Source organism: Flavobacterium sp. MEB061 (assembly GCF_000834715.1).
GTDB classification, from domain to species: domain Bacteria; phylum Bacteroidota; class Bacteroidia; order Flavobacteriales; family Flavobacteriaceae; genus Flavobacterium; species Flavobacterium pectinovorum.
The window spans coordinates 115,344-160,486 of record NZ_JXQR01000051.1; the positions used below are offsets into that span (position 1 = coordinate 115,344).

Annotated in this window: 45 protein-coding genes (1 of these 45 only partly in view); 29 read left to right on the forward strand and 16 right to left on the reverse strand. The window is 33.3% G+C overall.

What is annotated here, in order from left to right; translation table 11 throughout:
- The 12 genes from RT99_RS19395 to RT99_RS19450 all read left to right on the forward strand — a co-directional run.
- Window positions 1-198, forward strand: the 3' portion of a protein-coding gene (locus RT99_RS19395; RefSeq protein ID WP_042566393.1) for a hypothetical protein. It extends 414 nt beyond the left edge of the window; 198 of the gene's 612 nt are visible here — the last part of the coding sequence; the start codon falls outside the window, past its left edge; its stop codon occupies window positions 196-198.
- A gap of 24 nt (window positions 199-222) precedes the next feature.
- The gene (locus RT99_RS19400) at window positions 223-1,554 is read left to right on the forward strand and encodes a DUF58 domain-containing protein (RefSeq protein ID WP_042566394.1); all 1,332 of its coding nucleotides are present in this window, start codon (window positions 223-225) and stop codon (window positions 1,552-1,554) included.
- 128 nt (window positions 1,555-1,682) lie between these two features.
- Window positions 1,683-2,768: a phosphoglyceromutase gene (locus RT99_RS19405; protein ID WP_042566395.1), complete on the forward strand. Its 1,086-nt coding sequence runs from the start codon at window positions 1,683-1,685 to the stop codon at window positions 2,766-2,768.
- A 172-nt stretch (window positions 2,769-2,940) separates the two neighbouring features.
- A complete protein-coding gene (locus RT99_RS19410) occupies window positions 2,941-3,729 on the forward strand; it encodes an RNA methyltransferase (protein ID WP_042566396.1) in 789 nt (262 codons plus the stop codon).
- Window positions 3,730-3,954: 225 nt separating this feature from the next.
- Window positions 3,955-6,177 (forward strand): bifunctional (p)ppGpp synthetase/guanosine-3',5'-bis(diphosphate) 3'-pyrophosphohydrolase, encoded by a 2,223-nt coding sequence (locus tag RT99_RS19415; protein WP_042566397.1) that lies wholly within the window; start codon window positions 3,955-3,957, stop codon window positions 6,175-6,177.
- 22 nt (window positions 6,178-6,199) lie between these two features.
- Window positions 6,200-6,742: a hypothetical protein gene (locus RT99_RS25050; protein WP_082036988.1), complete on the forward strand. Its 543-nt coding sequence runs from the start codon at window positions 6,200-6,202 to the stop codon at window positions 6,740-6,742.
- 184 nt (window positions 6,743-6,926) lie between these two features.
- Window positions 6,927-7,385, forward strand: a complete 459-nt coding sequence (locus tag RT99_RS19425; RefSeq protein WP_029268726.1) for a Fur family transcriptional regulator — start codon at window positions 6,927-6,929, stop codon at window positions 7,383-7,385.
- A gap of 95 nt (window positions 7,386-7,480) precedes the next feature.
- Window positions 7,481-8,752: an adenylosuccinate synthase gene (locus RT99_RS19430; protein ID WP_042566398.1), complete on the forward strand. Its 1,272-nt coding sequence runs from the start codon at window positions 7,481-7,483 to the stop codon at window positions 8,750-8,752.
- 54 nt (window positions 8,753-8,806) lie between these two features.
- The gene (locus tag RT99_RS19435; protein WP_042566399.1) at window positions 8,807-9,388 is read left to right on the forward strand and encodes an NUDIX domain-containing protein; all 582 of its coding nucleotides are present in this window, start codon (window positions 8,807-8,809) and stop codon (window positions 9,386-9,388) included.
- A gap of 45 nt (window positions 9,389-9,433) precedes the next feature.
- Window positions 9,434-10,408, forward strand: a complete 975-nt coding sequence (locus RT99_RS25940; protein ID WP_042566400.1) for an acyltransferase — start codon at window positions 9,434-9,436, stop codon at window positions 10,406-10,408.
- 140 nt (window positions 10,409-10,548) lie between these two features.
- Complete coding sequence (locus RT99_RS19445; RefSeq protein ID WP_042566401.1) at window positions 10,549-11,436, forward strand: L,D-transpeptidase; 888 nt, start codon at window positions 10,549-10,551, stop codon at window positions 11,434-11,436.
- Between the two features lie 265 nt (window positions 11,437-11,701).
- A complete protein-coding gene (locus RT99_RS19450; protein ID WP_042566402.1) occupies window positions 11,702-12,205 on the forward strand; it encodes a hypothetical protein in 504 nt (167 codons plus the stop codon).
- Window positions 12,206-12,266: 61 nt separating this feature from the next.
- On the opposite strand, the gene guaB is transcribed toward RT99_RS19450, so the two are convergent.
- The 4 genes from guaB to RT99_RS19470 form a co-directional block, all read right to left on the reverse strand.
- The gene (gene guaB / locus RT99_RS19455; RefSeq protein WP_042566403.1) at window positions 12,267-13,739 is read right to left on the reverse strand and encodes an IMP dehydrogenase; all 1,473 of its coding nucleotides are present in this window, start codon (window positions 13,737-13,739) and stop codon (window positions 12,267-12,269) included.
- Window positions 13,740-13,955: 216 nt separating this feature from the next.
- Window positions 13,956-15,350, reverse strand: a complete 1,395-nt coding sequence (locus RT99_RS19460; RefSeq protein ID WP_042566404.1) for a DUF5723 family protein — start codon at window positions 15,348-15,350, stop codon at window positions 13,956-13,958.
- Complete coding sequence (locus RT99_RS19465; RefSeq protein WP_042566405.1) at window positions 15,347-15,904, reverse strand: hypothetical protein; 558 nt, start codon at window positions 15,902-15,904, stop codon at window positions 15,347-15,349. Before RT99_RS19465 ends, RT99_RS19460 begins: the two co-directional genes overlap by 4 nt.
- An 83-nt stretch (window positions 15,905-15,987) precedes the next feature.
- Window positions 15,988-16,854 carry a hydroxymethylglutaryl-CoA lyase gene (locus RT99_RS19470; RefSeq protein WP_042566406.1) on the reverse strand — a complete coding sequence of 289 codons (867 nt, stop codon included), beginning with the start codon at window positions 16,852-16,854 and terminating at the stop codon, window positions 15,988-15,990.
- A gap of 291 nt (window positions 16,855-17,145) precedes the next feature.
- On the opposite strand from RT99_RS19470, the gene RT99_RS19475 reads away from it, so the two are divergent.
- Together RT99_RS19475 and RT99_RS19480 are read left to right on the forward strand one after the other, a co-directional pair.
- Window positions 17,146-17,757 (forward strand): SatD family protein, encoded by a 612-nt coding sequence (locus RT99_RS19475; protein ID WP_042566407.1) that lies wholly within the window; start codon window positions 17,146-17,148, stop codon window positions 17,755-17,757.
- Entirely contained in the window at window positions 17,754-18,470 is a 717-nt protein-coding gene (locus tag RT99_RS19480) for a DUF3307 domain-containing protein (protein ID WP_042566408.1), read from the forward strand. The genes RT99_RS19475 and RT99_RS19480 overlap by 4 nt, the downstream gene beginning before the upstream one ends.
- Here the strand turns inward: RT99_RS19480 and RT99_RS19485 are convergent.
- The gene (locus tag RT99_RS19485; protein WP_042566409.1) at window positions 18,456-19,490 is read right to left on the reverse strand and encodes a quinone-dependent dihydroorotate dehydrogenase; all 1,035 of its coding nucleotides are present in this window, start codon (window positions 19,488-19,490) and stop codon (window positions 18,456-18,458) included. The genes RT99_RS19480 and RT99_RS19485 overlap by 15 nt on opposite strands.
- A 354-nt stretch (window positions 19,491-19,844) precedes the next feature.
- Here RT99_RS19485 and RT99_RS19490 point away from each other — a divergent pair, with 354 nt between their 5' ends.
- The 5 genes from RT99_RS19490 (at window position 19,845) to RT99_RS19510 (ending at window position 25,471) form a co-directional block, all read left to right on the forward strand.
- Window positions 19,845-21,053, forward strand: a complete 1,209-nt coding sequence (locus RT99_RS19490; protein ID WP_042566410.1) for an OprO/OprP family phosphate-selective porin — start codon at window positions 19,845-19,847, stop codon at window positions 21,051-21,053.
- 130 nt (window positions 21,054-21,183) lie between these two features.
- Window positions 21,184-22,140, forward strand: a complete 957-nt coding sequence (locus RT99_RS19495; RefSeq protein WP_042566411.1) for a DUF6515 family protein — start codon at window positions 21,184-21,186, stop codon at window positions 22,138-22,140.
- A gap of 100 nt (window positions 22,141-22,240) precedes the next feature.
- Window positions 22,241-23,377, forward strand: coding sequence for a formylglycine-generating enzyme family protein (locus RT99_RS19500; RefSeq protein WP_042566412.1), 1,137 nt, complete (start codon window positions 22,241-22,243; stop codon window positions 23,375-23,377).
- A gap of 227 nt (window positions 23,378-23,604) precedes the next feature.
- Window positions 23,605-24,882, forward strand: coding sequence for a peptidase T (gene pepT, locus RT99_RS19505; protein ID WP_042566413.1), 1,278 nt, complete (start codon window positions 23,605-23,607; stop codon window positions 24,880-24,882).
- A 1-nt stretch (window position 24,883) separates the two neighbouring features.
- Window positions 24,884-25,471 (forward strand): YdeI family protein, encoded by a 588-nt coding sequence (locus RT99_RS19510; RefSeq protein WP_042566414.1) that lies wholly within the window; start codon window positions 24,884-24,886, stop codon window positions 25,469-25,471.
- Between the two features lie 422 nt (window positions 25,472-25,893).
- Here RT99_RS19510 and yajC read toward each other — a convergent pair whose 3' ends face one another.
- The 3 genes from yajC to RT99_RS19525 form a co-directional block, all read right to left on the reverse strand.
- Window positions 25,894-26,169, reverse strand: a complete 276-nt coding sequence (gene yajC / locus RT99_RS19515; protein ID WP_042566415.1) for a preprotein translocase subunit YajC — start codon at window positions 26,167-26,169, stop codon at window positions 25,894-25,896.
- A gap of 117 nt (window positions 26,170-26,286) precedes the next feature.
- Entirely contained in the window at window positions 26,287-27,198 is a 912-nt protein-coding gene (gene nusB / locus RT99_RS19520) for a transcription antitermination factor NusB (RefSeq protein ID WP_042566446.1), read from the reverse strand.
- A 228-nt stretch (window positions 27,199-27,426) separates the two neighbouring features.
- Window positions 27,427-28,533, reverse strand: coding sequence for a Glu/Leu/Phe/Val dehydrogenase (locus tag RT99_RS19525; RefSeq protein ID WP_042566416.1), 1,107 nt, complete (start codon window positions 28,531-28,533; stop codon window positions 27,427-27,429).
- A gap of 203 nt (window positions 28,534-28,736) precedes the next feature.
- Here RT99_RS19525 and RT99_RS19530 point away from each other — a divergent pair, with 203 nt between their 5' ends.
- The 5 genes from RT99_RS19530 to RT99_RS19550 all read left to right on the forward strand — a co-directional run bounded on the left by RT99_RS19530 (window position 28,737) and on the right by RT99_RS19550 (window position 34,713).
- The gene (locus tag RT99_RS19530) at window positions 28,737-30,515 is read left to right on the forward strand and encodes an ABC transporter ATP-binding protein (RefSeq protein ID WP_042566417.1); all 1,779 of its coding nucleotides are present in this window, start codon (window positions 28,737-28,739) and stop codon (window positions 30,513-30,515) included.
- A gap of 68 nt (window positions 30,516-30,583) precedes the next feature.
- Entirely contained in the window at window positions 30,584-30,952 is a 369-nt protein-coding gene (locus tag RT99_RS19535) for a PUR family DNA/RNA-binding protein (RefSeq protein WP_026981839.1), read from the forward strand.
- Between the two features lie 86 nt (window positions 30,953-31,038).
- Window positions 31,039-33,303: a beta-glucosidase BglX gene (gene bglX / locus RT99_RS19540; protein WP_082036987.1), complete on the forward strand. Its 2,265-nt coding sequence runs from the start codon at window positions 31,039-31,041 to the stop codon at window positions 33,301-33,303.
- An 11-nt stretch (window positions 33,304-33,314) separates the two neighbouring features.
- Window positions 33,315-34,142, forward strand: a complete 828-nt coding sequence (locus tag RT99_RS19545) for an alpha/beta hydrolase (protein ID WP_042566419.1) — start codon at window positions 33,315-33,317, stop codon at window positions 34,140-34,142.
- Between the two features lie 22 nt (window positions 34,143-34,164).
- A complete protein-coding gene (locus RT99_RS19550) occupies window positions 34,165-34,713 on the forward strand; it encodes an alpha/beta hydrolase (RefSeq protein WP_042566420.1) in 549 nt (182 codons plus the stop codon).
- Between the two features lie 177 nt (window positions 34,714-34,890).
- Here the strand turns inward: RT99_RS19550 and RT99_RS19555 are convergent, their stop codons facing one another.
- Window positions 34,891-35,226 (reverse strand): tRNA-binding protein, encoded by a 336-nt coding sequence (locus tag RT99_RS19555; protein ID WP_042566421.1) that lies wholly within the window; start codon window positions 35,224-35,226, stop codon window positions 34,891-34,893.
- A gap of 115 nt (window positions 35,227-35,341) precedes the next feature.
- Here RT99_RS19555 and RT99_RS19560 point away from each other — a divergent pair, with 115 nt between their 5' ends.
- The 3 genes from RT99_RS19560 (at window position 35,342) to RT99_RS19570 (ending at window position 37,928) form a co-directional block, all read left to right on the forward strand.
- Complete coding sequence (locus tag RT99_RS19560; protein WP_042566422.1) at window positions 35,342-36,235, forward strand: alpha/beta fold hydrolase; 894 nt, start codon at window positions 35,342-35,344, stop codon at window positions 36,233-36,235.
- A 339-nt stretch (window positions 36,236-36,574) separates the two neighbouring features.
- Complete coding sequence (locus RT99_RS19565; protein ID WP_042566423.1) at window positions 36,575-37,129, forward strand: thioredoxin family protein; 555 nt, start codon at window positions 36,575-36,577, stop codon at window positions 37,127-37,129.
- A gap of 403 nt (window positions 37,130-37,532) precedes the next feature.
- On the forward strand, window positions 37,533-37,928 hold the full coding sequence (locus tag RT99_RS19570; protein WP_042566424.1) for a GreA/GreB family elongation factor: 396 nt from the start codon (window positions 37,533-37,535) through the stop codon (window positions 37,926-37,928).
- Window positions 37,929-38,020: 92 nt separating this feature from the next.
- Here the strand turns inward: RT99_RS19570 and RT99_RS19575 are convergent, their stop codons facing one another.
- From RT99_RS19575 to tnpA, 7 genes are all read right to left on the reverse strand, one after another.
- Window positions 38,021-38,329 (reverse strand): c-type cytochrome, encoded by a 309-nt coding sequence (locus RT99_RS19575; RefSeq protein WP_042566425.1) that lies wholly within the window; start codon window positions 38,327-38,329, stop codon window positions 38,021-38,023.
- Window positions 38,330-38,425: 96 nt separating this feature from the next.
- Window positions 38,426-39,358 (reverse strand): peptidylprolyl isomerase, encoded by a 933-nt coding sequence (locus RT99_RS19580; protein WP_042566426.1) that lies wholly within the window; start codon window positions 39,356-39,358, stop codon window positions 38,426-38,428.
- Window positions 39,359-39,418: 60 nt separating this feature from the next.
- A complete protein-coding gene (locus tag RT99_RS19585; RefSeq protein WP_242607231.1) occupies window positions 39,419-40,567 on the reverse strand; it encodes an MFS transporter in 1,149 nt (382 codons plus the stop codon).
- 142 nt (window positions 40,568-40,709) lie between these two features.
- Window positions 40,710-41,060: a cupin domain-containing protein gene (locus RT99_RS19590; RefSeq protein ID WP_042566428.1), complete on the reverse strand. Its 351-nt coding sequence runs from the start codon at window positions 41,058-41,060 to the stop codon at window positions 40,710-40,712.
- 49 nt (window positions 41,061-41,109) lie between these two features.
- Window positions 41,110-41,973: a sugar phosphate isomerase/epimerase gene (locus RT99_RS19595; protein WP_042566429.1), complete on the reverse strand. Its 864-nt coding sequence runs from the start codon at window positions 41,971-41,973 to the stop codon at window positions 41,110-41,112.
- Window positions 41,974-42,014: 41 nt separating this feature from the next.
- Window positions 42,015-42,551 carry an NADPH-dependent FMN reductase gene (locus RT99_RS19600; protein WP_042566430.1) on the reverse strand — a complete coding sequence of 179 codons (537 nt, stop codon included), beginning with the start codon at window positions 42,549-42,551 and terminating at the stop codon, window positions 42,015-42,017.
- A gap of 23 nt (window positions 42,552-42,574) precedes the next feature.
- Entirely contained in the window at window positions 42,575-43,036 is a 462-nt protein-coding gene (gene tnpA, locus RT99_RS19605; protein ID WP_042566431.1) for an IS200/IS605 family transposase, read from the reverse strand.
- Window positions 43,037-43,735: 699 nt separating this feature from the next.
- On the opposite strand from tnpA, the gene trmD reads away from it, so the two are divergent.
- The gene (gene trmD, locus RT99_RS19610) at window positions 43,736-44,410 is read left to right on the forward strand and encodes a tRNA (guanosine(37)-N1)-methyltransferase TrmD (RefSeq protein WP_042566432.1); all 675 of its coding nucleotides are present in this window, start codon (window positions 43,736-43,738) and stop codon (window positions 44,408-44,410) included.
- Between the two features lie 221 nt (window positions 44,411-44,631).
- The gene (gene rplS / locus RT99_RS19615; protein ID WP_042566433.1) at window positions 44,632-44,982 is read left to right on the forward strand and encodes a 50S ribosomal protein L19; all 351 of its coding nucleotides are present in this window, start codon (window positions 44,632-44,634) and stop codon (window positions 44,980-44,982) included.
- Window positions 44,983-45,143 lie beyond the last annotated feature (161 nt).

The following is a 45,143-nucleotide window of genomic DNA, read 5'->3' on the forward strand; positions in this document are numbered from 1 at the left end:
AATCCGGAGAAGTTTTGGAAAACCCTGAAAGTAAACAACCTGAAAATTGAAAATAATAAAGCTACTTTTTTCTGGACGTGGACAGAATGGAAAGAAACTCCTAAATATAAAGTAACGGCAGTTAAGGAAAATGGAATCTGGAAAATAGCTATTTTAGATGGTTTCGGTTATTCTAGTTTCACTAAAATACAGGAATAAAATAAAATTTTAAATTCTTTTAAATTGAAATTCATAAAAAGTCTATATCTCAACAACTTCTTTTTCTATGTGCTTTTGGGCATTATAGGATTGTTTGTTTGTGCTTTTATTTTTCCGAATTTATACAACGGAGTCTGGTTTATTATTTTGGTACTAATCACTTTTCTGGCACTTGATCTTTTAATTTTATATCTGGCCAAAACCGGAATTGAAGCTTCAAGGGAAACACCTGAAAAACTTTCGAACGGAGATTTAAATCCCGTTAGTATTTCGATCAAAAACCACTATACTTTTCCAATTTCGATTAAAATTATTGACGAAATTCCGTTTCAGTTTCAGGTTCGTGATTTCAAAATAATTAGGAATATAAAAGCTTCCGGTCAGGATAAAATTGGATACGATTTGCGCCCGACAGAACGTGGAGAATATTACTTTGGAAATTTAAACATCTATGTTTCTTCGCCTTTAAAACTGATTTCAAGACGATTTACTTTTGATAAAGATAAAATGGTGCCAACGTATCCATCTTATATTCAGTTAAGAAAATACGATTTACTGGCTTTTTCGAATAATTTATACCAATACGGAATCAAGAAAATTCGCCGAATTGGTCACACAATGGAATTTGAGCAAATTAAAGAATATGTTCAGGGCGATGATCTTCGAACTTTAAACTGGAAAGCCACAGCGAAGAAAAATGCCTTGATGGTGAACCAGTTTCAGGACGAAAAATCACAATCGGTTTATTTGGCGATTGATAAAGGCCGCGTGATGCAAATGCCTTTTAATGGTTTGAGTTTGCTTGATTATGCGATAAACTCGACGTTGGTTCTGGCAAATGTGATTCTGAAAAAACAAGACAAAGCCGGAATTTTTGCTTTCTCGAAAAAAGTCGAAAACAGAGTTTTTGCCGAAAAAAGAGGTTCGCAAATGCAAAAAATCCTCGAAACTTTATACAACATCAAAACAGATTTTTTTGAAAGTGATTACAGCCGTTTGTATGTTGATATCAAAAAGAATATCAACCAAAGAAGTTTGATTATTCTATACACCAATTTTGAAACAATGGACGGTTTAAACCGCCAAATGCCCTACTTAAAGGGAATTGCAAAAAGTCATTTATTGGTTGTTGTTTTCTTTAGCAATACGGAACTAAACGAAATCATCAATAAAAAAACCGACACAATTCAGGAAGTTTACGACAAAGTAATTGCTGAAAAATTTATGTTCGAAAAGCGCTTAATCGCCAATGAATTGAAGAAATACGGAATTCATTCGGTTTTAACGCAGCCTGAAAATCTGACTTTGGATGCTATTAATAAATATTTGGAGATTAAAGCGAGAGGAATTTTGTAAGATGCGAAATGTTATGTTGTGAAAATGTAAAATGAGTATTACTAAGTTGTGAATTTCATAATCTAAATGTAAGAATGAGCAAAAATCTTTGAATCTTTGTTTCTCTGAACCTTCATAACTCAAAACATATGAAAAAAGCATTTTCTATTCTCATTATTTTATTTGGACTTTTATCGCACGCACAAAAAACAGAAAACATCATAGTTATTACCACAGACGGTTTTAGATGGCAGGAAGTTTTTAAAGGAATGGATGCTGAAATTGCCAATGATAAAAACTTCAATCAGGGCGACAGCACTTACATTCATAAAAAATATGGAAGCAGTGATTTTAAAGAACGCCGCCAGAAACTAATGCCTTTTTTATGGTCTGAAATTGCTGCGAAAGGTCAAATTTATGGCAATCGCGATTTAGGGAATAAAGTTGATGTTTCAAATCCGTATTGGTTTAGTTATCCGGGATATAGCGAGATATTTACGGGCAATGTAGATATTGCTGTCAACTCCAACGATTACAAACCAAATCCGAATGTGAATGTTTTGGAGTTTTTAAATCAACAATCTAAAATTAAAGGTAAAGTTGCAGCTTTTGGAGCCTGGGATGCTTTTGATCGCATTTTGAATGAAAAAAGAAGTGGTTTTCCTGTAATTTCTGCATTTGATAAAGTGGGTGGAAATAAGCCAACTGAAATTCAAAAATTATTAAATGAAATGCGCGACAATTCGTTTAAGCCTTTTCATGAAGATGAATGTCTGGACGTTTTTACGCATTATGAAGCGTTGAACGAACTCAAAACCAACAAACCAAAAGTACTTTATATTTCGTATGGTGAAACCGATGAATGGGCACATCACGGACATTACAGATCGTATCTCGATGCTGCAAACCAAGTGGATAAATGGATTAAGGAAATCTGGACCTTTGTACAAAACGATCCGCAATATAAAAACAAAACGACTTTACTAATCACTGTAGATCACGGTCGTGGCGACAAAGTAAAATCTGAATGGACAAGTCACGGTGATAAAATTGCGGGCGCATCTCAAATTTGGTTTGCTGCAATTGGTCCTGAAATTGCTCCAAAAGGCGAAATCAAAACAGATTCTCAATTGTACCAAAAACAATTTGCGCAGACGATTGCAAAAATTATGGGATATACTTTTACTGCAGAACATCCTGTTGCTAATGAAGTTAAAGAAGTCTTTGAAAAATAAGTTTTTTTGCCACGAATTCACGAATTATATTTGTTTTTTTTAATAAAAATTCGTGAATTCGTGGCTGTTTTTTTCCTCCATCCTATTAAAAACCTACAAGGTTTCGAAAACCTTGCAGGAAGAAAAAAACCTCTGTACCTTTGAGCCTTTGCAACTTTGAGCCTTAAAAAAAATGAAACAAATCACATCAATTCAAAATCCGTTTATAAAATCACTTGTTTTACTGCAGGAAAAAGCAAAAGCCCGCAAACAAACCGGAACTTTTTTGATTGAAGGATTACGTGAAATTTCATTAGCTATAAAAGGCGGTTACGAAATAGAAACGGTTTTATTTTTACCGGAATTAGTTTCAGAAATTGAAATTAATAAATTGGTGAATTCACCAATTCAAATGATAGAAATCAATAAAGAAGTCTATCAAAAACTGGCTTACCGTGATACTACCGAAGGTGTTTTGGCAATAGCTAAAACCAAATCAATGCAATTATCAGATTTAAAATTATCAGCAAATCCATTAATTTTAGTGGCTGAAGCACCAGAAAAACCGGGAAATATTGGCGCACTTTTACGTACTGCAGATGCTGCAAATCTGGATGCTGTTTTGATTGCAAACCCAAAAAGCGATTTATACAATCCGAATATTGTCCGTTCAAGCGTTGGCTGTTTGTTTACCAATCAAATTGCAACGGGAACTACAGCCGAAATTATTGCTTTTTTAAAAGAAAAAAAGATTGATTTTTATTGCGCCACTTTACAGAATTCAACTTCATATCATACTCAAAATTTCACCACTCCAACCGCGTTAGTTGTTGGTACAGAAGCCACAGGTTTAACTCAGGAATGGCGTGACGCCGCAACACAAAACATCATTATCCCGATGCAGGGAGAAATCGACAGCATGAATGTTTCTGTTGCTGCTGCGATTTTAATTTTTGAAGCGAAACGTCAGAGAGGGTTTTAGATTTTAGATTTTAGATTTTAGATTTTAGATTTTAGATTTTAGATTTTAGATTTTAGATTTTATGAAATTAAATTCTTCGAATTTAATTTCATATGTCAGAATGAGTTGAGTTGAAGTCCTTTTTAACGTGCTAAAAATCTAAAATCTAATATCATAAATCTACAATTCAATTCCCTTGTGTATGTTGGAACTTATTCTTATTTTTAGTACTTGAACTATGCCGTTATGATAGAAATAGATATTGAAAAAGAAAACAAAGCAATTGCGCAGGAATACAAAGAATTACTCCGAATTAGCTACCAAACTTTAAGCCCAACTGACAAAAAACTTATTCGAAAAGCTTTTGATGTTGCAGTTGATGCGCACAAAGAGCAGCGTCGTAAATCTGGAGAAGCCTATATCTTTCATCCTATTGCAGTTGCAAAAATTGTTGCCTCAGAAATTGGTCTGGGAGCGACCTCTATTGCTGCGGCTTTATTGCATGATGTTGTTGAAGATACACCCATGACGGTTGAAGATATTGAACGTTTATTCAACCCAAAAGTGGCACAATTGGTTGAAGGTCTGACTAAAATTTCGATGGTTCAAAAGGATTTGAATGCGTCGATGCAGGCCGAAAATTTCAGGAAAATGATTCTGACTTTGAACGATGATGTGCGTGTTATCCTAATCAAATTGGCCGACCGTTTGCACAATATGCAAACCATGGATTCAATGGCGGAATACAAACAAACCAAAATAGCTTCTGAAACTTTATATATTTATGCCCCTCTCGCCCATCGTTTGGGACTTTACAATATTAAAACCAAGCTGGAAGATCTTGGCTTAAAATACACTGAACCTGCCGTTTATGATGATATCGTAAGCAAAATCAGGGAAACAAAAGAAGAACAGGATGCTTATATCAAGGATATTTCTGATGTTTTGAAAAAATCTTTGGATAAGGAAGAGATTGATTATATCATAAAAGGCCGTCCGAAATCTATTTATTCTATTCGTAGAAAAATGCGCGCTCAAAATGTAAGTTTTGATGAAGTGTATGACAAATTTGCCCTTAGAATTGTCTATAAAGCAGATCCGCATGACGAAAAATTTGTGGCCTGGAAAATTTATTCGATCGTAACAGATCATTACAGACCGAGTCCGAGTCGTTTACGCGACTGGATTTCATCTCCAAAATCAACTGGTTACGAAGCTTTGCACATTACCGTTATGGGACCAAAAGGCCGCTGGGTCGAAGTTCAGGTTCGAAGTGAGCGTATGGATGAAATTGCCGAAAAAGGTTATGCTGCTCATTATAAATACAAAAACGGAGCAACCGAAGAAAGCGGCTTAGATGTCTGGCTGAATTTACTTCGCGAGGCTCTTGAAAATCAGGAAACGAATGCGGTAGATTTTGTTGAAGATTTTAAAATGAATTTATATTCAAAAGAAATCTTCGTCTTTACACCAAAAGGAGAAATTAAGTCATTGCCAAAAGGTGCTACTTCGCTGGATTTTGCTTTTAGTATTCACTCTGAAATTGGAATTAAAACCAGAGGAACGCGTGTAAACGGAAGATTGGTTCCCTTAAATCATGAACTTAAAAGTGGTGATCAGGTTGAAGTAATTACTTCGGCCAACCAAAAACCAACTGTAAACTGGCTCGAATATGTTACGACTTCGAGGGCAAAAAATAAGATTAAAAACGTTCTTAATGAGAATACTAAAAAAATTGCCGAAGAAGGAAAAGAACTGCTTACGCGAAAACTTAAACATCTAAAAATAACAATCAGCGAACAGGTTATCAATGAATTGGTAAACTTTTTCAAACTAAAAACAAGTTTAGATTTATTTTATAGAGTTGGAATTGGTGCTATCGAAAATCAGCAATTAAAAGATTATGCTGCGCAAAAAGGCAATACGATTATCAATTTCTTTAAAAATAAAATTAAGCGAAATAAAGATACAACTGCCGCCGAAGACATTCATAAACCGGTCATTAGCAGTAATTATGACATGCTGGTTTTTGGAACCGAACATGACAAACTTGATTACAAACTTTCGCAATGCTGTAACCCAATTCCGGGTGATGATGTTTTTGGATTTGTAACCATCAATGAAGGAATAAAAGTGCATAAAAAAGACTGTCCGAATGCTATTGGAATGCAATCTAATTATGCATATCGCATTATGAGTGCCAAATGGATTGACTCTTCTCAGGAAGAATTCAAAGCCATTATCAACATTACAGGAATGGATGTTTTGGGACTTACGAATCAGTTAACAAAAGTGATTTCGAACAATATGAGCGTTAATATTCAAAGTATTTCGCTGAGTACTGACGCGGGAATCTTTCATGGTCAGATTGCGGTTATTGTGAAAAATAATACTATTTTGAAGAAAATGATCAACGCAATTAAAAAAGTAGATGGCGTTGATAAAGTCACTCGTGAATACAGAACATAAATTTATTCTTTAAAAAATGATTATGAAAACAGATTCTTTAGAAATTCCGAAATTAAATTTTGATAAAAATGGCGAACTTATAATTGTCGCTTCTGAATCTTCTTCAAAAGATGATTTTGATTTTTTTCAGGGAAAATCTGTTATTAGAAATAAAAAATTAAAAAAAAGATTTGCGAATTCTAACGAATGGATTGAATTCCCTTCGACCCAGGAAATGTACAAGATTTTAAACGGAATTGGAAATATTGATAATTTCCTGGCCACTTTTGACGGAGAACCTTTTGAAGGAATGACGGTTCGTCTTTTTAATCCAAAAACAAAATTGTGGAGTATTTATTGGGCAGATTCGACTTCGGGAACTTTAGATAAACCTGTTGTAGGTTCTTTTGAAAATAAAGTTGGGCATTTTTTTTCGAAAGATGTATTTGAAGGAAAAAATGTAATCCAGGTATTTCGATGGGATGCACGAGATGAAAACAATCCGGTTTGGAGTCAGGCAATGTCTGATGACAAAGGAAAAAACTGGGAATGGAACTGGTTCATGTATATGTCCAAAACCAACTAAAAATTTGTTAGTTTTATCATAAATAAAAATAATTATGTTAATTAAGTTCTTGTGAACTTTCTAAAATTTATCGTTGTAAAACCTTGTATTTAATGTGATATACATAATTGAATATAGATTTGAACGTTAAACTTTAAACCCGAAACTTTTATTCATTAAAAATAAAAAATTATCTTTGCCGGATATGACACTCATTTCAACTGACAACACTAGAAATCAAGAAATTGTAAAAAACGTTTTTACAATGTATCTTGAACAAAAAGGGCATCGCAAAACTCCTGAGCGCTATGCTATACTTCAGGAAATTTACGATAGCGAAGAGCATTTTGATATAGAAAACCTTTATATCAAAATGAAAAACAAAAACTATCGTGTGAGTAGAGCAACTTTATACAACACGATCGAGTTATTGTTAGACTGCGCATTGGTTAGAAAACATCAATTTGGACAAAATCAGGCTTACTACGAAAAATCATATTTCGACAAACAGCACGATCATATTATCATGACTGATTCTGGCGAAGTAATTGAATTTTGTGATCCAAGAATTCAAACCATCAAAAAAACAATCGAAGAAATATTTGATATCGAAATCACGAATCATTCACTTTATTTCTACGGAAACAAAAAACAAAAACAATAATCCGGAAAGGAATTATTCAAAAAATAAAAAAAAAGAAAATTAACTACATTAATCAGTAGGGCGACTTAGATTGCCTCAACGCAAATTAAAACAGAATGACCGTAGATTTATTACTAGGATTACAATGGGGAGATGAAGGTAAAGGAAAAATTGTTGACGTTCTTACCTCAAATTATGATATTATTGCACGTTTTCAAGGAGGACCAAACGCAGGACATACATTAGAATTTGACGGAATTAAGCACGTTTTAAGAACCATTCCTTCTGGAATTTTTCATAAAAATTCAGTAAATATCATCGGAAACGGGGTTGTAATTGATCCTGTAGTTTTTCAAAAAGAAATTGAAGGTTTAGAGAAATTTAACCTTGACATCAAAAACAAATTGATCATTTCAAGAAAAGCGCATTTAATTTTACCAACGCACCGTTTATTAGATGCAGCATCTGAGGCATCAAAAGGAAAAGCAAAAATTGGTTCTACATTAAAAGGAATTGGCCCAACTTATATGGACAAAACCGGTAGAAACGGTTTGCGTGTTGGAGATATTGAATTAGAAGATTTCAAAGAACGTTACAGAGCATTAGCTGATAAACATGAGGCAATGATTGCTTTTTACGATGTAGCGATTCAATATAACTTAGCTGAACTTGAAAAAGAGTTTTTTGAAGCTATTGAAGAATTAAAAAAATTAGATTTTATTGACAGTGAAGAATATATGTACCAGGCTCAAAAAGCGGGTAAATCTATTTTATGCGAAGGAGCTCAGGGGTCTTTATTAGATGTTGACTTTGGAACTTATCCTTTTGTAACTTCATCAAATACTACTGCTGCAGGAGCTTGTACTGGTTTAGGAATTGCTCCTAACAAAATCAAAGAAGTTTACGGAATTTTTAAAGCGTATGTTACCCGTGTTGGTAGCGGACCTTTCCCAACTGAACTTTTTGACGAGGTTGGTGCTACAATGGCAAGAGTTGGTAACGAATTTGGATCTGTTACAGGAAGACAAAGACGTTGCGGATGGTTAGACTTAGTGGCTTTAAAATATGCTGTTCAGGTAAATGGAGTTACGCAATTGATGATGATGAAAGGTGATGTACTTTCTGGTTTGGAAACTTTAAAAGTTTGTACTGAATACAACTATAAAGGACAAATCATTTCTCACTTTCCTTACAACATCGAGCCTGAAAATGTTACTCCGATTTATAAAGAGTTTAAAGGATGGCAAGCTGATTTAACAGGATTGACTACTTATGATCAATTACCAATCGAGCTAAAAGAATATATCGAGTTTATTGAAGCAGAAGTTGGTGTACCAATTAAGATTGTATCTGTTGGACCAGACAGAAAGCAAACAATAACAAAATAATACATCTAAACGCTCTGATAACCAGAGCGTTTTTTTATACAAAACATTTCACACATGAAAAATCCAGAAATTAAAATTACTGAAACTAAGTTATTATCAGACAATTGGTATGTATTAAACAAAGTAACTTTTGATTACCAAAAGAAAGATGGCAATGTAGAATCGCATATTCGTGAAGTTTATGACCGAGGAAATGGCGCCGCTATTTTATTATATAATACCGAGAAAAAAACAGTAATTCTAACGAGACAATTTCGTTTGCCAACTTACCTTAACGGAAATAAAACCGGAATGATGATTGAAGTTTGTGCCGGACTTTTGGATCAGGACAATGCCGAGGAAGCAGTTATTCGCGAAACGGAAGAAGAAACGGGTTATCGCTTAAACAAAGTTCAAAAAGTTATTGAAACTTATATGTCTCCGGGATCTGTAACAGAAATTTTATATTTATTTGTTGGTGAATATGATGAAACTATGAAAGTAAACGATGGCGGTGGATTAGATGCTGAACAGGAAAATATCGAAGTATTGGAATATACTTTTGATGAAGCTTATGCAATGTTTGAATCTGGTGAGATTACTGATGCTAAAACTATTATGTTGTTGCAGCATGCTAAAATAAAAGGGCTGATTTAAATATACTTACATACTTAACTTAACCTCAATAAAAAACTCATTATAGTGAGAGAAAAAAATACAAGAATTAAAAATATTGATTTATTAAAAGGTATATTAATTATTTTAGTAATAATAGGGCACGTAATTCAGGGAGCATTAAGTGAATCAATTTGGCGAACTCTAATTTATAGTTTTCATATGCCTCTTTTTATTGGGATAACCGGATACCTCCTAAACATTAATACAATTTCAGAATTAAATCTGTACGATCTCTTCAAAAAATACTTTTTAAGAATAATACTACCATGGATTATTGCTTTTATATCTTACTATATAATATCTTGCATTTTAGGAACGAATTTATTTTCTATTGCAAAATTTAAAAATTCTATCATTTATCCCTTCTATCATTTATGGTTTATTCCTGGTTTTTTAAGCTGGATACTACTAACATGGCTTTTTAAAAAACTTTTCACAAATTATAATATTATATTGATTTTAGGCCTTTTGATATCGATAACCTTCTTTATTTTATATAAGTATTCCTCAATCTATACACAAATCCCTTTTTTGAATAGAATATTTTCAATTCTCATATATACCTTCAGACCTTATTTTTATATATTTTTTCTTATTGGAATTAGTTATAGAAATAAAACTATAAAAAAATTAAGATTAATTGAAATTATAACCCCTTTTATTTTTCTAGGCCTTGTTGTTTATTTATTTTTTTATGATAGTGTGATATTATCAATTCTAAATTTCTTTCTATTAAATCTTTTAATTTTAAATTTTTGCTTAAAACTAGCCCTGACAGATTCCTTATTTGAATCTAAATCGATTCAATGGTTAGGAATAAACTCTTTGGGTATCTATCTATGGCATGTTTTACCAATCTTAATTTCCAAGTATTTAGTAGGAACGCAATCTTTAATTAAATTTTATCTCATAACTATTATTCTTGAAGTTCTATTTATAATTTTATATAAAATATTAGTCAAGGTTAATTTTTTTAAAAAGTATATATTCGGAATGTAATGTGGTTTAATAATTTTTAAAATTATATGCACTTCAGATCTATAAAAAATAAAATGTTAATAAAATAAACAATTCCAAAAATTCTGTAATTCGTTTGAGCTCTAAAAAAAATAACTTTACTCTACTAAAAAATCCCAATTATGAGAAAGTTATATTACACATCAAATATTTTGCTTCTATTAATTTTAACCTTAATAGTTTCTTGTAAGGAAAGCAAAACTACAAGAACGAATGAGGAAGAAGCAAAACCGCATAAAACAATTGAATATAAAAAACCTGCGTCATCTGTTAGCTTTCATTTTGAAAAAACAAAAGGATGGCTTGAAACCAATAAAAGTGATTCGACTAAACTAGATATTGCATACGCCATAAACAGAACTGACAAAGCCAATTTTGCTAAAATGGACTCTGTTGTGATTCCATCAGATTTTAGTGGAGATTTGCCTTATTATCTTCCGTTTCCTATTCACGTTTCGAGTTTAGAAGAGGTTGAAAAAGTGTTGATTTTCTCTTATCCAACGCAAACATTTGCTGCTTACGAAAATGGAGAATTAGTTTATACCGGTCCAACAAATATGGGAAGAAAAAAAGATCCAACACCAACCGGATTATTTTTTACCAATTGGAAAGCAGAACAAACAACGAGTACTTTTAACGACGAATGGGATTTAAAATGGAATTTTAATATCGAGAATAAACTCGGAGTTGGTTTTCATCAGTATGAATTACCGGGATATCCTGCCTCTCATTCTTGTTTGCGATTGCTCGAAAAAGATGCAAAATATTTATATAAATGGGCAGATGAATGGATTTTGAAAGATAAAGAAAACGTAAAAGTAAAGGGAACTCCTGTTATTGTTTTTGGAAGCTATAATTTTGATGGGCCAAAACCTTGGTATGAATTAGTTAACGATCCGAAAGCATTGGATATTTCTGAATCTGATATTGAAAAAGAAACACAGCCTTTTATTCAAAAAATACTAGATAATCAAAAAGTAAGAGCAGGAGAAGAAGCTGTTTCGCCTTAAAAATTATATATTTCTACACAGAAAAAGCTAATGCAATTTTAAAAATTGTGTTAGCTTTTTTATTTTGAAGTAAAGATGAGTTACAAAGTTTTTTGTTTCACGCAGATTTAAAAAGATTTTAGCTGATTTGTGTAGCTAATTAATATTTTAAGATCCGTTCAAATCTGCAAAATCTGCGTGAAAAAAATCTCTTAAATATTTTTATCCTAAGTAATTTTTATTTGCTACTTTCGTTTCATATTATTAGCCAAAATTTAAATATCACATGTCAAAAAATCTACTTTTCCTATTTTTACTATCGGGTTTTATTTCGATAGGGCAAACAAAAAAGAATTCAAAACTAGAAACTTATACAAGCCGAAAAGAAATTTATCAAATTAAATACAATCCTGATCATTGGATTAAAAATACAGATTCTATAGACTGGGATGCACAATTTCATGACAAGTATAATTTAGTAAACGCGTACTTTATTGAATATGATTATTTTATTACTGATAAAAATCTCAAAAGTACTATTCAGGATGAATACAAAGAGTTCGGAAAGATCAAAAACCTGAAAATCTATAAAAAGAAAATAAACGATATTACCGTTAATTACTTTGAGTGTGAGCTAGATTACAATGATATTTTATACAAATACCAAGGTTTTATTTACAACGGAAAAGGTGGTTCTATACAAATGCAATACGGCGCTCAGGCCGAAGCGATAGAACCAAATCAAGGTATAATTGATGAATTGAATAATGGGATTTCGATTATTCAATAAAAATCAAAAAAGGCATAAGAATTAAATCTTATGCCTTTTGTTTTATAGTGAAAGCTGAAAATTATCTTGAATAATTCGGAGCTTCTTTTGTAATAGTAACGTTGTGTGGGTGACTTTCAGTAATTCCGCTTGACGTGATTCTAACAAAACGTCCAGATTCCTGTAAAGTTGGAATATCTTTTGAACCACAATATCCCATTCCGGCACGAAGACCTCCGATAAACTGAAGCATACTTTCGTTTAATTCTCCTTTGTAAGGAACACGACCAACGATTCCTTCCGGAACTAATTTTTTTACATCGTCTTCAACATCCTGAAAATAACGGTCTTTAGAACCTGTTTGCATAGCTTCAACAGAACCCATTCCGCGGTAAGATTTGAATTTTCTTCCTTCAAAAATAATAGTTTCTCCCGGAGATTCTTTTGTTCCTGCTAATAATGAACCTAACATTACACAATCGGCACCTGCAGCAATTGCTTTCGGGATATCTCCTGTATAACGAATTCCACCATCTGCAATAACCGGAACTCCAGTTCCTTTGATAGCCGCAGCTACTTCAAGAACGGCTGAAAATTGAGGAAAACCAACACCTGCTACGATACGCGTTGTACAAATAGAACCAGGTCCTATTCCTACTTTTACACCATCGGCTCCATTTTCTACTAAATATTTAGCCGCTTCCGGAGTAGCAATGTTTCCAACAATTACATCAATGTTTGGGAATTTTGCTTTTATTTGTTTCAATGTGTTTACAACACCTTCTGTATGTCCATGTGCTGTATCAATAATGATTGCGTCTACGCCTGCAGCAACTAACGCTTCAGCTCTTTGAACTGCATCGCCAGTAACCCCAATTGCGGCAGCAACTCTCAAACGACCAAAAGTATCTTTATTAGCGATTGGTTTTTGAGTTAATTTTGTAATATCTCTAAAAGTAATTAGTCCAACTAATTCATTTTGAGCATTTACAACCGGTAATTTTTCTATTTTATGGCCTTGTAAAACTACTTCGGCTTGTTCTAATGAAGTTCCTTCTGCAACAGTAACTAAGTTTTTACTGGTCATTACTTCTATAATTGGTCTCGCTCCGTTTTTTTCGAAACGTAAATCACGATTTGTAACGATTCCTTTTAAGATTCTGTTTTCGTCAACAATTGGAATTCCGCCAATTCCGAATTCTTTCATGGCATTTTTTGCATCTGCAATTGTTGAAGTCATTGGTAATGTTACCGGATCGATAATCATTCCTGCCTCAGCACGTTTTACTTTTCTAACCTTCGCTGCTTGTTGCTCAATGGTCATATTTTTATGCAAAACACCAATTCCGCCTTCTTGCGCCATAGCAATTGCCATTGCACTTTCGGTAACGGTATCCATAGCAGCTGATACTATAGGAACGTTTAGTGTTATATTACGGGAAAATTTTGATTTGATACTCACTTCGCGAGGAAGCACATTCGAGTAGTTAGGTACTAATAATACATCGTCGTAAGTTAAACCTTCGCCGATAATCTTGGAGTTGTGTGCTATCATGGTGCAATTTCTAGTTGAATTGCGTGCAAATATAGTGAATAAATTGGAAACTTGAATACTAAGTTTTTCTTAATTTTATCTCTATAAGAAAGGTACTACATTCGTGATCTTCAAAATCCAAATAAAAAATTCCAAATTCCAATTTTGTTGCTCCATTTGAAAATATGCAGCAATAAAGGTTTGGAATTTGGAATTTATGTATTGGAATTTATAAAATTAATCTGAATCTGGAAAAATAAAATTTAAACCAAATTGAAACGCTATACTATTGGCTTTGGTGACGTCTTTATATTCAAAAACATTATCGACCAGAGCATAAATATTGAATTTTCCAATTGTTCCGGAAAGTCCTAATCCCAAATTTGTATTCGAAAACGTATCAAATGTATAAGTAGCTTTAAAATCTAATTTTTCGAAAATACTGCGTTTATAAAAAGCAGTAAAAGCTGTAAAAGGTTTTTTTGGCATACTCATTATAAACAACTGACCTCCAATAGAATTTGCATATCCGCGCTTGCTTTGGGCTCTGCAATCACATTTTTCACCATATCTTGATTCTCCAAACGAATATTGAAGAGAAGAATAGAATTTTGTTGGCCTCCAGGTTGTGTATTTGTTATAAAGTGTATCTCTCGGAATAGCTTTATCAAATTCTCCTAAAACATTTCTTGGTCCATCTATATCATCAAAATTAGGATTTACTCCATTATAAGTGTAACTTCCTTTATAGGTTCGTGTTTCTATATCCTTAGACTGCCTCACAAAACCCAAATCTATAACACTTGTTGTAAACTGAAGATTATCCTTAAAATAATAGGTAACTCCTGCATCTACCCCCAAACCTAAACTTCCGTTAAAAAAACTGTTATGTATAATATCTTCAGTCTCACTCCCTCTGTATTCATCTTTTGTAAAAGTAGAAATACCTGAAGTTTTAAGTTCTAAATTTGAAGAAATTACCTGGGTATAAATATTACGCGTACCTTCAATTTCGTCTGTATAAATAAACCCCGAATTATTTGTTGATGTTGCATTTGCACCACTTGAATAAAGTTTGGCGCGGCCACCCAACACTAATTTTTCACTTATTTTTTTATGAAATCCAACATGAAGCACCGAAAGCGCTTCGGCTCTAACATTTAAATCAGCAAGATTAAAGGATTTACCCATGTGATCCCGATTTCCATCTAATGCCAATATTGCTAAATCTTTGGGCACATACATCAAAAAATCAAATTCCTGATAAACTCCAAATGACACATACGACTGACTATCTTCTCCTCCAACTCTAAAACCTCCGGAAAACACTTCGACTTGCTCATTAACATGGGTTTTATCATTGGCTGATGATTTGTTTATAATATTTCGAACTTTTTCGGTAAAATCAACTCCGTCATTAGCAAATAAATCATACGCAGAGAAGCTTTTCGAACCTACATTAGCTGAAACTCCGGATAATAACGGAATTCCAAAATAATATTTATACGAAACATCGGCACCAGGATTGACTAAAGAAGCTTGTGGAATTGAAGTAAAATTATATAGTAACGCCTTATTTTGCGCAAAACCAAACTGGAAAACAACCAGTATTATCAGATATACTTTTCTCATTCGATTTCCATATATGCGGTTGCGCTCGATCGTAATTTCAAATTACCTACACTATTCTCATTTAAGGGTGGACCTGCAGCTATTCTAACAGTAAAACCAATTTCAACTGTTTTTTTTAAAAGCTCTAGTCTTGCCTGTTCGAAAACTTCTGTGGGAAATTTTATGACATTCGGGCTTCCTGTGTATGCCGGAACTTCAAAAGTTATGGTTTCGATGATTGCGTCATTTTTATCATAAAGCACAAAATCAATACTAAAAGCTCTGTTTATAGTGTTTTCTATTTCGAAATTGAGTTCTGCCTTAACCAGATTATCCTTGAAATGATTTTCTTTAAAAATTTTAAAAGGCTGAACATCAACTGCAATTTCATGGGCATTCCCATCGTCTATGAATTTATTTGCAGGTACATCAAAAAAAGCCAGGTTAGCTACAAAAACAGGTTCGAGTTTGATATTATTGATTTGATCAATATCCAGATCGCTTGCGCATGAAGAGAATAAAAATGCCAAGCCTAAGAATATATGAATTCTTCTGATTGAGTGTGGTATTTCCATAAAAAGTAGATTAAATAATAAGAAACAACGCTAATTTGATGTAACTTATTATAAATTGAGTAATAAATATACTACTTTTTATTCTAATGAAATTGTCCAAACAGTTTTGAAGCCTCATTATAAGCACTTTCAAAACTTAAAGAGTTTAGTCCTGTTGTTTTTTTATTTGAAGTAAAATAGGAAATTAACTTTTCGGTAGGCATATTCCCGGTTAATTTATCTGTAGCCATCGGGCAGCCTCCAAAACCCTGAATTGCACCGTCAAAACGAGTACAGCCGGCTTTTGAAGCTGCTTCTATTTTTTCGAACCAGCTATTTGGAGTGGTATGCAAATGCGCCCCAAATTCAATTTGAGGATATTTCGGAATTAAATTCGAAAAAAGATACGTGATTACTTCCGGCGTTGAACTTCCAACGGTATCAGAAAGTGAAAGGATTTTTACACCCATTGTCGACAATTTTTCTGTCCACTCTCCTACGATTTCAACATTCCACGGATCTCCGTACGGATTTCCGAAACCCATTGAAAGGTACGTTACAACTTCTTTATTTTTTTTATCAGCAATTTCCAGAATTTCTTCCAATGTAACCAAAGATTCTGCGATGGTTTTATGTGTGTTTCGCATCTGGAAATTCTCGGATATAGAAAAAGGAAAACCTAAATATTGAATAGGTTCATGCTCTGATGCCATTGCAGCGCCTTGTGTATTGGCAATGATAGCCAGCAGTTTACTTGTAGTTTGTGACAAGTCAAGCTGTGCCAAAACTTCGGCTGTATCCTGCATTTGCGGAATCGCTTTGGGAGAAACAAAACTTCCAAAATCAATGGTATCAAAACCCACTCTAAGCAAAGCTTGTATGTATGAAACCTTATTCTTGGTAGGAATAAAGGTTTTGATACCCTGCATGGCATCACGTGGACATTCGATAATTTTGATTTCTTTATTCAAAGTTTATTCTTTTGTGAAGGCTAAGTTAGTTTCTTTTTTAAAGAAATAAAAGTTATAATTTTCTTAAGCATTGAATGCAATCGTAAAAGTCCAGTTAAATACATAGAAACATAGATTTGCCATACTTTTAAAAAGGCATTTCATTTGAGTTTTTCTAAAATCTATATTCAGTGGCTTTAGATAATTACACAATATTGTAATTATATATAATATTACCAAAAAGAGTAATATTAATATTTATTACGTATATTTGTAATATATAAGTTAATTAATTTTTAATTATATTTGAATATGACAAGCGTAATTACAGGAGATATAATTGGTTCTAGACAGCAAAAGTCTAAACATTGGGTAGAGGATTTAAAAAAAATCCTGTCGCAGTTTGGAGAAATGCCTGCTCAATGGGAGATCTACAGAGGAGATGAATTTCAGGTAGAAATCAAAAATCCTGAAGAAGCTTTATTGACTGCTATTTTAATAAAAGCACATCTAAGAGCCCTAAAATCTGATGCAAGAATGAGTATTGGTTTTGGAGATAAAACGCATAACGCCGAAAAAATATCCGAAAGTAATGGAACTGCCTTTATAAATTCGGGAGAACTTTTTGAAACTTTAAAAAAACAAAAGGTGACTCTAGCTCTTAAAACCGGAGATATTGTTTTTGATGAAAAAATGAATTTAATGCTTCGTCTGGCATTAACTTTTATGGATAACTGGCTTGCGCAACCGGCTCAATTTGTTGCTGTTGCAATAGAAAACCCAAACTTGTCGCAAGAAGAACTGGGACAAAAATTAGGCATTAATCAAGCTGCTGTAAGTCGAAGACAAAAACGTGCTCAGTTTGATTTGGTTATGAATTTAGATCGATATTTTAGAACACAAATAAAAGAACTTACGTCATGATTTTATTTATAAAACTACTTTTAGCACATTTATTAGGCGATTTTATATGGCAGCCAAATTCGTGGGTTGCAGATAAAGAAACTAAAAAACATAAGAGTATTTATTTATATTTTCATATTCTTTTACACGGTATTCTGGCAGCGGTTTTAGTATGGGAGATTGCTTTTATTCCTTATGCCATTTTAATCGCAATTTCGCACGGAATCATTGATTTAATCAAACTCAATTTTCAACAAAATAAAACAAAACGCACTTGGTTTATTGCAGATCAAATTGCACATATTTTAGTTTTAATTGCGATCGTATTACTCTATCAAAACAAAACCATCAATTTTATTTGGTTTGATAATCAATTCTGGATTTTAATAACTGGATTTTTATTTATTACAAAACCAACTTCTATTTTTATTAAAACCATTATTTCTATCTGGAGTCCGGAAAGTCAAGATAGTAATCAGGATAATTCACTAGCCAATGCAGGAAATTACATTGGCATATTAGAACGCTTATTTGTATTTTGCTTTATACTAACCGGACATTTTGAAGCAATTGGCTTTTTATTGGCTGCTAAATCTATTTTTAGGTTTGGAGATCTAAAAGAAGCCAAAGACAGAAAACTTACCGAATATGTTTTAATTGGTACTTTAATAAGTTTTGGCGTCGCTATCACTCTCGGACTTATTGTACAGGCCTTGTTATTACAATTGCTGTAAAACTTTTTTATTTATTGCTTTTATCAACGCCGGGCCTTCATAAATAAATCCGGTGTATAATTGCACTAAACTTGCTCCGGCATTCAATTTTTCGATAGCATCATCTGCAGAATGTATTCCTCCTACTCCAATAATCGGGAATGCTTTATTGCTTTTTTCAGAAAGAAAACGAATCACTTCTGTAGAACGCTGCGTTAGCGGTTTTCCTGATAATCCGCCCATTTCAGATTGATTTTGAGATTGTAACCCGTCTCTGGAAATAGTAGTATTTGTAGCGATTACACCTGCAATTTGAGTAGTTTTTACAATATCAATAATATCTAATAATTGCTCGTCTGTTAAGTCCGGGGCAATTTTTAAAAGTATTGGTTTTATTTTTTGAGTGCTCGTTTTTTGCTTTTCTACATTTCTGTTCTGCAAAGTTTGTAATAAGGCTGTCAAAGGTTCTTTATCTTGTAAAGCTCTTAAATTTGGCGTATTTGGCGAACTCACATTTACCACAAAATAATCGACATGATCAAATAATGCATCAAAGCAAATGATATAATCGTCAACGGCATTTTCGTTTGGCGTTACTTTATTTTTTCCAATATTTCCACCAATTAAAACATTTGAATTCTTTTTTAAACGTTCAACAGCTTCAAGAACTCCGCCATTATTAAATCCCATTCGGTTAATAATTGCCTGATCTTCTTTTAATCGAAACAAACGTTTTTTAGGATTTCCTTCCTGACCAACAGGAGTTACGGTTCCTATCTCGATAAAACCAAAACCAAAGTCTGAAAGTTCTTTATACAACTTTGCATCTTTATCAAATCCTGCAGCAAGTCCAACCGGATTTTTGAATTTTATTCCGAAAACATCACGCTCTAAACGACTGTCTTTTACTTCGTAAATTGATTTTATAATTGATGAAACTCCTGGGATTTTTGAAATAAATTTAACAAATGAAAAAGTAAAATAATGTACTTCTTCCGGATCAAACCAAAAAAGTATTGGGCGAATTATCAATTTATACATAAGAGTTGTGTTGTTGTTTTTTCGGTTGCAAATTTAATTATAATACTTGAAAATGGCTCTTTTTTATAAAAACAAATAAATAAGAGATTTAAAACCAACTTATAAAAACACAATAACATTATAATCAATTAATTATAAGTTTTGACGGCTAAAAATCGTGATACTTTTTAAAGAAACCTAAAATCAATATTTAACGTTGCAAGTTATAAAATGAAACAATGTAGCGACTTTGAGCCAGCTTTTTGGCAGTTTTAATACTTAATTTTGAAGGACTTATTAGATATTAAGAAAGATCTTGTTTGCGATATTCGAAGTTATACAAAATAGATTAAGAATGTAAAACTCCATTAGTTTATGTACATCATACCCCATTTCAAAAAATATCTGTCGGTTATTCTGTTATTATTGAGTATTTCAGGCTTATCACAACAAATAAAAGATACAACCAAACTCATTCATTTTAGATATGGCGAAAAAGGAATCGAATTACGAACCAACGATAATAAATTTCTTTTTCAGCTTCAGAGTCGTTTACAATTTCGGTTTTCTACGCCAAATGATCAGGATCCGTTAACATATGACGATTATAGTCAGGATAAACAAACGACTTTTAAAATCAATCGCGCGAGGTTAAAAGTGGGCGGTCATGCTTTTGAACCCTGGCTCAATTATTATTGGGAATATGAATTGAGTCAGTCGAATTTGCTTGATTTTAGAATAATGGTCGAAAAATACAAATGGCTTAGTTTGAAAGTAGGACAATGGAAAGTTGAGTTTACCCGTGAACGTTTTATTAGCAGCGGCGAACAGCAAACTGTAGACCGGTCTTTAATCAATCGCCCGTTTACGGTAGACAGGCAAATGGGAGTTGAATTGTACGGACATCTGAAAGGAAAAGGAATTGCTGATTTTAATTATTGGGCAGCAGCTTTAACAGGAACCGGAAGAGGAAATACTTCAAATGATGATAACAACCTTATGTATTTTGGTCGTGCTCAATGGAATTTTCTCGGAAGATTTCTTGATTTTGAAGGAAGTGATTTAGAATTTCACGAAAAACCGACACCAATTATTGCTTTTTCTGCCATTACAAACCGAAGTCCTTATACGAGGTTTTCGCAATCTGGCGGAGGTTATTTAGACGGATTTGAGGACGGAGCTCCGGGACAATATCGCGTTAACCAATGGAATTTTGAAACTGCATTTATGTATCGTGGATTTTCGTGGCAAAGCGAATGGCATACTAAAGAAATTATTGATAAACTGGACAATAACAAAACCACTACGATGAAAGGTTATTATGCTCAGCTTGGTTATTTTTTTCACAATGCTTTTGAATGGTGGCCAAAACATTTAGAAATGGCAGGAAGACATGCCGCCTATAGACCTGACAACTCAATTAGACAAAATTTGCAGGATGAAACTACCATTGCTTTCAACTGGTTTTTTAAAGGCCATAAAAACAAGCTTACATCAGAGTTTAGCTATTTTAGTTTTCAGGATAAAACCCTGCCGTTAGAAGCAGGCTGGCGTTTTAGAATACAATGGGATATTTCGCTATAAATCACAAAACAAAATTCGCATTTAACTTATTTACAATCACATAGCACAAACAAAAACTAAAAATGATTTTTAATTTTTACGATTATTCTTATTTTTTTTAATAATTTTAATACACCATAAAACACTGAAAATGAAAAGTATAAATAAAACACTAAAAAAAGCGGCACTACTATGTATGGCTGGATCATTTTTCTTAATTTCTATTGATGGTTTAGCACAACGACGAGTGGGCGGCAACGGCGGCACAAAGCGAGCTGGTGGAGCTGTAAAAACAAGGCCTGCAACTCAAAGACCTGCAACGCAAACAAGGCCAGGCTCTAATAATTCTGGTGTTAGAAAATCAACCAATACAACTACGAGACCTGCCAATACTTCAAACACAAATGCTGGAAATAGAAATACAACTACCAACAGAAACTCAGCAACCAGAAACAATATCAATAATAGTGGTAACAGAAATACCAATATTAGTGGTAATACGGTGAACAGAAACAATGTAAACATTAATGTAAACAATAGTGTACATGTTCGCAACAACCGTAATACTGTTGTAAGACCCGGTCCAAGACCTTATGTACGCCCTCCTTACGTTTATGGCGGCTATAGATATCATGCTTACAATCCTTATTTCTTTCATCCATACAGACCATTTTATTGGGGTCCGGTTTGGCATCCATGGGGATTTTTTGTAGCAACTTTGGCTGTTACAGCGATTGTAGTAAGCGTTGAAAGCACACAATATCATTATGATCAGGGAGTTTGGTATACCTCGACAAGTGGTGGTTATACCGCTGTACCAGCTCCGGTTGGCGGAACCGTAAATAATATTCCGAGTGGTGCCCAAACTGTAAATACCGGAACTGTCAATAATTATTATTACGGTGGAACGTATTATGAAAAAGACGGCAGCACCTATAAAGTTGTTGCACCAACAGCCGGAACTTTAGTAGATAACTTGCCCGAAGGCGGTGAAGAAGTCACTATAGGAGATGTAAAATATGTAAAATTTGGAGAAACCTACTACCAACCCGTACAAGTTGATGGAAAAGATAAATACGAAGTTGTTCAGGTTGAAGAAGATAAATAATAAATATTTATTTTTATTAACCCTATAGAATAACTAGAATAATTATTTAACTTTGACCAGATTGTTTTCCGGCAATTACTTTCAATTAAAATTGACTAACATGAAAAATAAAACCTATTGGATATTTGCAATACTAGCCCTTTCAATTATTTCTATTGCATTTGGTTATACTAAGATTATTCCAAAAGAAAAAAATGAAATAGCCGCAGCAAAAGATTGTGCCGAAACTCCGCATGCTACTGGCGAATCTGTTTTTAAACCCACCATTGAAAATAAAAATAAACCTACCGGCAAAGCACCAAAAGGCATGGTCTGGATTCCGGGAGGAGAATTTTCTATGGGAAGTAACGTCGAAGACGAAAGCTTATGCAGCATAAAAGGTGTTACAAAAGATGCCGCGCCAATTCACAGGGTTTATGTTGATGGCTATTATATGGATCAAACTGAAGTTACTAACGAGCAATTTGCTGCTTTTGTAAAAGCCACAGGTTATGTAACGCTGGCTGAAAAAAAACCAACACACGAGGAATATCCTGATGCTCCATTAGAAAATTTAATAGCAGGATCGGCAGTTTTCACCCCTACTCCGGCAACTGTAGATTTAAATAATTATATGCAATGGTGGAGCTACGTTGGTGGTGCCGACTGGAGACATCCCGAAGGTCCAATGAGTTCCATTATTGGCAGAGAGAAATATCCTGTTGTGCAAGTTTCTTATGCTGATGCAGCTGCTTATGCAAAATGGGCCGGTAAAAGACTACCAACCGAAGCCGAATGGGAATTTGCAGCTCGTGGCGGAAAATCTGGGCAATTGTATGCTTGGGGAAATACATTAAAACCTAAAGGAAAGTTTCAGGGAAATATTTATCAGGGACATTTCCCTATTGAAAAAGGCGATACCGGCGAAGATGGATATATTGGTATAGCGCCAACAGCACAATTTGAACCAAACTCTTATGGCTTATATGATATTGGAGGAAATGTTTGGGAATGGACAAATGATTGGTATACTCCTGATTACTATGCCACTTTAAGCGAAAGCGGACAAGTAACCAAAAACCCAAAAGGTGCTGAAAAATCATACGATCCCGCAGATCCTGGCCTACTGAAAAAGGTACAACGCGGTGGATCATTTTTATGTACAGATCAATATTGTTCCCGATATATGGTTGGTACACGAGGTAAAGGCGATTATCAATCTCCGGCAAATCATATTGGTTTTAGATGTGTGCAGTAAAGTTTTTTGCCACTAATTTCACTAATTAGAAGTGTCTACAAATAAAACTTAAATCCAGTTTCATGAAATATAATTCGTGAAATTGGATTTTTAAATTATAAATGATTCGTGCTAATTCGTGAAATTCGTGGCGAACTTTTTTATCTCACCCTTCAACCATAAATTAGTAGACATTTGTGCAATTCGTGGCGAACTCTTTTTCCTTATATTTGCTAAAAATTAAAGAAATGCAGCATATTATAGATCGTTTTATCAGTTATGTAACAATTGATACAGAATCAGACCCAAACTCACAAACTACTCCAAGTACAGAAAAACAATGGAATCTTGCCAATAAATTAGTTGAAGAACTAAAAACAATTGGTTTACAAGATGTCACTATAGATGATAAAGCCTATATCATGGCAACTTTGCCAAGTAATGTAGATCACGAAGTTCCCGTAATTGGTTTCGTTTCACATTTTGATACCTCTCCGGATTTTAGCGGAGCAAATGTAAAGCCTCAAATTATTGAGAATTACGACGGAAAAGACATCGTTTTAAACGCAGAGAAAAACATTGTTTTATCTCCAAATTACTTTAAAGATTTATTACAATATAAAGGACAAACCATCATCACAACAGACGGAACAACCTTGCTTGGTGCGGATGATAAAGCGGGAATTACAGAAATTGTTTCTGCTATGGAATATTTAATTCAGCATCCGGAAATTAAACACGGAAAAATCAGAATTGGTTTTACTCCTGATGAAGAAATTGGTCGTGGCGCTCATCATTTTGATGTAGAAAAATTTGGTGCTCAATGGGCTTATACAATGGACGGAAGCCAGATTGGTGAATTAGAATACGAAAATTTTAATGCCGCCGGAGCCAAAATTACTTTTAAAGGAAAAAGCGTTCACCCAGGTTATGCCAAAGGAAAAATGATCAACTCGATGTTGATTGCAAATGATTTCATTAACGAACTTCCGAAAGGAGAAACGCCACAGGAAACTAAAGGTTATGAAGGCTTTTTTCATGTTCATCATTTAACAGGAAGCATTGAAGAAACAGTTTTAGAATTGATTATTCGTGATCACAACAAAGTTAAATTTGAAAAAAGAAAAGATTTAATTGGAAAAATTGCCAGGAAAATCAACAAAAAATTCGCCAAACAATTTGGTGAAGATATTGTAACTACTGAAGTAAGAGATCAGTATTATAATATGAAAGAAAAAGTGCTTCCGGTAAAACATATTGTTGACATTGCTGAAAAAGCAATGAGAGAACTAAACATCAAACCGATCATTAAACCTATTCGTGGCGGAACTGACGGATCTCAATTATCCTACATGGGATTACCTTGTCCGAATATTTTTGCGGGCGGACATAACTTTCACGGAAAATACGAATATGTTCCTGCAGAAAGTATCCAGAAAGCAACCGAAGTAATTGTAAAAATTGCGGAATTAACAGCCATTCAGGGTGCTTTTGATGTAACTGAAAAACCTAAAAGCAAAAAATAAATTGGAACCAATTTCTGATAAAAAACACGTTTGGGACAAAGTCAATAAATGGGAAGAAGAACTTCTTTTCCTAAAATCAATTATTGACAAAACCGAACTCGTTGAAACCATAAAATGGGGCGCTCCTATTTATGTTTACAACAAGAGAAATATTATCGGGATTGGAGGTTTTAAAGATTATTTTGCTATTTGGTTTCTTAATGGAGTATTTTTAAAAGACAAGAAAAAGAGACTCATTAATGCTCAGGAAGACAAAACAAAATCGATGCGTCAATGGCGATTTACTTCAAAAGAACAAGTAAACGAAAAAGAAGTTTTAGAATATATTCTGGAAGCCATTGAAAACGAAAAGCAGGGAAAAATTATTAAACCTTCAAAGAAAGAAGCCATAGTTTCTGAATTACTGCAAAAGGAAATGGATTTGAATCCGGCTTTAGCAGAAGCTTTTCAAAAATTCGCACCTTATAAACAATATGAGTTTTTAGAATACATTGAAACAGCCAAACAAGAGAAAACGAAACTATCAAGAATCGAGAAAGTGATTCCGATGATTTTAGGGAATGTTGGGTTGAATGATAAATACAGGTAAGTTTTAGAAATTTCAAATAAGAAAATTCCAAATTCCAACCTTTGTCAAAGTTTAAAACTTTGACAAAGGTTTTTTATTTACACAAGCTGCGTCTTTGCGAGGAACGAAGCAATCTCACGAAATAACTCGACAAAAGTCTATACTCAACGTAACCCCAATCTTGTCATCCCGAGGAACGAGGGATCTCCGCAAGTAGCTCGACAAAGATTGAAGAATTACTGTATGGAGCTTCTTGCGGAGATCCCTCGTTCCTCGGGATGACAAGATTGGGGATACTTTGTAGTTATTCTTGTGGAAGTACTTCGTGAGATTGCTTCGTTCCTCGCAAAGATAATTCAATGCGCTTAATTTCAAGACAAAAAAAAATCCCAAATTCCAGTTGAAATTTGGGATTTATATTTTATTTGGAATTTTAAAAAGCGTTAAGCTTTTTTATTCAAAGCAGAGCTCAATTCTAAAGAAATAGCTGAACGCTCTAATTTTAATTTTCCAGACATTGTTTCAATTACAACAGTTGTTTCTGCAAGTTCAACAACTTTACCGTGAAAACCACTTTTAGTAATTATTTTGTCACCTACTTTTAGGCTGCTTTCAAATTCTTTTTCGTTTTTTGCTCTTTTTTGTTGTGGTCTGATCATGAAGAAATAGATCACTACAAACATTAATAGAAATGGCGCAAATTGAGTTAATTGTCCCATAATTTAATTTCTGTTTTTGATTTGATTTATTATTAATATTTTATTTTAACTCTTTGACTTAGCTCAGAGTGGCATTGGAATTTGGAATTTCAAAAGATTGGAATTTCTTTTAAAATTTTACATCAACCCTCTTCCTACTTTTACCATCTTTTTGTTGGCTTCAAGTTCTTTTACCAAATTATCTAAAATTCCGTTGATAAAAATACTACTTTTTGGTGTAGAATATTCTTTCGCAATTTCTAAATATTCGTTAAGAGTAACTTTTACCGGAATCGACGGGAATTTTAAAAATTCGCAAATTGCCATTTTCAAAATAATTGTATCAATTTCAGCAATTCTATCGCTGTCCCAGTTTGGTGTTTTATCGTCGTATTCTTTTGCAAAAATAGATTCGTTTAAAACTGTTCTTCTAAATAAATCTTTTGCAAAATCTTTATCTTCAACATCTTTATACAATTTTGGCACTCTAAAATCGTCAGGATCTTCGGTTTTTATGGCTTTCAATTGTTTAATTATATGTGTATTTACAACCGGAATATCATCAACCCAGGTTAATTTATCGTCTTCTAAATACTCATATAATTTCTCATTCGGAACAATAACTTCTGCAAACAAATCAATTATAAATTGTCTGTCTTCTTCAAAAGTATTTTTTGTTGTGCTCATGTATTTTGCATACAAATCGCTCGCTTTAATATCATTTAAAAGTAAAATGATATAATCGTCATTTAAAGACCAGTTGTTGATTTTACGATTTTCTAAAGCAATACTAAGTGAATTGCTTTCGGCAAGAAGCTGAAAAATTTTGTTCTTGATAAATTTTTCATTCGGATTACGTTCTGCAGCAGTTGCAAGATGTTTTTTGCTTGAAAGATGTAAAAAAACAGATTCTTTTTTGCAAATTTCAATCAATGAAGAAAGCATTATAAGATATAAGTCCTGAATATTATCAATGCTGTAAAAAAGAAACTTCTCTTCTTTTTCCATATTATCAGAACCGCTTTGATGCATTGCATAAATGGATTGCATTACTTTAACGCGTATGTGTCTTCTATTTACCACCTTGTAAGAACATTTAAAAATTAGTTTGCAAAAATAAGAATTAAAGAGACGATATTAAAATTTAATTCCATAAAAATATCTCAAAATTGTAATTCATAATCGATATAAAAAAAGTCCCAGTTTTCAGTCGCAGCCTTTGATATATCAAAAAACTGTGACTGAGACTGAGACTCTCAACAATAAAACTTGTCTTTATTATTTTTTGCTGTTTTCAATTTTTCTCAAATCGATACGATTTTGAGCAATTGTAAGGGCAGCTTTATGCGTTGTCATTCCGTTTTTCACAGCATAATCGATAATTTCTAAAGTAGTGTTGTAGATATTTTCGGTTTTTGTCATGATTTCGGCTTTACCGTAGTGCTCTAATTCAGCATAAACATTGATAATTCCACCAGCGTTAATCAAGAAATCAGGAGCGTATAAAATACCTCTTTCCTGCAATCTTGGCCCGTGAACATTTTCATCAGCTAATTGGTTGTTGGCAGCACCAGCAATTACTTTCGCTTTAATTTTGTTTACTGTATCATCATTAATTGTAGCTCCCATTGCACATGGCGCGTAAATATCAACATCGGCAGTATATAAATCTTCGCCAGTAAAAATTGTTGCGTTGTATTTTTGAGCTACTTCGTATAATTTTTCTTCGTTGATATCAGCAATTGTAACGATCGCTCCTTCTTTAGTTAAATATTCAACCAAAGCTTCACCAACGTGACCAATTCCCTGAACCAGAACTTTTTTACCATCTAAAACATCAGAACCAAACTGGCTTTTTGCAGCCGCTTTCATTCCTAAATATACACCGTAAGCCGTAATAGGAGAAGGATTTCCAGATCCGCCTCTTTCTTCAGAAATACCCGTAACATAAGGCGTTACATCTCTTACCGTGTCCATGTCTTTTGTTTCCATTCCAACATCTTCGGCAGTAATATATCTTCCGCTTAAAGAGTGAACAAATTCACCAAACTTACGCATCAATTCTGGTGTTTTCTGCGTTTTAGCATCTCCAATAATGACAGCTTTACCACCACCAATATTAAGTCCCGTAATAGCAGATTTATAAGTCATACCTCTTGAAAGACGCAAAACATCGTTTAAAGCTTCCCATTCGGTATTATAATTCCACATTCTAGTACCTCCTAAAGCTGGACCCATAACCGAATTATGAATACCAATAATTGCTTTTAAACCTGTATCTTTGTCATTGCAAAATACAATTTGTTCGTGATCGTCAAAAGATAACTGACCAAAAACAGGATCCATTTTTTGAAGTTCCTTTCCAGTTGCGAAAGTTGCATCCATAGCGTTACTATTTATTTGTTAAAATTATGAATTTGTCAAAAAGACTTCTCAAACTTAATCAAAAAATACACTTGCGCTAATTTTTTATCTTTAAAATAACAATTACACAATATTTTTATTTTGATTTAATTACAATTTATTATACTTTTAATTAGGGATAATTCACAAAATCAAACATACTTAATATTGAATCTCTTAAAAAAATGAAAGAATTAAGCTATTTAAACAAATATTTTATTAAATATAAATACAGTTTTTCCTTTGGAATTTTAATAACCATAATCGCACAAATTTTTTTCTTATTCACTCCAAAGCTTGTCAGTCATTCTTTTAATGTTATTGAGCAATTTTTAAAATTGTCTGATGCCGATCAAAAATCTTCCATAATAATTAATTCTTACAAGCAGGATTTAATTCACAACGTGCTGTTAATCATTGGGAGTGCAATTGTTGCAGGTTTCCTGACTTTCCTGATGCGCCAGACTTTAATTGTAATGTCGCGACATATTGAGTTTGATTTAAAAAATGAAGTTTTTAAACAATATGAAAATCTTTCTCAAAATTTCTACAAACAAAACCGTACGGGGGATTTAATGAACCGTATTAGCGAAGATGTTTCTAAAGTTCGAATGTATGTTGGTCCGGCAGTGATGTACAGCATAAATACGTTTATTCGTTTTGCCATCGTAATTTTATATATGTATAACGTTTCGCCTTTGCTTACTTTATACACCATTTTACCATTGCCAATTCTGTCTTATTGTATTTTTAAACTGAGTTCAGAAATCAATAAAAGAAGCACCACTTTTCAACAATATTTATCAAAAGTTTCTAGTTTTTCACAAGAGATATTTTCCGGAATTCGCGTAATAAAAGCATATTCTTTAGAAAATCAGCATCAAAATAATATGGTAGCTCTTGCCGATGAAAGCAAAAAGAAAAGTTTAGATTTAGCAAAAGTACAATCACTTTTTGGGCCTTTGATGATTGCCTTAATCGGAATTAGTAATTTGGTTGTCATTTATTTTGGAGGTGTTATGTACATCAACGGAACGATTAAAAATATTGGTACAATTGCAGAGTTCATCTTATATGTCAACATGTTAACATGGCCTGTTGCTTCATTAGGATGGGTTTCATCCATGGTTCAGGAAGCAGAAGCCTCTCAAAAACGTTTAAATGAATTTTTGAAAATTGAACCGGAAATTAAAAACAACAACGAAAATCCATCTACTATTCAGGGCTCGATTTCTTTCGAAAATGTAAGTTATACTTATGAAGATACCAATATTGAAGCTTTAAAAAATGTGACTTTTACAGTAAAAAAAGGAGAAACGCTTGCTATATTAGGAAAAACGGGTTCGGGGAAATCAACAATATTATCTTTAATTTCTCGTTTATATGATGTTACCGAAGGAAAAATTATAATTGATGGAAATGAAATAAGCACTTTAAACCTAAATGATCTTCGAAATAATATCGGGATTGTGCCACAGGATGCGTTTTTATTTTCGGATACCATTAAAAATAACATCAAATTTGGCAATCAAAATGCGAGCGACGAGGAAGTTATGGAAGCCGCAAAAAATGCTGTGGTTCATGACAATATCATTGCTTTTAACAAACAATATGACACTATTTTAGGCGAAAGAGGAATCACGCTTTCGGGCGGACAAAAGCAGCGTGTGTCTATTGCAAGAGCGATTATTAAGAATCCTGCTATTCTGCTATTTGACGATTGTTTGTCTGCCGTTGATACTGAAACAGAAGAGACGATTTTGAACAATTTATTTGAAATTTGCAAGGATAAAACTACGATTATTGTAAGTCATCGGGTATCTTCAGCAAAAAATGCCGACAAAATAATCATTTTGGAAGATGGCAAAATCATCCAACAAGGCTCTCATAATCAATTAATAAATCAGGAAGGATATTATGCATCGTTATATTTAAAACAACTTTCGGAAAAAGAATTACTTTAATTGTTGCGTAATAGATAAATTTTTATGATTTTTGAGTACTATTAATTCCAAAAATGATAGAACGTATTATGAGAGAAAATGACATGTTAGAAAAAGAAGAGATTTTTTCTAAAGTATTACGAGCAGGAAGAAGAACTTATTTCTTTGATGTGAGAGCTACTAAAGCAGACGATTATTATATCACGATTACAGAAAGTAAAAAATTTACCGAAGAAGATGGTTCTTTTCATTTTAAAAAACACAAAATTTACTTGTACAAGGAAGATTTTGGTGCTTTTGCCGAAATACTAGAGGAAATGACTTCATATGTCTTGAACCACAAAGGCGAAGAAGTAATCTCTGAAAGACACCAAAAAGATTTTAAAAAAGAATATGGTTCTGATAAACCTGAAGGCCAAAGATCTAGCTTTACAGATATCGATTTTGACGATATTTAGTCCAATATAACTTTTTAAAAAGTACGAGTCCAATATGTCCTGCATTTTGGACTTTTTTTATATATTTAATTTAAAAAAAGCTAACCTTGAAAACACTAACCACAAAACCACATTATTGCTTATTATTGTTTCTCTCCATAATATCAATATCCTACAGCCAAAAAACCGATTTAAATGTTGAAAAGAAAATCGGCAACATCATAAAAAACATGACCTTGGAACAAAAAATTGGTCAGGCATGCCTTAAAGGAACTTCAAGCCGAAGTAAAGGTTTATCTGAAGAACTTAAAAATGATGTTCGAAAGGGTTTAGTAGGTGCTATTTTAAATCTTACAGATCCAAATCTTGTTTTTGAAATACAAAAAATTGCAGTCCAAGAAAGTCCCAATCATATTCCGTTATTATTTGGAAGAGATGTTATTCACGGTTATAAAACCATTTTTCCGATTCCCTTAGGCTTAGCTGCTTCATGGGATATGGATTTGGTCGAAAAAATATCAAAAATCGCCGCTAACGAATCGTATTCAAGATGCATTAACTGGACGTATGCACCAATGGTTGATATTGCCAGAGATGCCCGCTGGGGAAGAATTGCAGAATCGCCAGGTGAAGATCCCTTATTGGCATCACGATTGGGAGTTGCTTATGTAAAAGGATTTCAGGGAAATGATCCTGCTGTACCCGGACAAATTTTAGCTTGTGCCAAACATTTTGCCGCTTATGGCGCTGCAGAAGGCGGACGAGATTACAACACCGTAAGCATGTCTGAATCTTTACTTCGAAATGTATATTTAAAACCTTTTGAAGCCGCAGCAAAAGCTGGAGCCGCTACTTTCATGAGTTCTTTTAACGACGTAAACGGAGTTCCGGCTTCTGGAAATCCTTTTTTACTTAAAAAAATATTGCGAGAAGAATGGAAATACGATGGTTTTGTGGTAAGCGACTGGAATTCGGTTACTGAAATGATTCCGCATGGTTTTGCAACCGATGAAAAAGATGCTGCATTAAAATCTGCCTCAGCAGGACTTGATATGGAAATGACCAGTTTATCGTATGCCCATCATTTAAAAACGCTGATTGCTGAGAAGAAAATCTCTAAAAAGCAACTGGACGAAATGGTTCGTAATATTCTACGAATAAAATTTAGAGCGGGAATTTTTGAAAACCCGTATTTTAAAGACCGCGAAAAATTTTCGTTATTAAGTGCCGATGCTTTACAAACTGCAAAAACAGCCGCAAGCAAAAGCAGCGTTTTATTAAAAAATGAGAATCAGATTTTACCTCTAAAATCGAATCAAAAAATAGCTGTAATTGGCCCTTTGGCAGATGCCTCGCGAGAACAATTAGGAACCTGGATTTTTGACGGAAATAAAGAAGATTCGCAAACTCCGCTTAAAGCGTTACAAAATAGTTTTGGCGCAAATAATGTATTTTATTCCGCCGGACTATCTCATAGTCGATCTTTGTCTGAAGAAGGTTTTGCAGCCGCAATTGCAGAAGCTAAAAAATCAGATGTGATTTTATTTTTTGCAGGAGAAGAAGCTATTCTTTCCGGAGAAGCACATTCAAGAGCCAATATTAATTTACCGGGTTTACAGGAAAAATTAATTGCTGAATTACAAAAAACAGGAAAACCAATTGTATTGGTAATAATGTCCGGAAGACCTATTACATTAGGTGCGGTTTTACCAAAAGTAAATGCCTTAATCATGGCATGGCATCCGGGAACTATGGCTGGCCCTGCAATTTCTGATGTACTTTTGGGAGTTGTAAATCCGTCAGGAAAATTGCCTGTAACATGGCCAAAAGAAGTGGGACAAATTCCTATTTATTACAATCACCCAAATACCGGAAGACCTGCAGATCCTAAAACTTTTGTGGCTATTCAGGATATTCCAATTGAAGCCTGGCAAAGTTCTCTGGGAAATAATTCTCATTATCTTGATGCAGGCTATGAACCTCAATATCCGTTTGGATTTGGATTAAGCTACACCACTTTCTCTTATGAAAATTTAAAAATCGAAAAAGCAGTTCTTAAAAATAATAATACCGAAAAATTAAACGTTTCTGCTGTAATTACGAATACCGGAAATGATACAGGAACAGAAACAGTTCAATTATACATCCGTGATATTACCGGAAGTATCGTGAGACCTATTCGAGAACTGAAAGATTTTGTACAAATCGAATTAAAACCTAAAGAATCTAAAACGGTTCAATTTTCAATTCCCGTTTCTGAGCTTGCTTTTTATAATGATAAAATGGAACTTAAAACAGAATCTGGCGACTTTAAAGTCTGGATTGCTTCACATGCTGAAAATGGTCTGGAAGGTGATTTTAAAGTGGAATAAAAATTTAGATTATGAAAAAAATAACCGTATTACTTTGTTTTTTTATTGGAGTTTTCTCTTTTGCCCAAAAAGCAGAATATGAAACTAAAACCAATATTCAATATTATAATGCTGCAGCCAACAAATCTGACAATTACATACATGAAAGATGTGTTTTGGATATTTATTACCCAAAAAATACTAAAGGATTTGCTACAATTGTCTGGTTTCATGGTGGAGGTTTAACTGGCGGAAGCAAAGAAATTCCGGAAGCTTTAAAAAACAAAGGTTTTGCTATTATTGGCGTTAATTACAGATTATCTCCAAAAGCAAAAGCCGCAAGAGCCATTGATGATGCCGCTGCCGCTGTTGCATGGGCATTTAATAATATTATTAATTATGGCGGTGATAATTCCGCAATTTTTGTTTCAGGGCATTCTGCAGGAGGATATTTAGCCTCGATGATTGGTTTGGATAAAAAATATCTTCAAAAAGAAGGAATTGATGCTAATAAAATTGCAGGCTTAATTCCGTTTAGCGGTCAGTGCATTACCCATTTTGAAATTAGAAGAGAAAACGGAATTCCCGAAAAACAGCCAACAATTGACGAATTTGCACCTCTTTTTCATGTTCGTGCCGATGCTCCTCCTCTTTTATTAATTACCGGAGATCGTGAATTAGAAATGTTAGGGCGTTACGAAGAAAACGCATATATGGCACGCATGATGAAATTAGTGGGACATAAAGAAACGAAGCTTTACGAATTAGACGGATATGGTCACGGAATGACAGAACCTGCATTTCCGTTGCTTGTAAATGAAATAAATCGTATTTTGAAAGAGAAACAAATCAAAAAATAATAATTTAAAAAAATCCACGGCAATGGAAGCAAACTTATTAATATTACCCGGACTGGGAAATTCTGGTGACAAACACTGGCAAACTTTTTGGCATAAAAAATTCGAAAATTCAACCCGCCTTGTTCAGGACAATTGGGACGAGCCTGTTCGCGAAGAATGGCTTCAACGATTGAATGAGGAAGTTGCAAAATTGGATAAACCAACTATTTTGGTTGCGCATAGTCTTGCAGTTTCATTGGTAAACCATTGGGCGGCATTAAACAGTAACAAAAATATTGTTGGTGCACTTTTGGTTGCCCCCGCCGATGTAGATTCACCTCAACACACGCCGGAGATTATTAGAAATTTTGCTCCAATGCCCATTTCAAAATTACCTTTTCCATCAATAGTTGTAGCAAGTGAAAATGATCCTTACGCGTCTTTCGAAAGAAAACAATATTTTGCTGAAATGTGGGGAAGTGATTTTGTAAACGTAGGACAAAAAGGTCACATTAACTCTGATTCTGACTTAAAATATTGGGAAGAAGGACAATTGATTCTGCAGAAATTAATTTCTAAAATAGGTCAATAAATTTAACCGCAAAGTTCGCAAAGATTTTCACATTTGAAGTTAAAAAAAAGGAAGGTTCGCAAAGCCTTATGTTATTAAACTTTGCGAACCTTGCGTAGAACCTTTGCGAACTTCGCGGTTAAATTAAGCAGAATTAATTCGTGAAAAATTAGTGAAATTCGTGGCAAACTAAACTAATTAACCAATACGCAAACCGTTTTCTATTTTAAAATCGGGAGCTAATAAAATTACGTCTCCCTCCTTGCCTATTGCACCAAGAACAAGACATTCGCTCATAAATTTTCCAATTTGTTTTTTTGGAAAATTGACTACCGATATAATTTGTCTATTTATTAAATCTTCTTTTTTGTAATGTACTGTAATTTGTGCAGATGATTTTCTGATGCCAATTTCGGCACCAAAATCAATTGTGAGTTGATAAGCAGGTTTTCTGGCTTCGGGAAAATCATTTACTTCAATGATGGTTCCTACGCGCATATCGGTTCTCTCAAATTCATTCCAGGTTAAATCCATTATTTTAAGATATTAATGTTGTAAGTATTGACTCAAATTCTATAACTTTTTTTGTCGATGAAGCTTTTAATTTTACAAATGTAAATGAATAAAGCTAACATTAAAAAAATATAAAATGGAAAATGTTTTAACGAATAGCAGCCCGTCTCTTAGAGATTTAAATTGTGATATTTCCGTACAATGTACCGATAAGTATATAGAAACAGATCCAAATGTAAAATTATATGTAAGAGATTATGGTAAAGGAAAACCGGTAATTTTAATTCACGGCTGGCCGCTTTCTAATGAAATGTGGGAATACCAAATCGACTTTTTAGTGCAAAATGGCTTTCGCGTAATTGCCTACGATCGCCGTGGTTTTGGTAAATCTTCTCAACCTTGGGAAGGCTACGATTATGATACTCTGACAGATGACTTAAAAGAAATTATCGAGCAATTACATTTAGAAGATGCTACTCTTGTAGGTTTTTCTATGGGTGGTGGCGAAGTTGTTCGTTATTTTAGCAAATATGGAGGAAAAGGTGTTACAAAAGCTGCATTGATTTCTTCTGTTGTTCCATTTTTATTAAAAACAACTGATAATCCAGACGGACATCCAAAGGAAAAAAGTGATAATACAGCCAATGCAATTAAAGAGGACCGAATAGGTTTTGTAGATAATTTTGGAAAAACCTTTTTTGGTGTAAATATTATCAACAAACCGTTAAGTACGCCATTGATGGAATATTACAGAATGTTGTGTTCTTTTGCTTCTCCAAGAGCGACTTTAAAATGTGCTGAATCTTTTTCTTATACTGATTTTAGAGATGAACTGGATTTTGTAAAAGTTCCTACTTTAATTATTCATGGCGATGATGACAAAATTGTTCCAATAGATTTAACATCTAAGAAAACAGCAGAGGCCATCCGTCAAAATACATATATTGTGTATGAAGGCGCTCCACACGGATTGTTTTACACACACAAAGACAAATTAAACTCAGATTTATTGGATTTCTTAAATTCATAAAATCTTCTATATATATCATTTCCTAAATACAATATCCAAAGAGCTATTTTTAATAATATGTCTCTTTGGATATTTTTTTTGAAAAGTTGAGAAATAGAATTGAAAAAAATTAACCGCAAAGTTCGCAAGGATTTTTTATCTGTATGTGATCTTGTAAAAATTAAAGTTCGCAAAGCTGAATCAACATACAGCTTTGCGAACTTTGCCTTTTTTATAAAAACCTAATAGAAAAATCCTTGCGAACTTTGCGGTTAAAAACAACCAGCAGTACAAAAAAACTTATGTTTGTCCTCAACATTCAGATTTTAAATTTACTTTTGAATAAAGAACTTTTACACAATGGCACAAACTTCTTCAAATATGCTTCCGCTTGGAACTTTTGCTCCGGAATTTAAATTAAAAGATACTAATTCTAATAACGTTTATTCGTTTGAAGATGTAAAAGGATCAAAAGGAACACTTGTGATTTTTATCTGCAATCATTGTCCGTTTGTGCATCATGCATTACCGGAAATTATTATGATCGCTAATGATTATCGTGTACAAGGAATTGGAGTAATTGCAATTTCCAGCAACGATGTAAAAAAATATCCGCAGGATTCCCCGGAAATGATGACAGAATTTGCTTTTCAGAATAAAATAGATTTTCCTTATTTATTTGATGAAAGTCAAAAAGTTGCCAAAGCTTATGACGCCGCATGCACACCCGATTTTTATTTATTTGATAATTTAGATCGCTTATTTTACCGTGGTCAGCTTGACGATTCAAGACCTAATAACGGAATTCCGTTAAGTGGAAGTGATTTACGAAGCGCCATTGATGCCCTTATTTACAACAGAAGTTTAAACGAAACTCAAAAACCAAGTATTGGCTGTAGTATTAAGTGGAAATAAAATTTTAGCTTTTTTAGAAAACTTTTCCTATATTTGCAGATCAATAAACATTTCTCATTGTGAGTACTATAAATATATTTACAGCTACATCTTTGTTGTTTTCTTTGAAAAGAAAACCGCTTGCTGCTGCATTTATTTCACATAGTAAGGCCTTTATTAATTAGGCCTCCGTCTATTTCAATTTCTTCTTTCAGGCGGAGGATTTTTACCAAAAAACGAATCATTTATTTTATTTGAAAGAGTAAATTCTCTCTCAAATAATTTTCTGGTTCTTTCAATTAAAATTTTTCACAACATTCATTAGCCTATCTCGGATGCAATATGCATTTGAAAACAATTTAAGCTTTATCAGCCTATCAATCAATTATTCAAGTTTAAAATTCAATAAATAATACATATCATTATGAAACCAACACCCACTTTCTGTAAAACAGATTATCAGTTTCTAAGAGAACTGATACTAAAAAGTAAAAATTCAACAAACACAAAAGAAGCCAATCAGCTTTCACAAGAATTAGATCGCGCAGTTATAAGTAAAGAAAGCGAATTAGATCATTCTGTTGTCAGAATCAATTCGCATGTTACAATAGAAGATGTCAAGGCAAAAAAACAAATGAAAATTCAAATTGTTTTACCTTCTTTATCTGATGTGAAATCGGGAAAAATTTCAATTTTAGCACCTTTAAGTGTTGCTATTATTGGTTTTAAGGAAAATGACGAAGTCGATTGGGAATTGCCTGCCGGAATAAAAACTTTAAAAATAATTGATGTAGACAATACGGCTGTACATCATTCTTAAATTTTAAAACACCTCATTTGTGAAGGTGTTTTTTTTGTTCTCAACTAAAATAAAAAAAGCATCCCGTTTAAAGAATGCCTTTCTAAATACACTTATAATTGGGATGTAATATAGTTTGATATCGAAGCCATTTGAACATCATCTAAATGTGCTTTCTTCTGCATCCTTGTCAAAATTGGCTTCCATTCCTCCTGACTAAATTTCTTTGGCTCGTAAAGTTTGTGGCATCTTGCGCAACTGTTATCATAAAGGTTTTTTCCTTCCGCCAATTCAGGTGTTAATTCTGTGGCTTTAGTTTCGGTAACCGTAGGTGTAGTTGCTACAGCAGGAACCGATTTTTTAGTTCCGCATGAAACTAAAAGTAGAGTTACAGCGGTTAGGATTAGGATTTTTGCTTTCATTATTTTGCTTTAATTTTTGAGTAAATATAAAAAAATCCCACTCGGCTGGCGAATGGGATTATTATTTAAAACAAAACTAAATTGTTTTTAAGCTTCTTATTTTACGTCCATTAATTCAACGTCAAAAATCAAAGTTGCGTTTGGTGGAATTACACCTCCAGCACCTGCAGCTCCATAAGCTAAATCAGATGGAATTACAAAACGAGCTTTGTCTCCAACTTGTAATAAAGCGATACCTTCGTCCCATCCTTCAATAACCTGACCCTGACCTAATCTAAATTCGATTGGTTTTTTTCTTGGGTAAGATGAATCAAACACTTTTCCGTTTTCTAATGAACCTTCGTAGTGTACAGAAACTGTTTTACCTGCTTCTGCCTTTTTACCGTCTCCTTTATTGATCATTTTGTAACGTAATCCGCTTTCTGTTCTGTCAAATCCAGCAGCTAATTGCTCCATTTTAGCTTCAGATTCAGCTTTTAAGGCAGCGTCTCTTTTTAGACGTGCACCTTTTAAACCAACAAAAGCTTCAATAGCATTCCATTTTTCAGCTTCTTCACCAACTCTGATGATTTCTACTGCATCAAGATTATCACCTTGAGCAACAGCATCAACAACGTCCTGACCTTCGATTACGTGACCAAAAACAGTATGTTTTCCGTCTAACCAAGAAGTTGGAACGTGAGTGATATAAAATTGTGAACCATTACTTGCAGGACCTGAGTTTGCCATAGCTAAAACTCCCGGACGATCGTGTTTTAAACTTGGGTGAAATTCATCATCAAATTTATAACCAGGATCTCCAGTTCCTGTTCCTTTAGGACATCCACCCTGAATCATAAAATCAGGAATTACTCTATGAAATGTTAATCCGTCATAGAATTTTTGTCCCTGTGGTTTTACTTTATTTTCCATATTTCCTTCTGCAAGAGCTACAAAATTCCCTACGGTTCCTGGTGTTAAGTCGTGTGTAAGTTTTACTAAAATCGAACCTTTACTAGTATTGAATTTAGCGTATATTCCGTTTTCCATGTTGTAATTTTTAATTTTGATTGCAAATTTACAAATTAATTCTGTATCAACTTGTGCTTTCTATTTTTTAGTCCCGAAGCGTCGGGATGATTTATAAGTAAGTCCGTAAACTGTAAAGGCCAATAAAGACAAACCAACACAACCAATACTTACGGCGTGCCATCCTCCTAATTTCCATAATAATAATCCGTATGCAGATCCTGCAGCCGTTCCTAAAAAGCTAAACGACATAAATACGGTATTCAGTCTGTTTCTGGCTTCTGGAAGTAGAGAATAAACACGGGTTTGGTTTGAGATATGAACGCCTTGAATTCCTACATCAATAAATACAATTCCGATCGCAATACCAATTACGCTTTCTATTGAAAAATAAAAGATTATAAAACTAATCAATATTAATAAACACCCATAACCCACAGCTACTCTTGAACCTCCTTTATCACCTAATTTCCCCACTAAAGGTGCCGCTAAAGCTCCTGAAGCCCCCACAATTCCGAATAAACCAATTGTTGCACTATTAAAATGGAAAGGTTCTCCGGAAAGCAGCAATACCATTGTAGTCCAGAAAGCACCAAATTGTGCAAAACTAAATACATTAATCATGGTAGCTTCGCGCAAAACCGGCTGGGTTTTTATAAGGGTAAAAAGTGACTGAATTAACTGTCCGTAAGTTCCCTGAAACTGAGGTTTATTAATGGGGAATTTATTCTGAATTACAAAAAAGATCAAAAGACAAATTCCGGCTGCGATATAAAACATCGATCTCCAACCCAAAACCTGACCAATGAATCCGCTTAAAGTTCTTGAAAGTAAAATTCCGACCAATAAGCCGCTCATAATAGTTCCAACAACTTTTCCTCGTTGTTCCTGCGCACTTAATGAAGCCGCCAATGGCAAAATAAGCTGTGGGACTATTGAAGTGATTCCTATTAATAAAGAAGCTATTTGCAAAAGAAAGAAACTCTTTGCTGTTGCAGCTAAAATTAAGGCTATTACCGACGCAAAAGTGGTCATCAAAATTTGTTTTTTACGCTCGATTTTGTCACCTAACGGAACCATGAAAAATAAACCAATTGCATATCCGGCTTGTGTAAGATATGTTATGGTCCCTGCATTGGCTTCCGGAATTTTAAATTCGTTGGCTATTAAAACAATTAAAGGCTGGCAGTAATAAAGATTTGCAACTATAAGTCCAGTGCAAACTGCCATAAATAAGACATTCGTTTTGGATAAATTCATTTTGCAAAAATACCAATCTAATTTTAACCAAGACTTTAAAAATTGTAAAAAATTTTCAAATTCAGAATCAAATCAGAGATTGATTTTAAAGATTATATTGATTTTTAAAACTTTATGATTTCATAAAATCTTCCCGCATCGGGCTAAATACATCTGTTAAAAGTCCGCTTTCGAGACAAACAACACCATGAATTGCATGTGGCGGAATATAAAAGCTGTCACCTTCTTTTAATGTTTGAGTAACACCAGAAATTGTAACATCGAATTTACCACTTGAAACATAAGTTACCTGAGAATGATAATGTTCATGTAAAACACCTATTCCACCTTTTTCAAAATGAACATTTACCAGCATTACTTTATCATCATAAGCCAGTATTTTGCGTTTGATTCCTTCACCAACTACTTCCCATTCAATATCATCGCCTTTTATAAATTCTTTACTTGTTCCGAAACTTTGCATATTATTTCTGTTTTATTCCTACAAAAATAAGGTTTCTAAATGAATTATTCTAAAGCAATTCTTTGGAAATAAAATCATAGCTGGTTTTTATAGACTCAAAAGAATTTGGATTGTAATTATTTTCCTGTTCAACAAAAAAATGCTTCATTCCTGATTGTTTTGCTTCCTTAAAAATAGTTTTAAAATCAATTGAACCTGAACCAACTTCGGTATTTAAAGCTTGATTTAATTTGTCCATATCTTTAACATGCCACATTTTAAAACGTCCGGGATTTTCCTTAAACAATTTTAATGGATCATTTCCTGAACGAACAACCCAATATAAATCCAACTCAAAATACACTAAATCTTTGTCAGTTTCTTTTAGTAAGATTTCATATCCGGTAATTCCATCCTGTTTTTGAAATTCAAAATCATGATTATGATACGCTAATTTTAAGCCTGAAGATTTGCACATTTTTGCTGCTTCATTTAAACGTGACGCTATTGTTTTAAAATCTTTTCTAAATGGCTCATCAACCCAGGGAATTGTCAAATACTCGCTTTTTAAAACTTTTGCTGCTTCAATTGCCGCAATAAGCTCTATGGTGTTTCCATCATATAAAAAACTTCCTAAATTATAATGTCCGCTTACGGCTTTTAATTGATTTTCGTCTAAGATTTTTTTAAGTGCTGTTGGCGAAATTCCCCAAAACTGATCTTTTATAGAAAATCCATAAGTTTCAATATTTGTATAACCCGCAGCAGCTACTTTTTGCAAGGTAGATTTTACATCTTTCGAAATTTCATCTCGCAATGTATATAATTGTAAACCAATTTCTTTTTTGTTCATAGTAAAAGCTAAAGATGGCATCGCTAAAACTGCTGCAGTAGCTAAACCGGAATTAATAACAAAAGTTCTTCTGGAAATCATCTTATCTTTTTTAAGTAAAAATAATCTTTTAAATAAAATTTTTAATTAAATTGACTTTCAAAATTACATATAAAATCCTGAAGCGCAACTTCTGTTTCTTCGTTTATAATTTTTCCTTCTTCATTAATTTTTCCACGGATGCCCTGAATTAAAAGTTGTGTATTATCCAGAAATTTAGCTTCGAGCGTTTTCATTATAAGCAATAATTGCTTGTGCCCCATTTCTCCAGAACCCGAAGCGGTTATTAATCCAATATTTTTATTTGAAAAAATAGTAGTCGAAACACACCATTCTAAAGCATTTTTTAAACTTCCCGGTAAACTAAAAACATATTCGGGAGTACAAATTAGTACGCCATCTACCTCATTTATTTTATTCCTAAAAAAAGCAACATTCTCTGGTGGATTCTCATTATCCAAATCAGGATTAAAATGTGGTATTTCAGTCAGCTCTTCAAATATTTCAACTTCGAATTCAGATTTTATATGTTCCGAAATGTATTTTAAAATTTTGTAGTTGCTTGAATTTTTTCTGGTACTGCCGGTTATTGCAAGAATTTTTGTTTTTTTTGAAATCATAATTTCTATAAAAATAGAGTCTTCTAGATTAATTCCTTAAAAATAAACCTTTCATCATAATCTATTTCAAATTTGTCTAGAAAATCGATATATTCTTCCCTAAATGTTTTCTTTTGATGATGTAATTCTTGATTTTGAATATAATTTACAACGGCATTTAATTGAGATTTACTGTATGAAAATGCACCATAACCTTCCTGCCATTCAAAATGATTTTTTAAAAAATTGTTTTTATTAATCCACTTTGAAGAATCTTGCTTAATATGTTTCATCAAGTCAGAAATTGACTGAGCAGGTCTGATTCCAACTAATATATGGATGTGATCTGCAACACCATTTATAGCTAAAAGTTTATGATTGTTACTTTTTATAATTCCTGCTATGTATTTGTATAGTTCATCTTTCCAATCATTACTTATTATAGCTTGCCGAAATTTTACTGCAAAAACAAAATGAATATGAATTTGAGTGTATGTATTTGCCATAATATGTAGTCCCTACGGGACAATTTGTGATCGGATTATTTTTTTTTCTACCAATAGATAATTCCTAGCGGAATATTGAATTATAAAAAATCATTTTATGCTCATTGGTAGATTAGATTGCAAATATATTTAATTTGAAAGAATAAAACTACTAAATTATTGCTGTTTTTAGCATCTCACTAGTATGTTCCATCACAACCAAAAATATTGATCCAAAAAAGAAATTAAAACCAAAACATTTGTCCTCAAAGATCGTATGAAAAACATGTTTCATTAGGAACAAAATATTGGTGATTAAAAAAATATAAGCAAAGACCATTCTCTAACATATCGTATGAAAAACATGTTCCGTTAGAAACAAAATATTGGTAGCAAAAACATAAGCAAAGACCATTCTCTAACATATCGTATGAAAAACATGTTCCGTTAGAAACAAAATATTGGTAGCAAAAACATAAGCAAAGACCATTCTCTCACAGATCGTATGAAAAACATGTTCCGTTAGGAACAAAATATTGGTAGCAAAAAAAGTATTTAAGCAACACGATTTTGTCCCGTAGGGACTACATAATTAACAGATAACAAAGATTAGATGAAATTAACGGCAAAATATTTACGTTCAAAATTCAAATATTATATATTTTCAAAGTTCTCAAATATTACTTTGTATCTTTGCCGCTTAGAAAATATTGAAGAAAAATGCGAATTGATATTATTACGATTTTGCCGGAATTATTAAAAAGCCCGTTTGAGGCTTCGATTATGAAACGTGCCATCGACAAAGGTTTGGTTGAAGTTCATTTTCATAATTTGCGAGATTATACGACTAACAAACAAAAAAGTGTAGACGATTATCCGTTTGGCGGAGGCGCCGGAATGGTGATGACCGTTCAGCCAATTGATGCTTGTATTACTCATTTAAAAAGTGAGCGTCAATATGATGAAATCATTTATATGTCGCCAGATGGAGAAACTTTAAACCAAAAAATGGCGAATACAATGTCAATGTATGAAAATATTATCATTTTATGCGGACATTATAAAGGTGTAGACCAGCGTGTTCGTGATCATTTTATTACCAAAGAAATTTCGATTGGTGATTATGTTTTATCCGGAGGAGAATTAGGCGCTTTGGTTTTATCTGATGCTTTAATTCGATTAATACCAGGAGTTTTAAGTGATGAAACTTCGGCATTGACAGATAGTTTTCAGGATAATTTACTTTCCGGACCTATATATACAAGACCCGCAGATTATAAAGGATGGAAAGTTCCGGAAGTTTTAACCAGCGGTCATTTTGCCAAAATTGACAAATGGCGTGAAGATATGGCGTATGAACATACAAAGAACAGACGCCCGGATCTGTTAGAATAAATTCCAAATTTTTAAAATTCCAAATTCCAATTGATCAACTAGTTAAAAGATTAGAATTTGGAATTTTACTTATATTGTAATTTGACGTTTTGCATTGGAATTTGGAATTTTAAAAATTTGGAATTTGAATTTATTTAACTACATTTGCACCCGAATTAGACTAACCTCTGGCGAGATCCGTGAATGTTGCTCTATTATAAAAAACCATAATTTAAGATATCATGGCAGATTTAATGAAATTCGTTCAAACCGAATTAGTTGCTAAAAAAGATTTCCCTGTTTTTGGAGCTGGAGATACTATCACAGTTTTCTACGAAATTAAAGAGGGTGAAAAAACAAGAACTCAGTTTTTCAAAGGAGTTGTTATTCAAAGAAGAGGTTCTGGTAACACAGAAACTTTTACTATTCGTAAAATGTCTGGTGCTATTGGTGTTGAGCGTATCTTCCCGGTAAACTTACCAGCTTTACAAAAAATTGAAATCAACAAGAAAGGTGCTGTACGTAGAGCTAGAATTTTCTACTTCAGAGAACTTACTGGTAAAAAAGCTAAGATTAGAGATAAAAGAAGATAATCATTTATCTCTTTGTTATAAAAAAACTCGTTTCATATTATTTGAAACGAGTTTTTTTTATGCTTACTTTTTTAAAATAACAAAACAGCAATATTTTAATATCAAAATCATCGAATTAGCAATTTAACGTTGCCGAAATAACAATTTGATAATTCCTGTAT

What these genes read in the sequence shown, in the direction of transcription:
- RT99_RS19430 (WP_042566398.1), top strand. Translation starts at nt 7,481, where the DNA reads ATGACCGTAGATTTATTACTAGGATTACAATGGGGAGATGAAGGTAAA.
- RT99_RS19530 (WP_042566417.1), top strand. Translation starts at nt 28,737, where the DNA reads ATGAAAGAATTAAGCTATTTAAACAAATATTTTATTAAATATAAATAC.
- RT99_RS19490 (WP_042566410.1), top strand. Translation starts at nt 19,845, where the DNA reads ATGTACATCATACCCCATTTCAAAAAATATCTGTCGGTTATTCTGTTA.
- RT99_RS19590 (WP_042566428.1), bottom strand. Translation starts at nt 41,060, where the DNA reads ATGCAAAGTTTCGGAACAAGTAAAGAATTTATAAAAGGCGATGATATT.
- RT99_RS19600 (WP_042566430.1), bottom strand. Translation starts at nt 42,551, where the DNA reads ATGATTTCAAAAAAAACAAAAATTCTTGCAATAACCGGCAGTACCAGA.
- RT99_RS19445 (WP_042566401.1), top strand. Translation starts at nt 10,549, where the DNA reads ATGAGAAAGTTATATTACACATCAAATATTTTGCTTCTATTAATTTTA.
- RT99_RS19500 (WP_042566412.1), top strand. Translation starts at nt 22,241, where the DNA reads ATGAAAAATAAAACCTATTGGATATTTGCAATACTAGCCCTTTCAATT.
- RT99_RS19480 (WP_042566408.1), top strand. Translation starts at nt 17,754, where the DNA reads ATGATTTTATTTATAAAACTACTTTTAGCACATTTATTAGGCGATTTT.
- RT99_RS19435 (WP_042566399.1), top strand. Translation starts at nt 8,807, where the DNA reads ATGAAAAATCCAGAAATTAAAATTACTGAAACTAAGTTATTATCAGAC.
- RT99_RS19460 (WP_042566404.1), bottom strand. Translation starts at nt 15,350, where the DNA reads ATGAGAAAAGTATATCTGATAATACTGGTTGTTTTCCAGTTTGGTTTT.
- RT99_RS19580 (WP_042566426.1), bottom strand. Translation starts at nt 39,358, where the DNA reads ATGGAAAACGGAATATACGCTAAATTCAATACTAGTAAAGGTTCGATT.
- RT99_RS19415 (WP_042566397.1), top strand. Translation starts at nt 3,955, where the DNA reads ATGATAGAAATAGATATTGAAAAAGAAAACAAAGCAATTGCGCAGGAA.
- RT99_RS19485 (WP_042566409.1), bottom strand. Translation starts at nt 19,490, where the DNA reads ATGTATAAATTGATAATTCGCCCAATACTTTTTTGGTTTGATCCGGAA.
- RT99_RS19555 (WP_042566421.1), bottom strand. Translation starts at nt 35,226, where the DNA reads ATGGATTTAACCTGGAATGAATTTGAGAGAACCGATATGCGCGTAGGA.
- RT99_RS19575 (WP_042566425.1), bottom strand. Translation starts at nt 38,329, where the DNA reads ATGAAAGCAAAAATCCTAATCCTAACCGCTGTAACTCTACTTTTAGTT.
- RT99_RS19585 (WP_242607231.1), bottom strand. Translation starts at nt 40,567, where the DNA reads ATGGCAGTTTGCACTGGACTTATAGTTGCAAATCTTTATTACTGCCAG.
- yajC (WP_042566415.1), bottom strand. Translation starts at nt 26,169, where the DNA reads ATGGGACAATTAACTCAATTTGCGCCATTTCTATTAATGTTTGTAGTG.
- RT99_RS19545 (WP_042566419.1), top strand. Translation starts at nt 33,315, where the DNA reads ATGAAAAAAATAACCGTATTACTTTGTTTTTTTATTGGAGTTTTCTCT.
- RT99_RS19595 (WP_042566429.1), bottom strand. Translation starts at nt 41,973, where the DNA reads ATGATTTCCAGAAGAACTTTTGTTATTAATTCCGGTTTAGCTACTGCA.
- RT99_RS19450 (WP_042566402.1), top strand. Translation starts at nt 11,702, where the DNA reads ATGTCAAAAAATCTACTTTTCCTATTTTTACTATCGGGTTTTATTTCG.
- RT99_RS19550 (WP_042566420.1), top strand. Translation starts at nt 34,165, where the DNA reads ATGGAAGCAAACTTATTAATATTACCCGGACTGGGAAATTCTGGTGAC.
- RT99_RS25050 (WP_082036988.1), top strand. Translation starts at nt 6,200, where the DNA reads ATGAAAACAGATTCTTTAGAAATTCCGAAATTAAATTTTGATAAAAAT.
- RT99_RS19425 (WP_029268726.1), top strand. Translation starts at nt 6,927, where the DNA reads ATGACACTCATTTCAACTGACAACACTAGAAATCAAGAAATTGTAAAA.
- tnpA (WP_042566431.1), bottom strand. Translation starts at nt 43,036, where the DNA reads ATGGCAAATACATACACTCAAATTCATATTCATTTTGTTTTTGCAGTA.
- RT99_RS19475 (WP_042566407.1), top strand. Translation starts at nt 17,146, where the DNA reads ATGACAAGCGTAATTACAGGAGATATAATTGGTTCTAGACAGCAAAAG.
- nusB (WP_042566446.1), bottom strand. Translation starts at nt 27,198, where the DNA reads ATGCAATCCATTTATGCAATGCATCAAAGCGGTTCTGATAATATGGAA.
- RT99_RS19405 (WP_042566395.1), top strand. Translation starts at nt 1,683, where the DNA reads ATGAAAAAAGCATTTTCTATTCTCATTATTTTATTTGGACTTTTATCG.
- RT99_RS19465 (WP_042566405.1), bottom strand. Translation starts at nt 15,904, where the DNA reads ATGGAAATACCACACTCAATCAGAAGAATTCATATATTCTTAGGCTTG.
- RT99_RS19410 (WP_042566396.1), top strand. Translation starts at nt 2,941, where the DNA reads ATGAAACAAATCACATCAATTCAAAATCCGTTTATAAAATCACTTGTT.
- RT99_RS19525 (WP_042566416.1), bottom strand. Translation starts at nt 28,533, where the DNA reads ATGGATGCAACTTTCGCAACTGGAAAGGAACTTCAAAAAATGGATCCT.
- RT99_RS19565 (WP_042566423.1), top strand. Translation starts at nt 36,575, where the DNA reads ATGGCACAAACTTCTTCAAATATGCTTCCGCTTGGAACTTTTGCTCCG.
- trmD (WP_042566432.1), top strand. Translation starts at nt 43,736, where the DNA reads ATGCGAATTGATATTATTACGATTTTGCCGGAATTATTAAAAAGCCCG.
- RT99_RS19560 (WP_042566422.1), top strand. Translation starts at nt 35,342, where the DNA reads ATGGAAAATGTTTTAACGAATAGCAGCCCGTCTCTTAGAGATTTAAAT.
- RT99_RS19495 (WP_042566411.1), top strand. Translation starts at nt 21,184, where the DNA reads ATGAAAAGTATAAATAAAACACTAAAAAAAGCGGCACTACTATGTATG.
- RT99_RS19535 (WP_026981839.1), top strand. Translation starts at nt 30,584, where the DNA reads ATGAGAGAAAATGACATGTTAGAAAAAGAAGAGATTTTTTCTAAAGTA.
- pepT (WP_042566413.1), top strand. Translation starts at nt 23,605, where the DNA reads ATGCAGCATATTATAGATCGTTTTATCAGTTATGTAACAATTGATACA.
- RT99_RS19570 (WP_042566424.1), top strand. Translation starts at nt 37,533, where the DNA reads ATGAAACCAACACCCACTTTCTGTAAAACAGATTATCAGTTTCTAAGA.
- rplS (WP_042566433.1), top strand. Translation starts at nt 44,632, where the DNA reads ATGGCAGATTTAATGAAATTCGTTCAAACCGAATTAGTTGCTAAAAAA.
- guaB (WP_042566403.1), bottom strand. Translation starts at nt 13,739, where the DNA reads ATGATAGCACACAACTCCAAGATTATCGGCGAAGGTTTAACTTACGAC.